This is a genomic window from Burkholderia sp. LAS2 (genome assembly GCF_018417615.1).
In the GTDB taxonomy this organism is placed as follows: Bacteria; Pseudomonadota; Gammaproteobacteria; order Burkholderiales; family Burkholderiaceae; genus Burkholderia; species Burkholderia sola.
Window position 1 is genome coordinate 1 of sequence record NZ_CP071055.1, and the last position, 47,441, is coordinate 47,441.

Below are 47,441 nucleotides of genomic sequence, written 5' to 3' on the forward strand. Positions count from 1 at the left end.
ACGCTGAACGGACTGGTACTCGAGATCCTCGAGGAAATTCCGGAAGACGACGTGTGCCTGAAAATCGGCGACGTGATGCTCGAGGTGATGCGCAGCGACGATCAGGCAGTACGCACCGTCAAGCTCTTCAAGCCGCGCGGCACGCGCACCGTGCGCGCCGCCTCGCGCTAGGGCCGGTTCACGCTAATAACGGGCTAGCGCTAGCCGAACGGCCGACTGCCGGCGCTGGCCGCGACGCGCGATGATCTGCGCATCACGGTCAACTGGCGGCCAGCGTGCCGGCTCACATGCACTTTCCTTCCTCCGCGGCGTCGCTACACGCGCGGTCGGCGCCCGCGCACGCCGACGCGCCGCCCGCCGACACGCCCCATGCACTCGATGCGGCCCAGCTCGACGATGCCCCCGCCGTACGGCTGCTGACGGACACGCTGCACGCGGCGCGCGTGCGCGACGCGTCGGACATCCACGTCGAGCCGTTCGAAGCCGGCTGGCGCATCCGTCTGCGCATCGACGGCGTGCTGCATGAACACGCGCGACCGCCGCTGCACCTGCGCGATGCGCTCGTCACGCGGATCAAGGTGCTCTCGCGCATGGACATCGCCGAGCGGCGGCTTCCGCAGGACGGCCGGCTGCGCATCGCGATCGACGGCGGCACGCGCGGCGACTATCGTGTCAGTTCGCTGCCCACGCTGTTCGGCGAAAAGCTCGTGCTGCGGCGGCTCGAAACGCTGCCGCCCGATCTCACGCTGGCCAACCTCGGCTTCGATGCGCGGCAGGCGGCCGCGATGGAGGCCGCGATCCGCGCGCCGCATGGCCTCGTGCTCGTCACGGGCCCGACCGGCAGCGGCAAGACGCTGTCGCTCTACTGCGCGCTGCAAATGCTCGATCGCGACGCGCACAACGTCTGCACGGTCGAGGATCCCGCCGAGATCCAGCTCGACGGAATCAATCAGGTCGGCGTCGCCGACAAGGCGGGGCTCACGTTCGCGACGGCGCTGCGCGCGCTGTTGCGACAGGACCCGGACGTCATCATGGTCGGCGAGATTCGCGATGCGGAGACGGCCGACGTCGCGATCAAGGCCGCGCAGACCGGCCATCTCGTGTTGTCGACGCTGCACACGAACGACGCGCCGGCAGCCGTCGCGCGGCTGCTCGACATCGGCGTCGCGCCGTACAACCTCGCCGCCGCGCTGCACCTCGTCACCGCGCAACGCCTCGTCCGGCGCCTGTGCGTTCACTGCCGCGCGCCTTCGGACGCATCGGCGCGCGCGCTGCGGGAATCCGGCTGCGACCCGGCGGCGCTGGCGGCCGGCTGGCGGCCGTTCGTCGCGCGCGGCTGTTCCGCCTGTCACGGGATCGGCTATCGCGGCCGCATCGGCCTGCATCAGACGATGCCGGTCTCGCCCGCGCTGGCCGAGCGCATCGTCGCGCGGGCGAGCGTCGGCGAACTCGCGCACTGCGTGGCGGCCGAAGGCGTGCGCACGCTACGCGACGCGGCATTCGCGCGCGTCATGGACGGCACGACGAGCCTCGCGGAAGCCGTCGCCGCCACCCCCGCCGCGTGAACGTGCGCACGCCGCCGCGCGAAACCCGCTTCGCATGGCGCGGCCGCCATCGCGACGGCTCTCCACGCCGCGGGATCGTCATCGCGTTCGACGCCTCGGCCGCGCGCGCCACGCTCGCGCGCGACGGCATCGCGGTACTGTCGCTCGACGTCCGCGGGCCGGCCCGTCCGCCTACGGCGGCCGCGCGCGACATCACGCGCTTCACGCGCCAGCTCGCGAGCCTGCTGCAGGCCGGCCTGCCGCTCGCGCCGTCGCTCGAGATGCTCGCGCGCACCCGCACGCGCGACGGCGTGCCGCGCATTGCCGCGGGTCTCGCCCGCGAGATCGTCGGCGGCCGGCGCTTCGCCGATGCGCTCGCACGCTATCCATCGCAATTCGGCACGCTGTATCGTCAGTTGATCGAGGTCGGCGAAGCGTCCGGTTCGCTCGGCGTCGTGCTGACACGGGTCGCGGAACACCGCGAGCGCGCCGATGCGCAATGGCGCAAGCTGCGCGCCGCACTCGCGTATCCGGCCGCCGTCATCCTGTTCGGGCTCGCGATCTCCGCTGCATTGATGATGTGGGTCGTGCCGACCTTCCGGCAGATCTTCGACGGTTTCGGGGCCGCGCTGCCCGCGCCGACCCGCGCGCTGCTCGCGCTGTCCTCCGCGCTGTCGGCGTGGGGCGGCGTACTCCTGGCCGGCGCGGCCGCCACGGGCCTTGCCGCGCGGCACGCGCTGCGGCGCTCGGCCGCGCTGCGTCACGCGCTCGCGCGGCGCCTGCTGCGCGCTCCGCTCGCAGGCAGCGCGCTCGAGCGATACGCTGCCGCACGCTGGTGCCGCTCGCTGGCGACCCTGCTCGGCGCCGGCGTGCCGCTCGCCGATGCGCTCGCCACGCTGGAGCGCACGGCCGGCCACCCGGTGTTCGCGCACGCCACCGCGCACATCGCCGCACGCGTGTTGCGCGGCGTACGTCTGGCCGATGCGATGCATTCGGCCGGCTGCTTTCCGGACGACGTCGTGCAGCCGATCGCCGTCGCCGAGGAAACCGGTGCGCTCGACACGATGCTTGCCGACATCGCCGCGCTGTGCGAACGCCAGCTGGACGCGCGCCTCGATGCGCTCGCGGCGCTCGGCGAACCGTTGATCGTGATCGTGCTGGGCGCACTCGTCGGCGGTCTCGTGATCGCGATGTATCTGCCGATCCTTCAACTCGGCAACGTGGTGTAGCATCGCAACCGATTCTGTCGCCTTTTAAGTCCGAACCTTGAGCCTCATGACGCCCGCGCCCCTGTCCGCCGTTTCCGATTCGCCCGAGAGCACGCTGCTCGCGCTGGCGATGCTGCCGCCCGCGCTGCAGTATGCGTTCGCGGTCGTCGTCGGCCTTTGCATCGGCAGCTTCCTGAACGTGGTCGTGCACCGGTTGCCCGTGATGATGCAGCGCGCATGGCAGGCCGAGATCGCCGAGGCGACGGGCACCGCGAGCGCCCCGCCCGACGACGGTTATCCGCCGCGCTACGATCTGTGGCGCCCGCGCAGTGCCTGCCCGCATTGCGGCCACGTATTGCGCGCGTGGGAAAACATCCCGCTCGTCAGCTACCTGATGCTGCGCGGGCGCTGCCGGCGCTGCGGCCATGCGATCGGCATCCGCTACGTGCTCGTCGAGATCGCGTGCGCAGGGCTCGCCGCCGGCTCGCTCGCGGCGTTCGGCCCGACCGTCGCCGCGCTTGCCGCGTTCGCGTTGTGCGCGGCGCTGCTCTCGATGAGCGCGATCGATATCCGGACCGGCTACCTGCCCGACTCGATGACGCTGCCGCTGCTGTGGGCAGGGCTCGTGCTGAACCTCGGCGGCACCTTCACGTCGCTGCGCTCGGCCGTGATCGGCGCGATGGCCGGCTACCTGTTCCTGTGGTCGATCTACTGGCTGTTCAAATGGCTGCGCGGCATCGAGGGCATCGGTTTCGGCGACCTGAAGCTGCTTGCCGCGCTCGGCGCATGGATGGGCTGGGCCGCGCTGCCGCAGGTCGTGCTGTTCGCGGCGGTGACCGGCGCGATCGTCGGGCTCGTCGCAACCTGGCGCGGCCGCATGCGCTTCGAGGAGCCGATTCCGTTCGGCCCGTTCCTCGCGGCCGGCGGCGTCGCCACGCTGTTTTTCGGCACCCCTTTCTATGCGGCGCTCGGAGGCTGACATGTTTTCCGTAGGACTCACGGGCGGCATCGGCAGCGGCAAGACGACCGTTGCCGACCTGTTCGGCGCCCGTGGCGCATCGCTCGTCGATACCGACCTGATTGCCCACCGCATCACCGCGCCGGGCGGCCTCGCGATGCCCGCGATCGAGCAGGCTTTCGGTCGCGACTTCGTGGCCGCCGACGGCTCGCTCGATCGCGCGAAGATGCGCACGCTGATCTTCAGCGACGACGCCGCGCGCCGGCGCCTCGAAGCGATCACGCATCCGCTGATCCGCGCGGAGACCGATCGCGACGCGCGCAAAGCGCGGGGTCCGTACGTAATGTTCGTCGTGCCGCTGCTCGTCGAGTCGGGCACCTGGAAGGCGCGCAGCGATCGCGTGCTCGTCGTCGACTGCCCGGTCGAAACGCAGATCGCGCGCGTGATGCGGCGCAACGGTTTCACGCGCGAACAGGTCGAAGCGATCATCGCGCGACAGGCGTCGCGCGAAGCCCGCCTCGCGGCGGCCGACGACGTGATCGTCAACGACGCGCTCACGCCCGACGCGCTCGCCGCGCAGGTCGATGCACTGCACCAACGCTATGTCGAATTCGCGGCCGCCGCGCACTGAGCATCGCGCGCAATCGTGATGGTGTACGAAATTGGCGCGTTGCTAGGGTAGAGAGGGGGCATTAGAATGTCCTTCATTGTTTCAATCCCTACCCAAGAGGCGAGCGCGCTTGATTCTTTACGAGTATCCGTTCAACGAGCGAATTCGCACGCTGTTGCGTCTCGAAGATCTGTTCGAGCGCTTCACGTTCTTTTTGGCTCAGGAGGACCCGCGTGAACACCACGTCGCGCTGACGACGCTGTTCGAAATCGCCGAGGTAACGGGCCGCGCGGACCTGAAATCGGATCTGATGAAGGAGCTCGAACGTCAACGCCAGACGCTCGCCCCCTTTCGCGGCAATCCGGGCATCGAGCAGAACGCGCTCGAGGCCGTGCTCGGCGAAATCGAGCAGACGCTCGCGAATCTCGCGCAGATGCAGGGCAAGACCGGCCAGCACCTCGTCGACAACGAGTGGCTCGCCAGCATCCGCAGCCGCGCGGTGATTCCGGGCGGTACCTGCAAGTTCGACCTGCCGTCGTACTACGCGTGGCAGCAATGGCCTGCGGAGCAGCGGCGCCAGGACATCGCGAAGTGGGTCCTGCCGATGCTGCCGTTGCGCGACGCCGCGGCGATCGTGCTGCGGCTCGCGCGCGAATCGGGTCAGGCGTCGAAGGTCATGGCGATGCAGGGCAGCTACCAGCAGATGCTGTCCGGCCGCACCTACCAGCTGATGCAGGTACGGGTGCCGCCGGAGCTGCGCGTCATTCCCGAGGCGAGCGCCAACAAATACATGCTGTGGGTGCGGTTCACCATGCAGGACGGCGATGTACGGCCGCGCGCGGTGGACATCGACGTGCCGTTCCATCTGACACTGTGTAATCTGTAACGGCCACGTGCCGGATCGATGCTTTCGTATGACTACCGTTGTGAAATGTCCTTCGTGCGGCGCCGAAGTGCGCTGGACGCCTGAAAACAAGTTCCGTCCCTTCTGTTCGGCCCGCTGCAAGCAGCTCGACCTCGGCGCATGGGCCGCGGAAAAGTATCGGATCGGCGGCGCCTCCGACGAGGGTCCGTCGTCGGAAGAAGACGGCACGGACAACCGCCGCGACAGCTGAGCGGCGCGCGACGCCGCCGTCCGCTGATATGGCCCGCGTTTCAGGCGGGCCGCGGGGGGGGGGGGGGGGGGGCCCGGGGGGGGGGGGGCGGGGCGCGGCCCCCCCCCCCCCCCCCCCCCCCCACCACCCCCCCCCCCCCCCCCCCCCCCCCGGGGGCGCGGCGCCCCCCCCCGGGCCGCTTACTTCGACGCGAGCCCCATCTCCTCGCGCACCTTCGACACGTTGTCGCGCGTCGCGAGCATGCCCGTCGTCAGCGTCAACGGCGGCGGCGCCTTGCCCTGCGTGATCCACGTGTACATCAGGTCCGAGGTTTCCTCGCCGTGGCGCTTCGGGCTGATGATCACGGTGCCGTAGAAGCCCGTCGGCTGCGGCTTCTTGAACTCGTTCAACGCCGAATCGGAACCGCCGATGCCGATGCCGATCATGTTGTCGGCCTTGAAGCCGCGCCCTTCGGCCGCGCGCACCGCGCCGAGCACGGCCTCGTCGTTCAGGCCGTACGCGACCCAGTGCTTGAACTGCGGGTTCTTCGTGAGCGCGATGTTCGCCGCGTTGAACGCGTTCTCGGTATCGGTCTTCGCCTGCGGCGCCGCGATCACGTTCGCCTTCGGGAAGCCCGCGGCGACCAGCGCGTCGGTCGCGCCGCTCGTGCGGTCGTGCGCGGTCGGCAGCTGCTCGTAGGTGATGTCGATCGCGCCGACGTCCTTCATGTCCCAGCCGCGCTTCTTGATCTCGGCCGCGATGCCGTCGCCGACCTGCTTGCCGATGTTGTACGCGGAAATTCCCATGTGCGGCACCGCGTCGATCGGCTTGCCCGCGCCGTCGACGAGGCGGTCGTCGACCGTCATCATCTTCAGGTTGTGCGACTTCGCCTTCGCGACGATGCCCGGCCCGAGTTTCACGTCGGGCGTGCAGATGATGAAGCCCTGCGCCTTCTGCGCGGACAGGTTGTCGATCGCGCTCATCACCTTCTCGCCGGACGGCGCGCCGATCTTCACGAGCGTGAAGCCCTTCTGCTTCGCGGCGATCTCGGCGAATTTCCACTCGTCCTGGAACCACGGCTCTTCCGGCTGCTTCACCAGGAAGCCGATCTTGACCGGGTCGGCCGCGTGCGCGACCGGGCTGCCCATCACCACCGCGGCCGCGGCGGCCAGCGTTACGAACGTTCTGCGTTTCATCTCCAGTGTCTCCTTGTTTTCATCGAACAGGATGCAGCCGCTTGTTGGTTTCGACGCAGCGTGCGCGCGGCCGTCGCACGTGCGGTCTTTCGAATCGTTGCGTCAATCGTGTCAGTCGTGATACAGCGCCGCGCGCCCGCCATCGACGGTGATGCACGCGGCATTGATGAACGGCGCCTCGTCGGACGCGAGGAACACGGCCGTCATCGCGACCTCCTCCGGTTTTCCGATGCGCTTCATCGGCTGCAGCGCGAGCGTATCGGCGCGCGCGGCGGCCGGATCGGGTTGCGCGTCCCACCAGTCGCGCGTCAGTTGCGTCTCGATGTAGCCCGGCGCGATCGCGTTCACGCGTACGTTGCGCGCCGCGTATTCGATGCCGAGCGCACGCGTCAAGCCGAGCACGCCGTGCTTCGCGACCGGGTACGGAAAGCAGCCCGGGATGATCCTGAATGCATGCGTCGACGCGATGTTCACGATGCTGCCGCGACCGCGCTCGACCATGCCCTCCAGCGCCGCGCGGCAGCCGTGCCACACGCCGTCGAGATCGACCGCGAAGCAGCGGCGCCAATCGTCGTCGGTCATCGTCAGCGGATCGGCGAACACGTTGATGCCCGCGTTGTTCACGAGCACGTCGAGCGGGCCGAACGCCGCTTCCGTCTGCGCGAGCGCGTCGCGCACCGCCTGCTGCCGCGCGACGTCCGCCTGCAGCGGCAGCACGCGCGCGCCGTCGCATTCGCGTGCGATCGCGGCGGCCGTGTGCTGCGCCTGCGGGAAGTCGAGATCGACGAGCGCGACGGCCGCGCCTTCGCGCACGAACGCACGCGCGATCGCGGCGCCGATGCCACGGCCCGCACCCGTCACCATCGCGACCTTGCCCGCGAGGCGGCCCATCATGCGGCTCCGCCGCGCGCGATGCGCAAGCCGGCCTGGAACGCGCGCGCATTCGCCGCGGTCGCATCCGCCGACTGGCCGGGACGGTACAGCGCCGAGCCGAGCCCGAAGCCGTTCGCGCCGGCGTCGAGGAACGGCTGCATGTTGTCCGGCGCGATCCCGCCGACCGGAATCAGCGGCACCGCACGGTCGATCACCGCGCGCCAGGCCTTCACGACCGTCACGCCGAGCTGCTCGGCCGGGAACATCTTCAGCACGTCGGCGCCATTCGTCAGCGCCGCGAACGCTTCGGTCGGCGTCGCGACGCCCGGCGCGCTCGCGAGCCCGCGCTCGCGCGCGCGGCGGATCACGGCCGCGTCGCTGTGCGGCATCACGATCAGCGCGCCGCCCGCGTCCTGCACGCGGTCGACGTACTCGGCGCGCAGCACGGTGCCCGCGCCGACGATCATGTCGTCGGGCAGCGCACGCCGCAGCGCAGCGATGCTGTCGAACGGCTCCGGCGAGTTGAGCGGCACCTCGACGATCCGGAAGCCGGCTTCGTACAGCGCACGGCCATGGTCGGCCGCTTCGGCAGGCGTGATGCCGCGCATGATCGCGATCAGCGGACACGCGTCGAACGCACGCATCAATGCGGCGTGGGGCATGTACGGTGCGGGCAAGGTCAGGTCGGACGGCATCGGCAATTCCTCTTCAAGCAGTTCACTGGTCGGCACAGACGGGCTCGCCGTCCGCGCGCACGAGCCCGGCGCGCGACGCGATCCGCCACAGGCCGCGCTCGGTCGCATGCGGGGCGACACGCGCATGCATATGGCCGAATACCCGGAGCGCATCGACGTAGCGCGAACACAAAGCGTCGTCGCCGATCAGCAGCAGCGGCTGGTCCGCGAGCGCGATGCCGCGCTCCGCGAGCATCGCGTCGAGCGCGTTCAGCTCATGGCCGATCAGCAAGCCGGACAGATAGTCGCCCTGCGCATCGGGGGCGAGCCGGTCGGTCAGCCCCAGCGTGCGCGTGCTGAAAATCGTCGCGAGCAGGCCCGTGCGCTGCGCGCCGCGGGCGACTGCCACGCCGCGCAAGAACGCCGCGCGATCGGGTGATTCGCCCGCGCGCATCGTGCGGCCGAGGATCGTGTGGTCGCGCAATACCGCGAACAGCTCGCCGGTCATGAAGGTCTGGAAGCGTTCGATCAGGCCGTCCTTCACCCACGCCCATTTCGCATGCGTGCCCGGCAGGCCGATCAGTACCCCTGAACGATCAGCGCCAAGCGTGGGATCGCTCGCAAGCGCGCCGACGATCTGCGTTTCTTCGCCGCGCATCACGTCGGGCAATTCGCCCGTCGCGATCACGCCCGGCACGATCGAAACCGTCGTGCCGCGCGCCGTCGTCACGGTGATGAGACCTGCGACGAGCGCGTCGGCGCCGGCCGGCACCGCGACGTACGGCGCTTCGCGCCAGCCCTGCGCGCTGCCGACCATCCCGGCGGCGAGCACCGGCAGGCCGGGCGTGCGGTCGAGCCAGTCGCCGCACGCTTCCTCGAACACCGCGTCGAACGCACGCGCGCCGCCGCCCGGCACGTGCATCACGCCGGCCGCCCGGCTGCGCGTGTCGATCGGCACGCCGTGCGCGTCGTACAGATACGCGCGCAGCGACGTGGTGCCCCAGTCGAGCGCGATCAGCGACGGGGAGGCGGAACTGGCATCCGGAACGGGCCGGGTCGAAGTCGTCATCGTTTGATCCTGCGGGTACCCTGCGGCGGGCTCCAGCCCAGCTCCGCGGAAATGGCTCGCGCTTCGCGCTGCACGAGCGGAATCAGTTCGTCCATGCGGTCGTGCGGCATGTACGGAATCGTGCTCGCGACCGACACCGCCGCGACGATCGCACCCGATGCGTCGCGGATCGGCGCGGCCACGCAGCGGATCGACGCCTCGTTTTCCTCGAGATCGAACGTATAGCCGCCGGCCGCGTAATGGGCCATGCGCTGCAGGAACGCGCTCGTCTCGGGCCGGTTGTCGGGCTTGAAGTTGACGCCGGCCAGCGCGCGCCGCGCGGCTTCGAACAGCGAGCGCCACAGATCCGGATCGAGGTCGAGCATCATCGCCTTGCCGATGCCGGTCGACGCGAGCGGCATCCGGTGGCCGACGCGCGAGCGCATCTCAAGGCCGCGCGTGCCGGGAATCTTGTCGATGTACAGCACGTCGTCGCCGTCGCGCACGCCGAGATGGATCGTGTCGAGCGTCGCTTCCGCGAGTGCTTCCAGATGCGGGCGCGCCACCGCGGTCAGCGGCATCTGCTCGAGCGCGATCGTGCCGAGCTCGATCAGCTTCGGGCCGAGCAGGTAGCCGCCCTGCACCTGGCGCAGATAGCGCGCCTGCACGAGGCTGCTGACGAGACGGTGCGTCGTGCTGCGCGTCGTGCCGAGCGCGGCGCCGATCGCGCGCATGTCGCGCGCACCGTTCGCGATCGCCTCGAGGATCGCGAGGCCGCGCAGCAGCGTCTGCGTGCCGGCCTGCTGCGCGGCGAGGTCGAGCGGCGTGCTGGTCGCGCCGATGCTGTCGGTCAGCGACGGTTCGGCCGGCATCGCACGCCGGGCGTCGAGGGCAAGAGAGTCTGGCATCTTGGTCATGGAACGGGGCGTCTTCAACGGAATCGGTGAAGCCGCTCGCGCGGCGCCGGAACTGCGTCCGGTGCGGCGGCGTGGCGGCGGTCGATGCACCGAGTAAAGCGCCCGGCGAACTTCATGGAAGGTGTCTCCGTGTGCGACGGGCGCCGCGCGATGCGTGGGTCCGAAGCTGTCGATGTGCTTCGGATTGTAGGAGCGCACGCACTCGTCTCCAATATTTGAGTGCGTTGTCCAGATAATGAGAATTCAGGCGGGATAGGCAGCGGGCTCGCTGCGCCGGCCGCGCCATGCATACGGGGGCGGGACCTGCCGTGTCGCAGGTTCCGCCCCCGTTTGTTCATGCCGTACCGCGCTTACTGCTGGCTCGTGCTGCGCGCCTGCATGTAGCGCTGGACGTCGGCGAACGACACACGGCCGCTGCCGCCCGCGTCGATCTGCCGGAAGTGGTTCGCGACATAGCCGAGGCCGGCCGCGCGCGCCTGCGACTCGGTGATCGAACCCGTGTTCTGCGTGTCGGCCGCGCTGAACTGCCGCGCGAGCTTGCGCACCACCTGCGCATGCAGCGCGGCGCCGGTGGTCTGCGTGCCGGCGGTCGCGTGGCGCGCGGCCGGCGGCACGTACGGATCGCCGAGCTGCGCCTGGCGCGCACGCGCCGGTGCGGCAGCGGCGTCGCTCGCCTGCGCGAACGCGGAAACGGATGCGGCGGCGCCGACGCATGCGAGCGCCGCGGCAACGACGATGAAACGATTCTTCATGTCAGGCTCCAGTCTGGAATGAGGTCGTCGACTGCCGGCGAGCGGCGCCGCCGAGGGCGCCCGTCGCCGGCGTGGCGCAATCAGTGCGCGGCCACGTTGTAGAAGGTCACGAGGTCGGCTTTCTCCTGCGGACGCGACGTATCGTCGAGATAGACCATGTGCCCGCCCTGATAGTCCTTGATCGTCAGGTTCGGTTGCGTGCCGAGCCGCGCGAGGTCGAGCTCGGTCTGGTAGAACGGCGTCGCGATGTCGTGATAGCCGTTCAGCGACAGCACCTTCAGCGCCGGGTTCAGCGTCAGCGCCGCGGCCAGATCGGGGATCGTGTCGGGCATCGCGAGGCCGTCGTGCGTCCAGTCCCACGTGTTGATCGCATTGCTGCTCACCGAGTAGGCCGACTGCGCGGTGTACTTCAGCTCGTTCGGCAGGTAGCTGCCGATCGTGTCGGTGAACGGCTTCGTGATGAACGAGCTGGACGGATCGCCGTCGGCCGCGAGCGGGCTCGACACGGGCACGTTCACGCGTGCGTCATAGCGGCCGATCAGCGTGCCCGGCACCAGCGACAGCTGGAAGCTGTTGTCGAAGAAGGTCGGGACCACGTTGAAGTCCGCATTCCACAACGCCTGCTTCACGCCGGTCGAATTCGCCATCGTCGTGACGAGATTCGGCGGCGGCGGCGTATGGCTCGCGAGGTACGCGTTCACGGCGGGCGCGTAGCTGCCGGCCGTCAGCAGCCGCATCTGGTCCGCATACTGCGGCAGGTTCGACGGGTTCGGGTTGTCGAGCTGGTAATACGCGCCGACCGTGCCATACGACGGCACGAAGCCCGCGCAACTCACCGGGCTCGCGCCGTTGTTCGAGTTGCCGACATAGTCGCTCGCCATGTCGCAGTTCGTGTTGTAGTTCAGGATCGACGACTGCAGCACGATGCCGTCGAGCTTCACGCCGGCCGTCTCGAGCAGGTTCGCGAGCACGTCGGTGCGCGGCGTCCCGTACGATTCGCCGAACAGGTATTTCGGCGAATCGTTGCGCTGGTTCACGCTCAGGTAGCGCGTCACGAAATCGCGGAACGCGCCGGCGTCCTGGTCGACGCCCCAGAACGTCTGGTTCGTGTTCGGCGCGACCGCTTCCGAGAAGCCGGTGCCGATCGCATCGACGAACACGAGGTCGGTCGTGTCGAGCAGGGTTTCCTGGTTGTCGACGAACGGGAACGTCGACGCGTTCGCGTTCGGGTCGCCGGTCTGGATCCGGCGCGGGCCGAACGAGCCGAGGTGCAGCCACACCGACGCCGAGCCGGGGCCGCCGTTGTACAGGAACGTGACGGGCCGCTTCGCCGCGGGCTGGTTGTCGGCCGTGTACGCGACGTAGAAGAACGAGGCCTCGGGCGCGCCCGTCTGCGGATTGCGTGCGACGAGGTGGCCGGCCGTGGCCGTGTACCGGATCGTCTTGCCGTTCAGCGTGATCTGATGGTGCGTGACGGCGGCCTTTTCGACCGCGGTGGAGGCATCGAGCGACGCGTTCGCGCTCGACGAATAACTGTTTGGATCGTTGTACGCGCGGTCGACCTGACCGGCAGGGTCGGCTGAATTGGCGGCGCTCGCTGCAGACGACGACGTCACGTCGTCATTGCAGGCCGTCAGTATCAGCGAAGAACACACCACTCCCAACAACAGCTTCGCTTTGCTCGCTGGCATCGTTGCGTCCCTTCTCGCATGTTTTTTTGTCGAGCAGCCGGATAAGCCGCCCCCCGCCTCGATTGCGGCCGATGAGCCGAGGCGCCGGCCAATATACGCGAGCCCGCCGGCTTTGAAAAATTTGGAAATATTCGGCGCGCAAGCAGTGCAGCGCACACCTTTCAGGAATGCTTCGATTCGCGAAACGTTGCATTTCACGTCGCTTTCATCGACTTTCGCGTTTACTGGTAACGACTAAAAAAGCACCCGTTTCGTGCGATGACGCTCAACAAAAACATGCACTCGCCGATATTGCTCAGCAAAGCGAAATAGACGAATTCGTCTAAAGGATGCGGCCCGAAAGGGTGATGACACGAATGCGCTGCAACGCAGCAATCCTGCGCGAACGGCAGAACGGACAACGCAGCGATGCGGGCGCGCCGCTTACTCGGATTGCGGCAGCTCGGCCGCGCCCATCCGGCGTGCGATGATCGCCGCACGCTGCGCCTGGTAGGCCGAGCCGCGATGCGCATCGAACCAGCGCGGCTTCGGCAGCATCACCGCGAGACGCGCCGACTGCCACGCGCCGAGCCGGCTCGCGGGAATCTTGTAGTAATAGCGGGCGGCCGCTTCCGCGCCGTACACGCCGCGCCCCCATTCGACCGAATTCAGGTAGATCTCGAAAATGCGCTCCTTGTCGAGCACCGTTTCGAGCATCCACGTGATGATCAGCTCCTGCCCCTTGCGGATGTAGCTTTTCTCGCGCGACAGGAACAGGTTGCGTGCGAGCTGCTGCGTGATCGTCGAGCCGCCCGCGACGATCCTGCCGCGCGCCTTGTTCTTCTCCCACGCCTGCAGGATCGCGTCGACGTCGTAGCCGTTGTTGGTCGCGAAGGTCGAATCTTCGGACGCGATCAGCGCGCGCTTCAGGTTGCGCGAGATCTGGTCGTACGGCACCCACTGGTGCCGGATCTGCGCGGGCGGCGTGTCGCGCGACAGCCACCACGCGTCGGTGCGCATGAACGCGGTCGAGCCGGGATTCACGAACGACCACAGCGCGATCTGCGCGAGATAGAACAGCTGCGTCGCGAGCCACGCGAGCGCGAACACCGATCCCGCATAGACGATCCAGCGCGCGATGCTCACCGTCCGCGTGCGCTGCGTGCCGCTCACCGCCGCCACGTGCCGCGCTCCGTTCAGCTCGCCGCGAGCGCCTGGCGCAGCGCGGCCAGCACCGGTGCGCCGTCCGGCCGCACGCCGCGCCAGATGAAGAACGATTCGGCCGCCTGCTCGACCAGCATCCCGAGCCCGTCGGCCGTGCGCGCGCCGAGCGACGCCGCGTGCTGCATGAACACGGTCGGCTGCGCGCCGTACATCATGTCGTACGCGAGCGTGCCGGCGCCGAACGCGGCCGCGTCGCATTCCGGCAGCGCGGCATCGAGGCTGCCGGCCGTCGCATTGATCACCACGTCGTACGGCTCGGCCCGCACGACGCCGGGCCCGCCGCCCGCGAGCATGCAGCCCGCATCGTGCGCGGCCTGCATGAACTGGCCGACGAGCGCCTCGGCCTTGCTCGCGGTGCGATTGACGATTCCGATCGACAGCGGCGCGCGGTCGAGCAGCGGCAGCACGACACCGCGCGCGGCGCCGCCCGCGCCGAGCAGCAGGATGCGCGCACCCGCGAGCGACACGCCGAGATTCGCTTCGATGTCGCGCACGAGGCCCACGCCGTCGGTGTTGTCGCCGTAAAGGCGGCCGTCGGCGTCGATGCGCAGCGTGTTCACCGCGCCTGCCGCCGCCGCGCGCGGCGACAGCGTGTCGGCGAGCGCATGCGCGTCGAGCTTGAACGGCACCGTCACGTTCGCGCCGCGACCGCCTTCGGCGACGAACGCGCGCACGGCGGCCTCGAATCCGTCGACCGGCGCGAGCCGGTGCGCGTACTCGATCGGCTCGCCGGTCTGGGCGGCGAACTGCGCGTGGATGAACGGCGACTTGCTGTGCGCCACCGGGTTGCCGAACACGACATAGCGGTCCGTGCCGCTCGTCGACGCAACTGCGTTCATGATGCGCGTCCCTCTTCGCCGTCGTTGCCGCTCGCGGCTTCGCCGCCCTGTGCCGCCGCGTCGCCCGATTCGGCCAGCGCTTCGGCCTCGGTTTGCGCCGACGCGTCTTCCGCGTCGACCAGCGTGTCGTCGCCGCCTTCGGCATCATCCTCTTCGTCGGCCTCGGCCGTATCGCCGCTCGTCACGGTCGGCGCGTCGAGCACGTTCAGCAGACGCACCGACGCCTCGATCGTCAGTTCGTCGAGCGACATCACGTCGAGCAGCACGCGCGTGCCGCGCGCATGCACGCCGAGTCCCGGCACGTGCAGCAGCAGCGGGATTTCCTCGAGGCGCACGAGATCGCCCTTGACGACGCTCGCGACGACCTGCTTCTTCTGCTCCTGCTTGAGCCAGCGCAGGCACCAGAAGTACTCCATCCGGCGCTGGTAGTCGGCGTAGGCCGTGTACGTATCGTCGAAGCCCTGCACGACCGCGTAGAGATCGGCGTCCTTCGGCTTGAACGGCGCGGCGAGCTTCGCGGTGACGCCGTGCTGCACGCACGCGAGCAGTTGCCACTGGTTCACGAGGTCGACGTAGCGGCGCAGCGGCGACGTGCTCCACGCGTACTGCGCGACGCCGAGGCCTTCGTGCGGCGCGGCCGTCGTCTGCATCCGCGTGCGCTTCGGGCCCGGCGCGCCGAAGCCGCGCTGGGACCGGTAGATGCCGGGCACCGTGTGATCGTGCAGGAACGCGCCCCAGGTCGAGTTCGCGAGGATCGCGAGCTCCGACACGATCAGGTCGAGCGGCGAGCCGCGGCGGCGCGGCGTGATCGTCACGTGCTCGCCTTCGACGTAGAAGTTGTAGTCGGTGTTGCGCTGCACTTCGCGCTTCAGGCCGTAGCCCGCGCGCGCGACCTGGCGCTTCTCGAACAGCGCCTGCGCGAGCGGCCACAGCACGGCGATGTCGTCCTTGTGCGGGTAGTCGCCGGTGCCGGCCGCGAGCGTCTCTTCGTTGACGAGCTCGTCGAGCGTGTTGTGGCGCAGGTTGTTCTTCACGAACACGAGCTCGGCGCGGGTCTCGTTCGCGACGATGTCCTGCGTGTCGCGGTTCACGATGATGTACAGCGACAGCGCCGGCCGGTAATCGCCCTCTTTCAGCGTGAACACGTCGACGACGTCGTCCGGCAGCATCGTGATCTTGTCGCCCGGCATGTAGACGGTCGACAGCCGCGCGCGCGCGATCGCGTCGACCGGATCGCCGCGCACGATGCCGAGCGCCGGCGCCGCGATGTGCACGCCGATCCGCACCCGGCCGTCGGCCAGGTGCTCGACCGAGAAAGCGTCGTCGATTTCGGTCGTCGTGATGTCGTCGATCGAGAACGCCTCGACGTTCGCGCGCGGCAGGTCGTCCGGCAGCGGGCCGACCGTGACGGGCGGAAAGCCGGTGCCGTGCGGGAAAAATTCCGCGAGGAAGCGCGCTTCGTGCAGCGCACGCGGCGACTCGATGCCGCCGCAGTCGAGCATCAGCCGCGCCGGCGACACGCCGCGCGCGCCGGCCGCCGCTTCCATCGCCTTGTATTCGATCGAATTCTTGTCCGGCCGCGTCAGCAGCCCGAGCACCTTGCCCGCGAACGCTTCCGGCAGCTTGCCCGCCTTCAGCTCTTCTTCATACTGCGCCTGCACGAGCGCCTGCTGGCGCTTGCGCTCGAGCGACGCGAGCGCCATCTTGAGCTGCTCTTCCGGCGCGCGCTGGTACTGGCCGCGCCCCTTGCGGCGGAAATAGACGGGCGAGCCGTGCAGCCGCAGCACCAGCGCCGCGCGCTCGACCGGGCCGTACGTCGCGCCGAAGTATTCGGCGGCGAGCGCCGTATACGCGAACTCGTCGGCCGGCGCGCATTCCCACAGGAAGTCCAGATCGATCTGCTGCGCGGCCGTGTCGGCCTCCTGCATCAGTTCGCCTGCAGCCGGCTTGTCGAATTCGATCAGCACGTCTTTCGCGCGCACCTTCGCGCGCCGCCCGCCGGGCAACTCGACCTGAAATGCGTCGCCCTGGCGCGACAGCACGCTGCCCGCCTTGAAACTGCCCGATTCCTCGAAGAAAACGTTCACTCAGTACTCTCGTTCAGACTGCCGGGCGCCGCGTCGGCGGCGCCGCATGATGATGGGAATTCGATTGGCACGTGGCCGGTTTATGACGTCTTTCCGTCGCAAAACGCGAGAACGTCGTCGACATAGTCGGCAAATTCGCTGATTCCGTGGTCGCTGCCGTCGATCACGCGGGTTTTCGCGCCCGGGTAATGGGCGAGCATCTCGCGGTAATCGAGCACTTCGTCGCCGGTCGCCGCGAACAGATAGTAGCGGTCGGCGCGCGTGATCGCCGGCACGCGCAGCGCGTCGAGTTCGTGCAGGTGGCGGCGCTCGACGACGATCGTGCCGCCGCCGTGCCACAGCGGCTGCTCGCCCAGATGTTGTTCCAGATCCCGCTGCGGCACGATCGCCGGATTCAGCAGCACGGCTTTCCAGCCATGCTTTTCGGCGAGCCACGTCGCGTAATACCCGCCGAGCGAGCTGCCGATCACGGTCACGTCGCGTGCGCCCGCGACCTCGGCTTCCGCCACCGCGATCGCCTCCAGCGGCGACACCGACAGCGACGGGCACCGCCACTCGTCGGCGCGGCCGAGTTCGGCCATCCGCGCGGCGAGCAGCCGCGACTTCTGCGATTCCGGCGACGACCGGAAGCCGTGCAGATACAGGATCACGGGCGGCTCCCGAGCGCGTCGAGCAGCTTCTGGTGCACGCCGCCGAAGCCGCCGTTGCTCATCACGAGCACGTGGTCGCCCGGACGCGCGGCCTCGACCACCGCCTTCACCAGCAGATGCAGATCGTCGAATGCGCGCGCGCGCTCGCCGAGCGGCGCGAGCGCCTCGGCGAGATTCCAGCCGAGCGCATCGCGCCCGGTCGGCGCGCCGTAGCCGAACACGAGATCGGCATCGGCCAGGCTCGCCGGCAGTTGCGACTTCATCACGCCGAGCTTCATCGTGTTCGAGCGCGGCTCGAGCACGGCGAGGATGCGGGCATTCTGGCGGCCGATGCGCGCACGAAGACCGGCGATCGTGGTATCGATCGCGGTCGGATGGTGCGCGAAATCGTCGTAGACGGTCACGCCGTCCACGCTGCCGCGCACTTCCATGCGGCGCTTCACGTTGCGGAACGACGCGAGGGAAACCGCAGCCTGCGCCGGCGGCACGCCGACGTGGCGCGCGGCGGCGATCGCCGCGAGCGCGTTCATCCGGTTGTGGTCGCCCTGCACCTGCCACGCGACTTCGCCGACGCGCTCGGCTTGGCGATACACCGCGAAGCGTTCGTCGACCGGCACGCCGTCCTCGGCCGGCAGCGCCTGCCAGCCGCCGTCGACGCCGAAACGCTCGACCTCGCTCCAGCAGCCGCGCGCGAGCACGCGCTCGAGCGCATCCGAGCGGCCGTTCGTGACGATCCGCCCGACGCCCGGCACGGTGCGCACGAGATGGTGGAATTGCGTCTCGATCGCGGCGAGATCGGGGAAGATGTCGGCGTGATCGAATTCGAGGTTGTTCAGTACCGCGGTGCGCGGCCGGTAGTGCACGAACTTCGAGCGCTTGTCGAAGAATGCCGTGTCGTACTCGTCGGCTTCGATCACGAAGAAGCTCGAATCGGTGAGCCGCGCGGACACGCCGAAGTTCAGCGGCACACCGCCGATCAGGAAGCCCGGGTTCAGGCCGGCATCTTCCAGCAGCCATGCGAGCATCGACGACGTGGTCGTCTTGCCGTGCGTGCCCGCGACCGCGAGCACCCACTTGCCGGCGAGCACGTGCTCGCCGAGCCACTGCGGACCCGACACGTAAGGCAGGCCGCGATCGAGGATTGCCTCCATCAGCGGATTGCCGCGCGTGACGACGTTGCCGATCACGAACAGGTCCGGTTTCAGGTCGATCTGCTCGGCGCCGTAGCCCTCGATCAGCGTGATGCCCTGCGCCTCGAGCTGCGTGCTCATCGGCGGATAGACGCCCGCGTCGCAACCCGTCACCGTGTGGCCCGCCTCGCGTGCGAGTACGGCGAGACCGCCCATGAAGGTGCCGCAGATGCCAAGAATGTGGATGTGCATAGAGGAATGCTTTCGCGCCGCCGGGCGCCGTCGATTCGGAAAGGATGCGTGTGCGGCGCGCCGGCGAGGCCGTCCGGCCGGCGCCCGGCCAACGACCTGGCCGCGACACAAAGAGCAGTATTGTAACTGACGGCCTGCGATGCCCGGCGGCCCGAACGATGCGCGCGAGCAGCGCCGACGCCCTCGGACGGCGGGCCGCCGCACCCGCGCTCGGGCGCCGTGGCGATCGAGTATGATTGCCGGATCATGTCTCGCAAACCTCTTGTCGACCCGCGGCGCGTCCGCGAGGAAATCGCCCAGTCCGCCGCCCGCCTGATCGCGGAGGACGGCCAGGACTATGCCGGCGCGAAGCGCAAGGCCGCGCGCCAGTTACTGGGCGATTCGCGCGTTGCCGGCGAATGGCTGCCGGATAACGACCAGATCGAGGAAGAACTGCGCGAGTACCTCGCGCTGTTCCAGAGCGACACGCAGCCGGACGAACTGCGCCGCCTGCGTGAAATCGCGCTCGACTGGATGGGCCGGCTCGCCGAGTTCCATCCTTATGTGACGGGCGCCGTGCTGAACGGCACTGCGAACGCGCATTCGGATATCCATTTGCAGGCCTTCACCGACAACCCGAAGGACGTCGCGATCTACCTGCTGAACCAGAACGTCCAGTACGACGTGTCCGAGACGCGGCATTTCGCGGGCCGCGGCGACGTCGAGACGCTCAGTTTCCTGTGGCGCCCGCGGCGCGACGTGGATGCGATCGGCATCCATCTTGCGCTGTATGCGAGCGACGACCTGCGCGGCGCGGTGAAGGCCGACGCGCGCGGCCGCGTCGCCCGCGCGGACGCCGCGGCGCTGCGCGCGCTCGTCGATGCAGGCCAGGCTCCTTCCGAACCGGAATGATTCAACGATGATGATGAAACGCATGTTGGCGCTCGCGGTGGTCGCGGCCGCCGCCATCGCCGGCGGGCTCGCCGCCGGCCACTGGTTCCGCGGCGGCAGCGCCGACGACGGTGTCGCCGTCGCCGCGCCGGCCGCCCACGGCAATCCGGTCGACCAGCTGTGGGCGTCGTCGCTGACCGGCGTCGACGGCAAGCCGGCGTCGCTCGCTTCCTTCAAGGGCCAGAAGGTTGTGGTCAATTTCTGGGCGTCGTGGTGCGGCCCGTGCGTCGAGGAAATGCCCGAGCTCGTCGCGCTGTCACATCAGTACAAGCAGAAAGGCATCCGTTTCGTCGGAATCGGCGTCGATTCCGGGCAGAACGTGAAGAACTTCCTGCAGAAGGTGAAGGTCGACTATCCAGTCTTCGTCAGCGGCTACGCAGGCGCCGATCTGGCCCGAAATTTCGGAAATACCGCCGGCGCGCTGCCGTTTACCGTCGTCATCGACGAAACCGGCAAGATTCGCGAGACAAAATTGGGACAAATCCAACCGGCCGAGCTGAAAAAGACGCTCGACGCACTGTAATCGGTCCGAACGGCAGCCCGCACGTTGGCGGCGATTTGCAGGTCGATCGCGGCAATTTCGCGTGAATTCGCGGATACTTTGCGCCCGCGCCGGTAATTCTTGCAGGTCCGGCGCGCCTGGCCGTTCGGCAAAACTAGACAAATTTCTCTAAATAGCGCTAAAGTTCGCGCAATTCCGCAGAAATAGAAGCGACCATGACACGATTGCTGGTGTTGCACGGCCCCAACCTGAACCTTCTCGGCACCCGGGAACCGGAGGTGTACGGCCGCGTCACGCTCGCGCAGATCGATCAGGCGCTTGCCGCGCGCGCCCGGGAAGCCGGCGCCGAACTGTCGTCGTTCCAGAGCAACCATGAAGGCGCGCTGGTCGACCGCATCCAGGCCGCGCGGGAGGAACAGACCGATTTCATCCTGATCAATCCGGCCGCGTATACGCACACGAGCGTTGCGATCCGGGACGCGATCGCCGGTGTCGGCATCCCGTTCGTCGAGGTTCACTTGTCGAACGTGCATCGCCGCGAAGCGTTCAGGCACCACTCCTACTTTTCCGACCAGGCCGAAGGCGTGATCTGCGGGCTCGGCTGGAAAGGTTATCTGTACGCGCTCGAGTACGCGCTGGACAAGCTGCAAGGCGCGTCGCGCGGCTGATTTCGCGATCTAGATTCAGCGCCGGCCCCTCACCGGCGCTTTCACGTATTGAAAGGGGAATTCCCGATGGATCTTCGTAAGCTGAAAACTCTGATCGACCTCGTTTCCGAATCCGGCATCTCCGAGCTGGAAGTGACGGAAGGCGAAGGCAAGGTGCGCATCGTCAAGAACGCGCCGCCGGTCTACGTGCAGCCGACGGCTGGGTATGCCCCGCAAGCCCGCGCGCCGGCCCCGGCGGCCGCGCTGCCGACCGACGGCGCGGCGCCGGCCGCCGGCGCAGCCGCCGCACCGGCCGTCCCGCAGGGACACGTCGTGACGTCGCCGATGGTCGGCACGTTCTATCGCGCGCCGTCGCCGGGCGCCGACCCGTTCGTGCAGGCCGGCGACACGGTCAAGGAAGGCCAGACGATCTGCATCATCGAAGCGATGAAGCTGCTCAACGAGATCGAGTCGGACAAGGCCGGCGTGATCAAGGAAATCCTCGTCGAGAACGGCCAGGCCGTCGAATACGGCCAGCCGCTTTTCGTGATCGGCTAAGCCCGCCGCGCGGCCCTGCCGGCCGCGCGCCGCCGAGATGCTCGCCAGGCGCCGTTCGCGCGCCCCTCGAAGAGACGAATACTCGCTATGTTTGAAAAAATCCTCATTGCCAACCGCGGTGAAATCGCGCTGCGCATCCAGCGCGCGTGCCGCGAACTCGGCGTCAAGACGGTGGTCGTGTACTCGGAAGCCGACAAGGAAGCCAAGTACGTGCGCCTCGCCGACGAAGCCGTCTGTATCGGCCCGGCCCCGTCGAACCTGAGCTACCTGAACATGCCGGCGCTGATCAGCGCCGCGGAAGTCACCGACGCCGAGGCGATCCACCCCGGCTACGGCTTCCTGTCCGAGAACGCCGATTTCGCGGAGCGCGTCGAGCAGTCGGGCTTCACGTTCATCGGCCCGCGCCCGGAAACGATCCGCATGATGGGCGACAAGGTCACCGCGAAGCAGACGATGATCAAGACCGGCGTGCCGTGCGTGCCGGGCTCGGAAGGCGCGTTGCCGGACGATCCGAAGGAGATCGTCAAGATTGCGCGCGCGATCGGCTATCCGGTCATCATCAAGGCGGCGGGTGGCGGCGGCGGGCGCGGGATGCGGGTCGTGCACACCGAAGCCGCGCTCGTCAACGCGGTCAACATGACCCGCGAGGAAGCCGGCCGTGCGTTCGGCAACCCGCAGGTGTACATGGAGAAGTTTCTCGAGAACCCGCGCCATATCGAGATCCAGGTGCTGTCGGACGCGCACAAGAACGCGATCTGGCTCGGCGAGCGCGACTGCTCGATGCAGCGCCGCCACCAGAAGGTGATCGAGGAAGCGCCGGCGCCCGGCATTCCGCGCCGCCTGATCGACCGCATCGGCGATCGCTGCGCGGACGCATGCAAGAAGATGGGCTACCTCGGCGCGGGCACGTTCGAATTCCTGTACGAAAACGGCGAGTTCTACTTCATCGAGATGAACACGCGCGTGCAGGTCGAGCACCCGGTATCGGAACTGATCACCGGCGTCGACATCGTGCAGGAACAGATCCGCATCGCGGCCGGCGAGAAGCTCACGCTGCGCCAGCGCGACATCCAGTTCCGCGGACATGCGATCGAATGCCGGATCAACGCCGAAGATCCGTTCAAGTTCACGCCTTCGCCGGGCCGGATCACGTCGTGGCATACGCCGGGCGGCCCCGGCGTGCGCGTCGATTCGCACGCCTACAATGGCTATTTCGTGCCGCCGAACTATGATTCGATGATCGGCAAGCTGATCACCTACGGCGCGACACGCGAGCAGGCGATCCGCCGGATGCGCATCGCGCTGTCGGAAATGGTCGTCGAAGGCATCCAGACCAACATCCCGCTGCACCGCGAGCTGATGATCGACGCGAAGTTCGTCGAAGGCGGCACCAGCATCCATTACCTCGAAAACCGGCTCGCGCAGAAGCAGCAGGTCGCACCGGAAGAAGCGTAAGCATGAGTTATCGCGAACTCGTCGTCGAACTGGCCCGCGAGCATGCGGAGGCCCTGTCCGACGCACTGCTCGATCTCGGCGCGCTGTCGGTGTCCGTCGAGGACGCCGACGCCGACACGCCCGACGAACAGCCGCTCTTCGGCGAGCCGGGCCTCGTGCCCGATCGCACCGCGTGGCAGCACTCGCGCGTGGTCGCGCTGCTGTCGGCCGATCACGAGCCGGCCGTGCTGCTCGCGGCGGCCGCGAACGAGATCGGCCTCGCCGAGACGCCCCGGTTCGTCGTGCGCGAAGTCGAGGAGCAGGACTGGGTGCGGCTCACGCAGTCGCAGTTCGAGCCGATTCCGATCGGCGAGCGGATCTGGGTCGTGCCGTCGTGGCACGACGCGCCCGATCCCGATGCGCTCGTCCTCGAGCTCGACCCCGGCCTCGCATTCGGCACCGGCAGCCATCCGACGACCCGTCTGTGCATGGAGTGGCTCGAGCAGTCGGTGAAGCCCGGTCAGTCGGTGCTCGACTACGGCTGCGGCTCGGGCATTCTCGCGATCCTCGCGAAGAAATGCGGGGCGAACCCCGTGATCGGCATCGACATCGATCCGCAGGCAGTCGAATCGGCGCGCCAGAACAGCGAACGCAACCGGGCGGAAGTTACGTACGGGCTGCCCGATGCGTGCCCGGACGGCGAATTCGACATCGTCGTCGCGAACATCCTGTCGAATCCGCTGAAGCTGATGGCGTCGATGCTCGCATCGAAGGTCAAGCCGGGCGGGCGCATCGCGCTGTCGGGCGTGCTCGCGCGCCAGGCGGACGAAGTCGCGGCCGTTTATGCGCGCTACGTCGACATTTCGGTCTGGCGCGAACACGAAGGCTGGGTATGCCTTGCCGGAACGCGCCGCGAAAGCCATTAGAATAGCGCTGTCCTTCACTCTGGCCAGCAGGCCGCCCGGCTCGACATGCTTCTTGCGACGCGCTGCCCTCATTGCGAAACCGTCTTCCGGCTGCAGCAGGAACAGCTCTCGCTGCATCAGGGGCTCGTGCGCTGCGGCCATTGCCACGAAGTCTTCAACGCCGCCGAATCGCTCGTTCCCGAGTACGCGCCGCAGCCCGAGCCGGCATTAACCGAGCCGGCTGCCGCGCCGCACGGCGGCGACGCGCATCCGCAGCAGGCCGCCCCGGCCCGGCTGTTCACCGCCGACGCGCCGCCCGAATTGCCGACCGGCGCCGATTACAAGCCGGAAGGCTGGGACATGTGGGCGCCGTGGCTCGACGCCGGCGTCGATCCGTCGCTGCAGCACAGCGTCGAGACCGTGCGAACCGAGCCGTTGATACCGCTCGCGCTGCCGTCCACGGAAGCGGGCGTCGTCCACCTGTCGGGTACGCCCGAGCCGTTCGCGTCGTCGCCGGCCGAGCTCGATGCTTCGGCTGCCGTCGAGCAACCGGCCGAACCGCATTCGCCGCAGACGCGGCACGAACCGCACGAAACCGAAGAAGCCGCGCCGTCGCCCGTACCCATCGCGCCCGTCGAGCGCGATCCGCGCGAGCCCCGCTTCGTCGCTCACGTTCCGTCCGACACGGAAACCGCCGCCGGACCGGTCGAACCCGCGCCGATCGAACCCGTCGTCCCCGCGCACTTCGTGGCGCCGGACGACGAACGCGCGCCGCGCGAACCCCGTTTCGCGTTCACGCCCGCACCGGCCTTCACCGAAGCCGAGACCGCATCGGAACCCGGCACCTTCACCCGGCACGACAACGCGTCGACCGCGGCGGCAACCGATGAACCAGTCGCCCGGACGGTCACCCAACCGCCGGCCCAGCCCGACGTCCAACCGGTCGCCCAGCCGGTCGCCCAGCCGGTCGCCCCCTTCCCCGCCGCCCTGACCGACGACGATCGCCCGCACTTCGCCGTCACGCGCGAGACGCGCGCGCCGCAGCGACGCGGGATGCTCGGCGGCTTTTTCGGCGGCCTCGTCGCGGCCGCGCTGGTCGGGCTGCTCGTCGCGCAACTGGCGTGGTGGCAGCGCGAGACGCTGATGATCTACTGGCCCGTCACACAGGGCTGGTTCCGGCAGGCGTGCGCGCCGCTCGGCTGCACGGTCACGCCGCCGCGCGCGATCGACGGGCTGCGGCTCGACCCGACCGACCTGCGCCAGCTCGACGGCCCGCGCGAGCTCGAACTGAAGGTGCCGCTGACGAACCGCTACCGCGTCGCGCTCGCATACCCGTCGCTCGAACTCACGCTGCTCGACGACACCAATCACGTCACCGTGCGCCGCGTGCTCGCGCCGCGCGACTACGTGCGCCCGGGCACGCCGATCGACGCCGGGCTGCCGCCCGGCACGACGCAGACGATGGTCGTCCGCCTCGAAACGAACGGCACGCCCGCCTCGAATTTCCGCGTCCAGATCTTCTATCCGTGACGCGCCGCGGCGCGCTTGCGCGCCCGTCTCAACCCGCGCGCCCGAGCGGCGCGCTATTTCGGAGCACGAACATGAGCAAAGTTACGCTGGGTGGCAACCCGATCGATCTCGCCGGCACGTTCCCGGCCGTCGGCGCGCAAGCCGCCGATTTCAAGCTGGTCGGCAAGGATCTCGCCGATCTGACGCTTGCCAGCTTCGCCGGCAAGCGCAAGGTGCTGAACATCGTGCCGAGCCTCGACACGCCGACCTGCGCGACGTCGACCCGCAAGTTCAACGAAGCCGCGTCGTCGCTCGACAACACGGTCGTGATCGTCGTGTCCGCCGACCTGCCGTTCGCCGCCACGCGCTTCTGCACGACCGAAGGCCTCGCGAACGTCGTGACGGCATCGACGTTCCGCACCGGCCGCGCGTTCGCGAACGCCTACGGCGTCGACGTGACGAGCGGCCCGCTGAACGGCCTGACCGCACGCGCGGTGGTCGTGCTCGACGCGCAGGACAAGGTGATCCATGCGGAACTCGTCGGCGAAATCAAGGACGAGCCGAACTACGATGCAGCGCTCGCCGCACTGAAGTAAGCTTTCTTCCGCTTTCCCCTGCCGCGCCGCGCCCTTCGCGCGGCGTTGTCGCGCAGGGCCCCTCATTTCTACAGGAACGCACACCTTGGCTACGCTGATTTGCGGCTCGATCGCCTACGACTCCATCATGACCTTCGAAGGGCGGTTCCGCGAGCACATCCTGCCCGACCAGGTGCACCTCATCAACCTGAGCTTCCTCGTGCCGACGATGCGCCGCGAATTCGGCGGCTGCGCGGGCAACATCGCCTACGCGCTGCACCTGCTCGGCGGCGATGCGCGCATCATGGCCACGATGGGCGCGTTCGACGCGCAGCCGTATCTCGATCGGTTCGACCAGCTCGGCCTGCGCCGCGATCACGTTCGCGTGCTACCCGATACGTACACCGCGCAAGCGATGATCACGACCGATCTCGACAACAACCAGATCACCGCGTTCCACCCGGGCGCGATGATGCAGTCGCACCTGAACCACGCGGGCGACGCGCCGGACATCAAGCTGGCGATCGTCGGTCCGGACGGCTTCGACGGGATGGTGCAGCACGTGGAAGAGCTCGCCAAGGCCGGTGTGCCGTTCGTGTTCGATCCGGGCCAGGGCCTGCCGCTGTTCGACGGTGCGACGCTGCGCCGCAGCATTGAACTTGCGACCTATGTCGCGGTCAACGACTACGAGGCCAAGCTGGTGAGCGACAAGACGGGATGGTCCGAAGATGAAATCGCCAGCCGGGTCGACGCGCTCGTCATCACGCGTGGCGAGCACGGCGCGACCATCCGCCACAAGCAGGGTGCGGAGCAGATTCCGGTCGTGCCGGCCGAGCGCATCGCCGATCCGACCGGCTGCGGCGACGCCTTCCGGGGCGGCCTGCTGTACGGCATCGAGCACGGCCTCGACTGGGCAACCACCGGCCGCCTCGCGAGCCTGATGGGCTCCGTCAAGATCGCCCATCAAGGGCCCCAGACTTACGACCTGACGCGCGCCGAAATCGACGCACGCTTCGAGACTGCGTTCGGTTACAGTCTCAAATGAATATTGTGGGAGAGCAAAGATGTTGACGAAAAAAACCCTCACGCTCGCGGCCATGCTGGCGGCCACGCTGACTCTCGCCGGCTGCTTCACGGCACCCGGTTCGGCGGATGTCTATAGCGTCGGCCAGGCGCAGCGCGAACAGACGGTCCGCATGGGCACGGTCGAAAGCGTCCGTGCGGTGCGCATCCAGTCCGACGGCGGCGGCAGCGCGATCGGCACGCTCGGCGGCGGCGCGCTCGGCGCGGTCGCGGGCAGCGCGATCGGCGGCGGCAAAGGCTCGATCCTGACGGCGATCGCCGGCGGCCTCGTCGGCGCGGTCGCGGGTAACGCGGTCGGCGAAAACCTCAGCACGGCGAACGGTGTCGAAATTACCGTGCGCCTCGACAACGGCGATCTGCGCTCGATCACGCAGGCAGCCAGCGGCGAAGCGTTCCGCGCCGGCGAGCGCGTACGCCTGCTGTCGAGCGGCGGCGTCACGCGCGTCACGCACTAACCGGTATCCTCAGCGCGCGGCGCAAGCCGCGGTCGAACGCATGTGCGAAGCCGCACATGCGTTTTTTTTCGTCCATGCGCTTTCGTCCACGTTCGCGTCGGCCGGCCGATCGACGACCCATGCGGACGAAAAAAATCCCGCCATCTGAGCCAGATGGCGGGATTGATTGAGTAGCGCTACTCAACCCACGGACACCACGTGCGTGTCCGGGTGATGCTGCTCAGCCGCGATTACGGACGGCTGCCGGTCGGGAACGGCCATGCGGCTGCCGGGTTGAGCGCGGTCTTCACGCCCGATGCCGGCGCAACCGATGCGGTCGACGCGGTCGTTGCCGGCGCAGCCTTCTTCACGACGGCCTTCTTCGGCGCAGCAGCCTTCTTCGCCGGTGCGGCAGCCGTCTTCGCAGGGGCAGCCTTCTTGGCGGGCGCAGCCTTCTTCGCGGCAGCCTTCTTCGCAGGCGCGGCCTTCTTGGCAGCAGCCTTCTTCGCCGGCGCAGCCTTCTTCGCAGCAGCCTTCTTCGCCGGTGCGGCCTTCTTGGCGGCAGCCTTCTTCGCCGGTGCCGCCTTCTTCGCGGCAACCTTCTTCACTGCGACTTTCTTGGCTGCAACCTTCTTCGCAGCGGCCTTCTTGGCCGGTGCCGCCTTCTTCGCTGCGACCTTCTTGGCTGCAACCTTCTTCGTTGCGACCTTCTTTGCAGCGACCTTCTTTGCAGCGGCCTTCTTCGCCGGTGCTGCCTTCTTCGCGGCAACCTTCTTCACCGCGACCTTCTTCGCAGCAACCTTCTTCACTGCGGCCTTCTTCGCCGGCGCAGCAGCCTTCTTCGCAACGGTCTTCTTGGCAGCAACCTTCTTAGCAGCCGGTTTCTTCTTGGCAGTAGCCATGTTGTTCTCCTTCAGGTTCAGATGAGAGTCAGTTCAAACTACACCCTTCGTCAAAACCCGCTTCCCGCGGACGCTGTTCAGGACGTGCGCTTCGAAGCGGGCTATTCATCGGCGTACGCAGATACCGCGCGCTTACGCTAATGAATACGGTATGGCGCGCGTGACCCCATGGCCTCGCACGCCAAATCAAGTCGGTAGCCGGCGCACCTCGCGCCGCTACCCCTAATCGCTTGATCAAGCGGACCGCCACACGGCCGTCCGCTTTTTCCGGAGGGAAGTTTGCCCATCCCACTGAAGGGTTCGCAAAGTGCCTGTCGTATCGTTGGGCCGTTAAGGCACCGGGCATGCTTTGCATCAGGCGTTCTTGCTCCTAAACCTTGGGCCAGGGCCGAGAGGCCACCGGCTGCTCCATCATGTAACGGGTTCGCTGCTGCGGGTTATTCCCAGGACAGCGCGCCCCCCGTCTGATACTCGATCACACGCGTCTCGAAGAAGTTGCGTTCCTTCTTCAGGTCGATCATCTCGCTCATCCACGGGAACGGGTTTTCCTCGTTCGGATACAGCGGGTCGAGGCCGATCTGCTGGCAACGGCGGTTGCTGATGAAGCGCAGATAGCTCTTGAACATCGACGCGTTCAAACCCAGCACGCCGCGTGGCATCGTGTCCTCGGCGTAGCGGTATTCGAGTTCGACAGCCTGCTTGAACAGCTCGCGGATCTCGGCGCGGAATTCCGCGGTCCACAGATGCGGGTTCTCGAGCTTGATCTGGTTGATCAGGTCGATGCCGAAGTTGCAGTGCATCGACTCGTCACGCAGGATGTACTGGTATTGCTCTGCAGCACCCGTCATCTTGTTCTGGCGGCCGAGTGCGAGGATCTGCGTAAACCCGACATAGAAGAACAGGCCTTCCATGATGCAGGCGAACACGATCAGCGACTTCAGCAGCTTCTGATCCGCTTCGAGCGTGCCGGTCTTGAAGGCCGGGTCCGTCAGCGTATGAATGAACGGGATCAGGAATTCGTCCTTCGCGCGGATCGACGTGACCTCGTGATACGCGTTGAAGATCTCGCCTTCGTCGAGGCCGAGCGATTCGACGATGTATTGGTACGCGTGCGTGTGGATCGCTTCCTCGAACGCCTGGCGCAGCAGGAACTGCCGGCACTCCGGCGCCGTGATGTGGCGGTACGTGCCGAGCACGATGTTGTTCGCCGCGAGCGAATCGGCCGTCACGAAGAAGCCGAGGTTGCGCTTCACGATGCGGCGCTCGTCCTCGGTCAGACCGTTCGGGTCCTTCCACAGTGCGATGTCGCGGGACATGTTGATTTCCTGCGGCATCCAGTGGTTCGCGCAACCGGCCAGATACTTTTCCCACGCCCACTTGTACTTGAACGGCACCAGCTGATTGACGTCAGTCTGGCCGTTGATGATGCGCTTGTCGGCGACATTGACCCGCGCTTCCGACCCGCCGGCGGGAACAGCCGATGCTTGCGGCGGCACCGCAAGATCGCCTTCGAAAATGTCGCGGACCTGATGGGCGGCAGGCGTTGCAGCCTGCATTCCGACAGCCATCCCGGCGGAGGTGCGCATCGCGTTTTGCTGCGCTCCGCTCGCGGGGGTTACGGCAGTCTTCTCGTCATCCCAGTTGAGCATAAATTCTCACCATCAATTTAGAACGGTTTGTACCATCTTTTCCTGAGCGATAAAAGGGTTCGCTCACGAAAAATCCTTTTTTCGATTCGCGTTGCGACCTCGATACAACACTTTGAGCAACGCATCGTCGTTCATGCAGCGCGCGATGTGAGTCGCGCGTGTATCGCGAGGTGCGCTCGACGCATCGAACGCCGATCGAAACGCGACGCCGTCGGAGATGTTTCGATCGCTTGTCATTGCCTGCAACGCAGGTGTCGCGTTACAGATTCCTTATCATTTTTTTAGTTGAGCGCGGCGCACACTTCAACCTCGATCGGTCGTCGTGTGCGCCGCGCAGGCCTGCTTCTCAGGTCAGGCGCACTGCGTTACTGGCACGCTTCGCACTCGTCGAAGCCGGGGTCGCCCGGACGCATCGTGCACACCGGACCATCCGCTTCGACCGGCGCGAGTGCCGGCGCCGCGTTGACCGCGCCCGACGACGCACCGCCGCCCGCCGCACCGAAGCCGCCCGCCGCGCCTTGCGCGCCGCCGCTGCTCGAGCCGCCACCCGCACCGCCCGTCGGCACTGCGTTCAGCGCGCCGTGTGCGACCGTCGACTTCTCGACGTGCGTCGCCGCCATCGTGCGGAGGTAGTAGGTCGTCTTCAGGCCGCGCAGCCATGCGAGCTTGTAGGTCTCGTCGAGCTTCTTGCCCGACGCGCCGCCCATGTAGATGTTCAGCGACTGCGCCTGGTCGATCCACTTCTGGCGACGCGATGCCGCTTCGACCAGCCACGTCGGGTCGACCTCGAACGCGGTCGCGTAGATCGCGCGCAGGTCGGCCGGGATGCGGTCGATGCGCGACAGCATGCCGTCGAAATACTTCAGGTCGGCGACCATCACTTCGTCCCACAGGCCGCGTTCCTTCAGATCGCGGACGAGGTACTCGTTCACCACCGTGAATTCGCCCGACAGGTTCGACTTCACGTACAGGTTCTGGAAGGTCGGCTCGATACAGGCCGACACGCCGATGATGTTCGAGATCGTCGCCGTCGGCGCGATCGCGACGCAGTTCGAGTTGCGCATGCCGTGCGCGGCGATCCGCGAACGCAGCGTCGTCCAGTCGAGCGATTCCGACGTGTCGACCTCGACGTAGCCGCCGCGCGCCTCCGTCAGCAGCTTCAGCGTGTCCTGCGGGAGGATGCCGCGATCCCACAGCGAGCCGCGGTAGCTCGAGTAGCGGCCGCGCTCTTCGGCCAGCTCGGTCGACGCGTAGTACGCGTAGTAGCAGACGGCTTCCATCGAACGGTCGGCGAACTCGACCGCCTCTTGCGACGCGTACGGCGTGCGCAGCAGGTGCAGGCAGTCCTGGAAGCCCATGATGCCCATGCCGACCGGGCGGTGCTTCAGGTTCGAGTTACGCGCCTTCGGCACCGCGTAGTAGTTGATGTCGATCACGTTGTCGAGCATGCGCATCGCGACGCTGATCGTGCGCTTGAGCTTGTCGTGGTCGAGCGCGTAGCTGCCGTCGGCCTGCTTCACCAGGTGGGCGACGAGGTTCACCGAGCCCAGGTTGCACACCGCGATTTCGGTGTCGCTCGTATTCAGCGTGATTTCCGTGCACAGGTTCGACGAATGGACGACGCCGACGTGCTGCTGCGGCGAGCGCACGTTGCACGGATCCTTGAACGTGATCCACGGGTGGCCCGTCTCGAACAGCATGCCGAGCATCTTGCGCCACAGCTGCTGCGCCGGGATCTTCTTGAACAGCTTGATCTCGCCGCGCGCGACCTTGTCTTCGTAAGCCGTGTAAGCCTTCTCGAATTCGGCGCCGAACTTGTCGTGCAGGTCCGGGCAGGTCGACGGCGAGAACAGCGTCCAGTCGGCGCCTTCCATCACGCGCTTCATGAACAGGTCGGGAATCCAGTTCGCCGTGTTCATGTCGTGCGTACGGCGACGGTCGTCACCGGTGTTCTTGCGCAACTCCAGGAACTCCTCGATGTCGAGGTGCCACGATTCGAGGTACGCGCAGACCGCGCCCTTGCGCTTGCCGCCCTGGTTCACCGCGACGGCCGTGTCGTTCACGACCTTCAGGAACGGCACCACGCCTTGCGACTTGCCGTTCGTGCCCTTGATATGCGAGCCGAGGGCGCGCACGCGCGTCCAGTCGTTGCCGAGGCCGCCGGCGAACTTCGACAGCAGCGCGTTTTCCTTCAGCGCTTCGTAGATGCCGTCGAGATCGTCCGCGACCGTCGTCAGGTAGCACGACGACAGCTGCGAGCGGTGCGTGCCCGAGTTGAACAGCGTCGGCGTCGAGCTCATGAAGTCGAAGCTCGACAGCACGTTGTAGAACTCGATCGCGCGCGTTTCGCGGTCGATCTCGTTCAGCGACAGGCCCATCGCGACGCGCATGAAGAATGCCTGCGGCATTTCGATGCGGGTGCCTTCGACGTGCAGGAAGTAGCGGTCGTACAGCGTCTGCAGGCCGAGGTAGCCGAACTGCAGGTCGCGGTTCGCGTCGAGCGCTTCGCCGAGGCGCTTCAGGTCGAACTGCAGCAGCTTGTCGTCGAGCAGGCCGGCGTCGACGCCGCGCTTCAGGAACTGCGGGAAGTATTCGGCGTAGCGGGTCGACATCTCGGCCTGCACGACTTCCTCGCCGAGAATCTCGCGACGGATCGTGTGCAGCAGGATGCGGGCCGTGACCTGGCTGTACGCCGGGTCCTTTTCGATCATCGTGCGCGCCGCGAGGATCGCCGAGTCGTAGACCTGGCTCATCGGCACGCCGTCGTACAGGTTCTTCACCGTCTCCGCGACGATCGGGTCAGGGTTAACCGCAGCGCCGAGGCCGTCGCACGCCGACACGATCAGCGCGCGCAGCGCGTTCAGGTCGAGCGGGCGCGTGACGCCGTTGTCGACGACGTTGATGCCGGTGGTCGACTCGCCGCCCGCTGCCGCCGCTTCCTCGCCCGCATGCTGGCGCTCGAGGTGACGCTTCTCGCGATACAGCACGTACGCACGCGCGACGTTGTGCTCGCCGCCGCGCATCAGCGCGAGTTCGACCTGGTCCTGGATGTCTTCGATATGGAACGTACCGCCGTTCGGGCGGCTGCGCACGAGCGCGCGAACGACGTTGTGCGTCAGTTGTTCGACCTGCTCGCGCACGCGCGCCGATGCCGCGCCCTGCCCGCCATTGACGGCCAGGAAAGCCTTGGTCACCGCGATCGCGATCTTCGAAGGTTCGAACGACACCACGCTGCCGTTGCGGCGGATCACCTTGTAGTCGGCGAACGTGGCCTGCGGCGCGAGCGCCTTCGCGCCCTGTTCGGTCCCGCCGAGCGGACGGCTCGAGGCGCTCTCGTACTGGGACGTCGCGTTGTCGGTGGTTTGCATGTGCAAAGCTCCTGGTGTTGGATGGTGCGGAGAGAACCGCGGATTAAAACGAACGCTGCGCAATGCGGTGCGCGAGCGGTAAGAGGCGAGCGATGCGCCGGGGAAGCCGGTTCGGTCGATGCGCGACAACCCAGCCGGTCGTGTGCTTCGTCATGTGTACCCTGCCCCGTCGATGTTCGCTGCGCTGGTCGCGACGCCCGGACCGCCCGGCCTGACGCGCCGCCGTGAGAACCCTGTCCGCCGACGTTGCCCGCCGGCCGGTGCCGCTCGGGTTTTCCCCTGCGACACACACTATATCTAGTACAGAACTACTCAACTGGCACCAAGTATAGTGGACATTCGGAGGACGTCCAAACGGATAATTTGCGGCGAAGGTCTTGACATCGCTCGCGCGCAGACACGGCAAGGCATTGGTCGGAGAAAAAACTTTCTCCGCTCAAAAAACCCCGCGATCAGTGCTGACGGAAAGGAAAGTATTCGGCGGAAAAACCGGCATCGCTCGCGAAGCGTTGCCAATCGAAGTGCGGGCCCGGGTCGGTCTTGCGGCCCGGCGCGACGTCCGAGTGACCCGCGAACGCGTCGACCGGATAGTGCGCGGCGAGCGCGCGGGAGAGCGCGGCGAGCACCGCGTATTGCGCATCGTCGAACGGGACGTCGTCCGCGCCCTCGAGCTCGATGCCGATCGAGAAATCGTTGCAGCGGGTGCGGCCGAAGAACTCGGACGAGCCCGCGTGCCACGCGCGCTCGTCGCACGACACGAACTGCACGAGTTCGCCGCCGCGGCGGATCAGGAAATGGGCGGACACGCGCACGCCGCGCAGGTGGCGCTGGTAATAGGGGTGCGCATCGCAGTCGAGGCGATTCAGGAACAGCGCCTCGATCGCGTCGCCGCCGAATTCGCCGGGCGGCAGGCTGATGTTGTGGACGACCACGAGCGTCGGCGCCGCACCCGCGGGCCGCGCCTCGAAGTTCGGCGACGGCGCATGGCGCGCTTCGCGCACCCAGCCGTTCGCGTCGACCGACAACACCGGCGCGTCGCTCATCGCGCGTCGCGGCCGTTCACGCGCGTGGCGTGGCGCTGCGCATGCTCGGCGCTGCAGAAGTATTCGCCGCTCGCGGCGACGGCGTCGCCCTTCGGCGCGTGCACGCCGCATTCGGCGCAACGCACCATCGGCTCGGGCAGCGACCGCGCGTCGCCGTTCGGGCGCGCGGCGCCACCACCGACACCGGCACCAGGCGCGCCGTCGTAACCGGCGCCGCGGCCGGTGCGCGCCTGCGCCTGTTCCTGCGCGTGGCGCAGCTTGCGCGCGAGCCAAGAACCGGCGAAGAAGAGAAGGATCAGGAGAAGAATCTGTCGCATCGGAAACCTGCGGTCAAACCACGGAGCGGTGCAGCAGCACCTCGAACACGAATCGGCTGCCGACATACGCGAGCAGCAGCGCGGCGAACGACACGAGCACCCAGCGCGCGGCGCCGCGGCCGCGCCAGCCCGACGTCTTGCGGGCGACCAGCAGGCCGCCGAACATCAGCCACGACAGGATCGCGAACACCGTCTTGTGGTCGAGCCGCAACGCGCGCGCGTCGACCTGTTCGCTGAACAGGATGCCCGACGCGAGCGTCAGCGTCAGCAGCACGAAGCCGGCGCCGATCAGGCGGAACAGCAGCTTCTCGAGCGTGAGCAGCGGCGGCAGCGTTTCGAGCCAGCTCGCGATCCAGCCGGTCGAGCCGTCGCGCCCGCCGTGCCGCAGCGACTGCAGGCGCCGCTCGACCATCAGCATCAGGATCGCGTGCAGCGCGGCGATCGCGAAAAGGCCGTACGCGATGTTCGCGATCAGGAAATGCAGCTTGAACAGCGGCGCTGCGGCATAAGGCAGCACCCGCACGCCGCCGAACACGAGCGGCAGCAGCGACGCGCCGCACGCGAGCGGCAGCACCAGCAGGCGCAGGCTGTCGAGCGGGAAGAAGAAGCTCTCGATCCAGTAGATGCCGGCGCCGAGCCAGAACATCGCGGACAGCGCGAACGCGAAGCCGAACACCATCGCGTCGTTCGGAAAGATCGTCATGTGGAGCAGCACGCCGTGCGCGAGCAGCGCGGCGAACAGCAGCGCGCGACCGGCCCCGCTCATCCCGGACGCGGCCGATGCAGGGACCGGCACGGCCGGCACGCTCGCGACGAGCGGCGTCGCGCCCTGGCGATGCGTGCGCCAGCCTGCGACGGCGAGGCCGCCGTACAGGAATGCGGTGAGGGCATACAGTACAATATCCATGTTCGAAGTTTACACTAGGCCCCCTTCCCGCGACGGCTCCCTTTGTTCGGTTCCGCCGCGCCTTCGGGCCCCACTGTCCATCGCTCCCCATGCTCGACAATCTCACTCAACGGATGGCGCGCGTCGTCAAGACGCTGCGCGGCGAGGCCCGGCTCACCGAGGCGAACACGCAGGAGATGCTCCGCGAGGTGCGTCTCGCGCTGCTGGAAGCCGACGTGTCGCTGCCGGTCGTCCGCGAATTCATCGCCAAGGTCAAGGAAAAGGCGCTCGGCGAAGAAGTGATCAGCAGCCTGTCGCCGGGCCAGGCGCTCGTCGGCGTGGTCCAGAAGGAACTGACCGCCGTGATCGGCGGCGACTACGAAGGCAAGGCCGCCGAGCTGAACCTCGCGGTCACACCGCCCGCCGTGGTCCTGATGGCCGGCCTGCAGGGCGCGGGCAAGACTACGACCGTCGGCAAGCTCGCGAAGCTGCTGCGCGAGAAGTACAAGAAGAAGGTGCTCACGGTGTCGTGCGACGTGTATCGGCCGGCCGCGATCATGCAGCTGAAAACGGTGACCGAGCAGGTCGGCGCCGACTTCTTCCCGTCCACGCCGGACCAGAAGCCCGTCGACATCGCGCTCGCGGCCGTCGACTGGGCGAAGCGCCACTACCATGACGTGCTGCTCGTCGACACGGCCGGCCGCCTCGGCATCGACGAAGCGATGATGCAGGAAATCGCCGCGCTGCACGGCGCGCTGAAGCCGGCCGAAACGCTGTTCGTCGTCGACGCGATGCTCGGCCAGGATGCCGTCAACACCGCGAAGGCGTTCAACGACACGCTGCCGCTCACCGGCGTCGTGCTGACCAAGCTCGACGGCGATTCGCGCGGCGGCGCCGCGCTGTCGGTGCGTCACGTCACGGGCAAGCCGATCAAGTTCGTCGGCGTCGCCGAGAAGCTCGACGGCCTCGAGGTGTTCCACCCCGACCGGATGGCGAACCGGATCCTCGGCATGGGCGACATCCTCGCGCTCGTCGAGGAAGCGCAGCGCGGCGTCGATGTCCAGGCCGCGCAGAAGCTCGCCGACAAGGTCAAGAAAGGCGGCGATTTCGACTTGAACGATTTCCGCGCGCAGATCTCGCAGATGAAGAACATGGGCGGTTTGTCGTCGCTGATGGACAAACTCCCCGCGCAATTCCAGCAGGCGGCTGCCGGCGCCGACATGGGCCAGGCCGAGAAGTCGATCCGCCGGATGGAAGGCATCATCAGCTCGATGACGCCCGCCGAGCGCGCGAAACCCGAAATCATCAAGGCGACGCGCAAGCGCCGCATTGCGGCCGGCGCGGGCGTGCCGGTGCAGGAAGTCAACCGGATGCTGAACCAGTACGACCAGATGCGTACGATGATGAAGAAGCTGAAGGGCGGCAACATGCAGAAGATGATGCGCGGCCTGAAAGGCATGATGCCCGGCATGCGCTGATTACGTCCGTCGGCCGGCGCGCGGGTTTTTGCCGTAGCGCGCGCCTGCCGTTCTGCTTCATCCTTATTTGTATACCGACTGCCCGCCAGAACACATGAACCGCGAAGAAGCCCTCCACATTTTCGACCACTCCGAAGAGATCGTCTCGGCCGACGCCGTCAATGCGTCGATCTCGAAGATGGCCGACGCGATCCGCGCCGAGATCGGCGACGCGTTCCCGCTCGTTCTCTCGGTGATGGGCGGCGCTGCGGTGTTTACCGGGATGCTGCTGCCGCATCTCGATTTCCCGCTCGAATTCGACTACATCCACCTGACCCGCTACCGCAACACGACGCAGGGCAGCCCGGAGATGCACTGGCGCGTCGCGCCGCGCGAATCGGTGAAGGACCGCATCGTGCTCGTACTCGACGACATCCTCGACGAAGGCGAGACGATGGCCGCGATCCGCGACCGCATCCTCGACATGGGCGCGAAGCGCTTCATGTCGGCCGTGCTGTGCGAGAAGACGCTCGCGAAGGCGAAACCGCTGCACCCCGACTTCTGCGGCTTCTCGGTGCCGGACCGCTACGTGTTCGGCTGCGGGATGGACGCGAAGGGCTACTGGCGCAACCTGCCGACGATCCGCGCGCTGACCGCGAACGTCTGATCGCCGCGCTGTCCGCTATATAAATAGAAAGCGGCGCTCCGGTTGCCCGGAGCGCCGCTTTTTTTTCGTCGGCCCGCCGCGCCGCCCGCGCTACGGCTGCAACTGGTGCACGAACGCGCGAATGCCCGCGAGCAGCATCTCGACCGAGATCGCGACAAGCACGAGGCCCATCAGCCGCTCGAACGCGGCGACGGTCCGCTCGCCGAGCCACGCCTGAATCCGTTCGGCCAGCACCAGCGTGATCGCGCAGACGATCATCGTGACCGTCAGCGCGCCGACCCACTCGAGCATTTTGCCGGGCGCCTGCGACGTCAGCAGCATCACCGTCGCGAGCGCGGACGGCCCGGCCAGCGCCGGAATCGCGAGCGGCACGATGAACGGCTCGCCGCCCGCGCGCGGATCGCTGCCGAGCGCGCCGTCCGGATGCGGGAAGATCATCCGCAGCGCGATCAGGAACAGCACGATCCCGCCGCCGAGCCGCAGCGACAGGTCGGTGAGGCTCATCATCCGCAGGAAGCGGTCGCCGACCAGCATGAAGAACAGCAGGATCACGAACGCGATCCCCACTTCGCGCAGGATCAGCTTCACGCGCCGCTCGCGCGGCACATCCCGCATCGCCGTGATGAACAGCGGGATGTTGCCGAGCGGATCCGTGATCAGCACGAGGAGCACGGTGGCCGACAGGAACGTGTATTCCATCGTGTCCCCCGGTCGCCGCGCTTAGTGCGCGAGCGCGGCGCGGATCTTTTCGGCGACCGTCGCCGCGGCCGTGTCGGCCGGCAGCAGCGTCGCTTCGGCGTCGCGGCGGCCCTGGTACTCGATCTTGCCTTCCTTCAGGCCGCGCTCGCCGATCACGAGACGATGCGGCACGCCGATCAGCTCCCAGTCGGCAAACATCACGCCCGGGCGCTCGCCGCGATCGTCGAGGATCACGTCGATGCCGGCCGCGACGAGTTCCGCGTACAGCTTGTCGGCCGTCTCGCGCACCATGTCGCTGCGGTCATAGCCCATCGGGCACAGCACGACCTCGAACGGCGCGATCGACTCGGGCCAGATGATCCCGCGGTCGTCGAAGTTCTGTTCGATCGCCGCGCCGAGAATGCGCGTGATGCCCACGCCGTAGCAGCCCATCAGCATCGGCTGCGGCTTGCCCGACTCGTCGAGGAACGTCGCGCCCATCGCTTCCGAGTACTTGGTGCCGAGCTGGAACACGTGGCCGACTTCGATGCCGCGGCAGATGTCGATCGCGCCCTTGCCGTCCGGCGACGGATCGCCCTTCTTCACGTTGCGCACGTCGGCGACGTCCGGCTCCGGCAGGTCGCGGCCCCAGTTCACGCCCGCGATGTGATAGTCGACCTCGTTCGCACCGACGACGAAATCGCTCATGTTCGCGACCGTACGGTCGGCGATCACCTTCACCGGCTTCTTCGTGCCGACCGGGCCGAGATAGCCCGGCGGCGTGCCGAACCACTCGACGATTTCCTGCTCGGTCGCGAAGCGGTGGTTCTTCAGGCCCGGCAGCTTCGACACCTTGATCTCGTTCAGGTCGTGATCGCCGCGCAGCATCACGAGCCAGATGGTCGGCTCGGCGCCTTCGTTGTCGGTCGCGAGCACGATCGACTTGATCGTGCGCTCGAGCGGGATCGCCAGCAGTTCGGCGACGGCCTCGCACTTCGCCTTGCCGGGCGTCGCGACCTTTTCCATCGCTTCGGCCGGCGCCGCGCGCTCAGGCGTCAGCGGCAGCGCTTCGGCCGCCTCGACGTTCGCCGCGAATTCGGACGTCGGGCAGTACGCGATCGCGTCCTCGCCGGTATCGGCGATCACGTGGAACTCGTGCGAGAAGTTGCCGCCGATCGAGCCGCTGTCGGCCGCGACCGCGCGGAACTCGAGGCCCAGGCGCGTGAAGATGCGCACGTACGCGTCGTACATCTTGCGGTACGACTCGTTCAGGCCGGCCGCATCCTTGTCGAACGAATACGCGTCCTTCATGATGAATTCGCGGCCGCGCATCACGCCGAAGCGCGGGCGGATCTCGTCGCGGAACTTCGTCTGGATCTGGTAGAAGTTCACCGGCATCTGCCGGTAGCTCTTGATCTGGTTGCGCGCGATGTCGGTGACGACTTCCTCGTGCGTCGGCCCGATCACGAAATCGTTGTCCTTGCGGTCCTTGAAGCGCAGCAGCTCGGGGCCGTACTGCTCCCAGCGGCCCGACTCCTGCCACAGCTCGGCCGGCTGCACGGCCGGCATCAGCAGCTCGATGGCGCCCGCCCGGTTCATTTCCTCGCGCACGATCGCCTCGACCTTGCGAATCGAACGCAGGCCGACCGGCAGGTAGTTGTAGATGCCGCCGGCGACGCGACGGATCATGCCGGCGCGGACCATCAGCTTGTGGCTGACGATCTCTGCGTCGGCGGGTGCCTCTTTCAGGGTGCCGATAAAGAAACGGGAAGCTTTCATGCGGACGGTTCCAAAAACGGCGCCCCCAGGCGGGGCGCCCGAAAAAGTTTCAAGGTGAAAAAGCGGCGCGCCGCGAACGACGATGGCGCAGATGACGTAGCAGACTAATCAGGGACAATTCAGCCGGTGTGCCCCGCGCGGATTCGCTCCGTCACGGTGCGCAGCGCCCGTTATCTGTTTATAATCAAAGCAATTTTAAAGGATTCGAAGGTGGTTGTATGCTGGATCGTGAAGGCTTTCGCCCGAACGTCGGCATCATCCTCTTGAACGCGCGCAACGAGGTGTTTTGGGGCAAGCGGCTCCGCGAGCATTCCTGGCAGTTTCCTCAAGGTGGGATCAAGTACGGCGAGACCCCCATGCAGGCGATGTACCGGGAACTGCACGAGGAAACGGGCCTGCATCCGGAACACGTCAAGATAATCGGCCGCACCCGCGACTGGTTGCGTTACGAGGTGCCTGACAAGTTCATCAAACGCGAAGTACGCGGTCATTACCGCGGCCAGAAGCAGATCTGGTTCCTGCTGCGGATGGTTGGACGCGATTGCGACATTTGCTTGCGCGCGACCGACCACCCGGAGTTCGATGCGTGGCGCTGGAACGAGTATTGGGTACCGCTCGATGCGGTGATCGAGTTCAAGCGGGATGTCTATCAGTTGGCGCTGACGGAACTGTCGCGCTTCCTGCGCCGCCCGGCGCAGCGAGCCGAGAAGCCGCGCGGGCCGCGTGTGTCGCGCTATCCGCGCGTCATTGGCGCACAGGCTCAAACGCTGACGATTGTCGACGCATCGGTGGTTTGTTCGGAGATCGAAGTGGAAGCGAGCACGCTCGACGAGATGCCGCCCCACGTGATCGTCGGCAAGTGACGAGTCGGACTGCATGACCGGGCGCGACCTTGGTGTCGCGCCCTTTTTTTACGAGGAATGCATATTGAAAGCGATTGCTCTCGCGCTCGCATCGATCGCCGCGATGGCCGCCCTGGCCGGCTGCGCGAACTCGAAAGCGCCGTCCAACAAGGATGACAGCGAGTTCGTGTACCTGCTCGACCGTCAGGGAACCTGGAAGGAAAACGCCGTCGACACGCTGCCGCCGCTGCCGCAAACGGGCGATCTGCTGCCGTTCAACGTGTCGCAGAACACACCGCTGAAGTTCTTCGTCGATGCGAAGTCCCTCGAGGTCGGCAGCGACGGCGTCGTGCGCTACGCAGTCGTCGTCACGAGCCCGGCCGGTGCGCGCAACGTGAACTACGAAGGCATCCGCTGCGACACCTACGAATGGCGCCAGTACGCCGGCCTGAACTCGGACCACAACGGCTGGGATCGCACCGTCGAGAACGACTGGCGGCGCATCGAGAACGGCGAGCTGAACGCCTACCACTCCGCGCTCTACCAGGACTACTTCTGCGCGAACAAGATGCCGCAGGGCTCGACCCGGCAGATCCTCGAAAACATCCGGTTCCACCGCACCGCGATGACGCAGTTGCGCTGACGGCACGCGATGCGGGTCGTCCGCATCGCCCTCCCGCCGGACAAAAAAGCCCGCATCGCGCGGGCTTTTTCATTTGAACGGCGGCATTTGGCCGGCGCTCACACCAGCACGAGGTTGTCGCGATGAATCAGTTCGGGCTCCAGCATGTAGCCGAGCACGGTCTCGATCTCGCCGCTCGGCTTGCGGTGAATCAGCTTCGTTTCCGCGCTGCTGTAGTTCGTGAGCCCGCGCGCCACCTCGCGCCCGTCCGGGCCGACGCACGCGATCACCTCGCCGCGCGCGAACGCGCCCTGCACGTCGATCACGCCGATCGGCAGCAGGCTCTTGCCGCCGGCCGTCAGCTTCTCGACCGCGCCCGCGTCGATCACGACATGGCCGCGCACCTGCAGATGGTCGGCCATCCATTGCTTGCGTGCCGCCATCCGCGCGGTACGGGCGATCAGTTGCGTGCCGATCGCCTCGCCGGCCGCCAGGCGCACGAGCACGTCGGACTCCCGGCCGCTCGCGATCACGGTATTCGCGCCGCTGTGGGCCGCACGCTTCGCCGCGAGGATCTTCGTCAGCATCCCGCCGCGACCGAGGCTCGAACCGGCCCCGCCCGCCATCGCCTCGAGCTCCGGTGCGCCCGCATTGGCCTCGCCGACGAGCGTCGCATTCGGGTCCTTGCGCGGATCGGCCGTGAACAGCCCCGACTGGTCGGTGAGGATGATCAGCGCATCGCCTTCGATCAGGTTCGCGACGAGCGCGCCGAGCGTGTCGTTGTCGCCGAACTTGATTTCGTCGGTCACGACCGTGTCGTTTTCGTTGATGATCGGCACGACGCCGAGCCGCAGCAGCGTGAGCAGCGTCGAGCGCGCATTCAGGTAGCGCTCGCGGTCCGCCAGATCGGCGTGCGTGAGCAGGATCTGCGCAGTGCGGATGCCGTGCTCGGTGAAGCGGCTCTCGTAGACTTGCGCGAGCCCCATCTGGCCGACCGCGGCAGCGGCCTGCAGCTCGTCGATTTCCCGCGGCCGCTTGCTCCAGCCGAGCCGCTGCATGCCTTCGGCAATCGCGCCCGAACTGACGAGCACGACTTCCTTGCCCTGCGCACGCAACGCGGCGATCTGGGCTGCCCAGCGGCCGATTGCAGCATGATCGAGCCCCTTGCCGTCGTTGGTCACGAGGCTGGAACCCACTTTCACCACCAATCGCTTCGAATCCGCGATGATCGAACGCATCCTGCACTGTCTCCTGTATCTGATGCCGGCCCGCCGGGCGCGATGGAACGCCGACGCCGGGCGGCACGCCCGGCGCGTGATCTGACCGCCTGACCGTTCAGGCGTCGTCGCCCGGGGCCGCGCCGCCCTTCGCCGGCGGCGCATCGCGGAAACGCACGTCCGCCGCGAGATCCTCCGCCTCCGCCGCGCGATGCGCGTCCGAATGTTCGGAGAGGTAGTCGTAGATCGCGTAGCACAGTGCTTCGCAGCCCTGGCCCGTCAGCGCCGAGATCTCGAACACCGGGCCGTCCCAGCCGAAACGGTCGAGGAAATCCGCGACGCGCGCCTCGCGCTCGTCTTCCGGCACCATGTCCAGCTTGTTGAGCACGAGCCAGCGCGGCTTCTCGTAGAGCGCCTCGTCATACTTGCGCAGTTCGCCGACGATCGCCGTCGCTTCCGCGACCGGATCGACGCTTTCGTCGAACGGCGCGAGATCGACCAGATGCAGCAGCACGCCGGTACGCTGCAGGTGACGCAGGAATTGATGCCCGAGGCCCGCGCCTTCGGCCGCCCCTTCGATCAGCCCCGGGATATCGGCGATCACGAAGCTCTTGCTCGGGCCGACCCGCACCACGCCGAGATTCGGCGCAAGCGTCGTGAACGGGTAGTCGGCGATCTTCGGCTTCGCATTCGACACCGACGAGATGAAGGTCGACTTCCCCGCGTTCGGCATGCCGAGCAGGCCGACGTCGGCGAGCACCTTCAGCTCGAGCTTCAGCATGCGCCGCTCGCCCGGCTTGCCGTCCGTCTTCTGGCGCGGCGCGCGGTTCGTGCTCGACTTGAAATGCAGGTTGCCGAGACCGCCGGCGCCGCCCTGCGCGAGCATCACCTGCTGGTCGTGCTCGGTCAGGTCGGCGATCAGCTCGCCCGTTTCCATGTCGCTGATGATCGTGCCGACCGGCATGCGCAGCGTGACGTCGTCGCCGCCCTTGCCGTAGCAATCCGAGCCGCGACCGTTTTCGCCGTTGCGCGCGAGGTGCTTCTTCGCGTAACGGTAGTCGATCAGCGTGTTGATGTTGCGGTCGGCGATCGCGTAAACGCTGCCGCCCCGGCCGCCGTCGCCGCCGTCCGGCCCGCCGAACGGGACGAATTTCTCGCGGCGCATCGACGCGCTGCCATCGCCTCCGTCGCCGGCGATGACTTCGATTCGTGCTTCGTCAATGAACTTCATTCGTCACTCCGCCCAGTATTTCCGCTATTGTGCCGCGCGCCGGCACGCTTGAACAATCTGCCGTTCGGCCGATCGACCGCCGGTTGCGCGAGGGTCGCCGGTCCGCACTGGCGGGCGGCGACCCAATAAAAAAGGCCCCGCGAAGACTGCGGGGCCTTTCGGCTACGAAGCCCGTGGGTGCCTGACTTAGGCAGCCGCCGGGACGACGATGACCAGATGCTTCTTGTCCGCGCCCTTCGTCGCGAACTTGACGTGACCGTCGACCAGCGCGAACAGGGTGTGATCCTTGCCCATGCCGACGTTCTCGCCAGCGTGCATGCGCGTGCCGCGCTGACGCACGATGATGCCGCCAGCGTTGATTGCCTGGCCGCCGTACACTTTCACGCCGAGACGTTTCGACTCGGAGTCGCGGCCGTTCCGGGAAGAGCCGCCTGCCTTTTTGTGTGCCATCTGATTGCTCCTTTACCGAGGCGCTTACGCGTTGATCGCGTCGATGCGCAGCTCAGTGTAGTTCTGGCGGTGGCCGCCGTGCTTTTGGTAGTGCTTCCGGCGACGCATCTTGAAGATGGTGACCTTGGCATGACGACCGTGCGACACAACGGTGGCCTTGACGGAAGCCCCACTGACCAGCGGCGTACCGAACTGAATCGATTCGCCTTCGCCCACTGCGAGAACCTGGTCGAGCGTGATTTCAGCGTCAATGTCAGCCGGTATCTGTTCTACTTTGAGTTTTTCGCCAACGGCAACCTTGTACTGCTTGCCGCCGGTTTTTATGACCGCGTACATTGAGAACCTCACTCTGGATCCAATTTTTCCGCACACCACGCGCGGAAAACACGTGATTATACATGGGCTTAGCATCCAAGTCAAAGCCGATCGACGATTGCCGCGCGCGGGCTTCGGCCGGACGGCCAAAATCGCGCCGCTGGTACGTCTGACAGACCGGCATATCGCGGATTCGACTTATAATCCGCCGCATCACCCAATTCCATCATCATGTCGTCGTCCACCGCCTCCCCCACCCTCAGCGCCGCCCACCTGCTCGCCCCGATCACCAGCGACATGGAGCAGGTGAATCGCGTTATCCGGCAAAGCCTCGCGTCCGACGTGCTGCTGATCAACCAGATCGCCGAATACATCATCGGCGCGGGCGGCAAGCGGCTGCGTCCGGCGTTGCTGCTGCTCGTCGCCGGCGCGCTCGGCGAAACGTCGCACCAGCGGCACGTGCTGGCCGCCGTCGTCGAGTTCATCCACACGGCCACGCTGCTGCATGACGACGTCGTCGACGAATCCGAGCTGCGCCGCGGCCGCCAGACGGCCAATGCGCTGTTCGGCAACGCGGCGAGCGTGCTGGTAGGCGACTACCTCTACTCGCGCTCGTTCGAGATGATGGTCGGCGTCGGCAAGATGCGCGTGATGGAGATCCTGTCCGAAGCGACGACGATCATTTCGGAAGGCGAGGTGCTGCAGCTCCTCAACATGCACGACGCGGACGTCGACGAAACGCGCTACATGCAGGTGATCCGCTACAAGACGGCGAAGCTGTTCGAGGCGTCGGCGCGCCTGGGCGCGGTGCTCGCGGGCGCCGATGCGCCGACCGAGGCCGCCGCCGCCGAATACGGCCGCCGGATCGGCACCGCGTTCCAGATCATGGACGACTGGCTCGACTATGCGGGCACCGCCGAGGCAATGGGCAAGAATGCCGGCGACGACCTGCGCGAAGGCAAGCCGACGCTGCCGCTCATCTATCTGATCGAGCGCGGCACGCCCGAACAGTCGGCGCTCGCACGCGAGGCGATCGAACACGGCGGCACCGATCGCTTCGACACGATTTTCGAAGCGATCACGCGCTCGGGCGCGCTCGATCACACGCTTGAATGCGCACGCCAGGAAGCGCAGGCGGCCGCCGCGGCGATTGCCGCGTTCCCCGATTCGATCTACAAGGAAAGCCTGCTCGGGTTGTGCTCATACTCGACGTCGCGGCAATCGTAAACACGCCGCGAACGCGAAGCGATGCGTTGTCTCGAAAATTTTCTTCATCAAAGTATTCCCTTTTAGAAAAAACATCGTTATAGTTACGTTCTTGCTTGTGACGACGCAGCGATTCTTAACGAAGACGGCGAAGTCAGAAGAGCAAAAATCGGGGTGTAGCTTAGCCTGGTAGAGCGCTACGTTCGGGACGTAGAGGCCGGAGGTTCGAATCCTCTCACCCCGACCAGATTTAAAAAAACCGTGCACCGCGTGCACGGTTTTTTTTCGTCCGGCCGCCGCGGGCCCTCGTGTCGCGCGCGACACATCGCGGTCGCCGGCCTCTGCTATATTTCCCCCATCCCTGTCCTTCACTGCCCTTTCCAACGCGTGGACCAAATTCCCTTATGGGCGCAAATCGGCGCCGTCTTCCTGCTTCTTCTCTGTTCCAGCTTCTTTTCCATTTCCGAGACCGCGATGATGGCGCTCAACCGCCATCGGCTGAAGCATCTCGCAGGTCAAGGCGCACTCGGCGCGAAAACCACGCAGGGGCTTCTCACGCGCACTGACTTGCTGCTCAGCGTGATCCTGATCGGCAACAACCTGTTCAACACGATCATCCCGGTCCTCACGACGTCGCTCGCGCTCCATACGTTCGGCCGCAACAACCTCGCGCTGTCGATCGCCACCGGCGTCGTCGCGTTCCTGATCATCGTGTTCGCGGAAATCGCGCCGAAGATCGTCGGCGCGACGTTCCCCGAACGCATCGCGCTGCCCGCGAGCCTCGTGATCGCCCCGCTGATGCGCGTGTTCAAGCCGGTCGTGTGGTTCGTCAACGCGCTCGCGAACGGCGTGCTGTGGGTACTGCGCATCAACACGAAGACGGGCCGCGACCAGCGGATGTCGGCCGACGAGCTGCGCGCCATCGTGCTCGAATCGAGCAGTTTCATGCCGACCAAGCACCGCAGCATCCTGCTCAACCTGTTCGACCTCGAGAACATCACGGTCGACGACGTGATGGTCCCGCGCCGCCAGATCGAGTCGCTCAACTTCTACGCGCCGCTCGACGACATCCTGCATCAGCTCGAAACCTGCTATCACAACCGGCTGGTCGTCTACGAAGGCGACATCGACAAGGTGCTCGGCGTGCTGCACGTGCGCAAGACGCTCACCGGGCTGCACAACCAGGATTTCGACCGCGAGACGCTCCGCGCGCTGCTCGCCGAACCGTACTACGTGCCGTCCGGCACGCCGGTGGTCCAGCAGCTCCAGTTCTTCCAGGAAACCCGGCAGCGCACCGCGCTCGTCGTCAACGAGTACGGCGAACTCGAAGGGCTCGTCACGCCCGAGGACATCATCGAGGAACTGATCGGCGAATTCACGACGTCGATGCCGCGCAGCGAACGCGCGGGCGGCTGGGACGAGAACGGCGAATGCATCGTGTCGGCCAGCATGCCGCTGCGCGAGCTGAACCGCTGGCTGCACCTGAAACTGCCGACCGACGGGCCGAAG

Annotated in this window: 48 protein-coding genes and 1 tRNA gene; 24 read left to right on the plus strand and 25 right to left on the minus strand. The window is 67.0% G+C overall.

The features are described from left to right. The 7 genes from JYG37_RS34455 to JYG37_RS34485 all read left to right on the plus strand — a co-directional run. The coding region (locus JYG37_RS34455) for a transporter associated domain-containing protein (protein WP_283813280.1) at positions 1-171 on the plus strand (171 nt) is incomplete at its 5' end. A gap of 116 nt (positions 172-287) precedes the next feature. Then, positions 288-1,565 (plus strand): GspE/PulE family protein, encoded by a 1,278-nt coding sequence (locus JYG37_RS34460; protein ID WP_124630571.1) that lies wholly within the window; start codon positions 288-290, stop codon positions 1,563-1,565. Then, on the plus strand, positions 1,562-2,773 hold the full coding sequence (locus JYG37_RS34465; protein ID WP_213347122.1) for a type II secretion system F family protein: 1,212 nt from the start codon (positions 1,562-1,564) through the stop codon (positions 2,771-2,773). The genes JYG37_RS34460 and JYG37_RS34465 overlap by 4 nt, the downstream gene beginning before the upstream one ends. A 46-nt stretch (positions 2,774-2,819) precedes the next feature. Further along, complete coding sequence (locus JYG37_RS34470) at positions 2,820-3,731, plus strand: prepilin peptidase (protein WP_050013891.1); 912 nt, start codon at positions 2,820-2,822, stop codon at positions 3,729-3,731. Position 3,732: 1 nt separating this feature from the next. Next, positions 3,733-4,341 (plus strand): dephospho-CoA kinase, encoded by a 609-nt coding sequence (gene coaE / locus JYG37_RS34475; RefSeq protein ID WP_050013892.1) that lies wholly within the window; start codon positions 3,733-3,735, stop codon positions 4,339-4,341. 109 nt (positions 4,342-4,450) lie between these two features. Beyond that, a complete protein-coding gene (gene zapD, locus JYG37_RS34480) occupies positions 4,451-5,206 on the plus strand; it encodes a cell division protein ZapD (protein WP_050013893.1) in 756 nt (251 codons plus the stop codon). Positions 5,207-5,234: 28 nt separating this feature from the next. After that, a complete protein-coding gene (locus tag JYG37_RS34485; protein ID WP_011544509.1) occupies positions 5,235-5,435 on the plus strand; it encodes a DNA gyrase inhibitor YacG in 201 nt (66 codons plus the stop codon). A gap of 179 nt (positions 5,436-5,614) precedes the next feature. On the opposite strand, the gene JYG37_RS34490 is transcribed toward JYG37_RS34485, so the two are convergent. The 12 genes from JYG37_RS34490 to mpl form a co-directional block, all read right to left on the minus strand. Continuing rightward, complete coding sequence (locus JYG37_RS34490) at positions 5,615-6,610, minus strand: arabinose ABC transporter substrate-binding protein (protein ID WP_050013854.1); 996 nt, start codon at positions 6,608-6,610, stop codon at positions 5,615-5,617. 111 nt (positions 6,611-6,721) lie between these two features. Then, complete coding sequence (locus JYG37_RS34495) at positions 6,722-7,501, minus strand: SDR family oxidoreductase (RefSeq protein WP_213346082.1); 780 nt, start codon at positions 7,499-7,501, stop codon at positions 6,722-6,724. Continuing rightward, the gene (locus tag JYG37_RS34500; protein WP_050013856.1) at positions 7,501-8,178 is read right to left on the minus strand and encodes a 2-dehydro-3-deoxy-6-phosphogalactonate aldolase; all 678 of its coding nucleotides are present in this window, start codon (positions 8,176-8,178) and stop codon (positions 7,501-7,503) included. Before JYG37_RS34500 ends, JYG37_RS34495 begins: the two co-directional genes overlap by 1 nt. A gap of 22 nt (positions 8,179-8,200) precedes the next feature. Next, the gene (locus tag JYG37_RS34505; RefSeq protein ID WP_050013857.1) at positions 8,201-9,226 is read right to left on the minus strand and encodes a 2-dehydro-3-deoxygalactonokinase; all 1,026 of its coding nucleotides are present in this window, start codon (positions 9,224-9,226) and stop codon (positions 8,201-8,203) included. Beyond that, positions 9,223-10,122 carry an IclR family transcriptional regulator gene (locus tag JYG37_RS34510; protein ID WP_050013858.1) on the minus strand — a complete coding sequence of 300 codons (900 nt, stop codon included), beginning with the start codon at positions 10,120-10,122 and terminating at the stop codon, positions 9,223-9,225. Before JYG37_RS34510 ends, JYG37_RS34505 begins: the two co-directional genes overlap by 4 nt. A 350-nt stretch (positions 10,123-10,472) precedes the next feature. Continuing rightward, positions 10,473-10,874 (minus strand): EF-hand domain-containing protein, encoded by a 402-nt coding sequence (locus JYG37_RS34515; RefSeq protein ID WP_050013859.1) that lies wholly within the window; start codon positions 10,872-10,874, stop codon positions 10,473-10,475. Positions 10,875-10,954: 80 nt separating this feature from the next. Beyond that, a complete protein-coding gene (locus JYG37_RS34520) occupies positions 10,955-12,565 on the minus strand; it encodes a S10 family peptidase (RefSeq protein ID WP_176015577.1) in 1,611 nt (536 codons plus the stop codon). Positions 12,566-12,988: 423 nt separating this feature from the next. Next, entirely contained in the window at positions 12,989-13,726 is a 738-nt protein-coding gene (gene mtgA / locus JYG37_RS34525) for a monofunctional biosynthetic peptidoglycan transglycosylase (protein ID WP_089488161.1), read from the minus strand. Positions 13,727-13,740: 14 nt separating this feature from the next. After that, complete coding sequence (aroE, locus tag JYG37_RS34530) at positions 13,741-14,607, minus strand: shikimate dehydrogenase (protein WP_050013862.1); 867 nt, start codon at positions 14,605-14,607, stop codon at positions 13,741-13,743. Further along, on the minus strand, positions 14,604-16,694 hold the full coding sequence (locus tag JYG37_RS34535) for an RNB domain-containing ribonuclease (protein WP_050013863.1): 2,091 nt from the start codon (positions 16,692-16,694) through the stop codon (positions 14,604-14,606). Before JYG37_RS34535 ends, aroE begins: the two co-directional genes overlap by 4 nt. 80 nt (positions 16,695-16,774) lie before the next feature. After that, on the minus strand, positions 16,775-17,344 hold the full coding sequence (locus JYG37_RS34540; protein ID WP_050013864.1) for a YqiA/YcfP family alpha/beta fold hydrolase: 570 nt from the start codon (positions 17,342-17,344) through the stop codon (positions 16,775-16,777). Beyond that, the gene (mpl, locus tag JYG37_RS34545) at positions 17,341-18,726 is read right to left on the minus strand and encodes a UDP-N-acetylmuramate:L-alanyl-gamma-D-glutamyl-meso-diaminopimelate ligase (RefSeq protein ID WP_050013865.1); all 1,386 of its coding nucleotides are present in this window, start codon (positions 18,724-18,726) and stop codon (positions 17,341-17,343) included. Before mpl ends, JYG37_RS34540 begins: the two co-directional genes overlap by 4 nt. A 246-nt stretch (positions 18,727-18,972) precedes the next feature. Between mpl and JYG37_RS34550 the strand changes: the two genes are divergently transcribed. From JYG37_RS34550 to JYG37_RS34595, 10 genes are all read left to right on the plus strand, one after another. Continuing rightward, the gene (locus JYG37_RS34550) at positions 18,973-19,617 is read left to right on the plus strand and encodes a UDP-N-acetylmuramate--alanine ligase (protein WP_124556634.1); all 645 of its coding nucleotides are present in this window, start codon (positions 18,973-18,975) and stop codon (positions 19,615-19,617) included. Between the two features lie 7 nt (positions 19,618-19,624). Next, on the plus strand, positions 19,625-20,179 hold the full coding sequence (locus JYG37_RS34555; RefSeq protein WP_089488160.1) for a TlpA family protein disulfide reductase: 555 nt from the start codon (positions 19,625-19,627) through the stop codon (positions 20,177-20,179). Between the two features lie 194 nt (positions 20,180-20,373). After that, a complete protein-coding gene (gene aroQ, locus JYG37_RS34560; protein WP_027783493.1) occupies positions 20,374-20,826 on the plus strand; it encodes a type II 3-dehydroquinate dehydratase in 453 nt (150 codons plus the stop codon). A 66-nt stretch (positions 20,827-20,892) separates the two neighbouring features. Then, complete coding sequence (accB, locus tag JYG37_RS34565) at positions 20,893-21,363, plus strand: acetyl-CoA carboxylase biotin carboxyl carrier protein (protein ID WP_213347124.1); 471 nt, start codon at positions 20,893-20,895, stop codon at positions 21,361-21,363. A gap of 87 nt (positions 21,364-21,450) precedes the next feature. Next, the gene (gene accC / locus JYG37_RS34570) at positions 21,451-22,818 is read left to right on the plus strand and encodes an acetyl-CoA carboxylase biotin carboxylase subunit (RefSeq protein ID WP_050013869.1); all 1,368 of its coding nucleotides are present in this window, start codon (positions 21,451-21,453) and stop codon (positions 22,816-22,818) included. 2 nt (positions 22,819-22,820) lie between these two features. Continuing rightward, positions 22,821-23,723 carry a 50S ribosomal protein L11 methyltransferase gene (prmA, locus tag JYG37_RS34575; RefSeq protein WP_050013870.1) on the plus strand — a complete coding sequence of 301 codons (903 nt, stop codon included), beginning with the start codon at positions 22,821-22,823 and terminating at the stop codon, positions 23,721-23,723. Between the two features lie 45 nt (positions 23,724-23,768). Further along, positions 23,769-25,232 carry a zinc-ribbon and DUF3426 domain-containing protein gene (locus JYG37_RS34580; RefSeq protein ID WP_213347126.1) on the plus strand — a complete coding sequence of 488 codons (1,464 nt, stop codon included), beginning with the start codon at positions 23,769-23,771 and terminating at the stop codon, positions 25,230-25,232. A gap of 71 nt (positions 25,233-25,303) precedes the next feature. After that, positions 25,304-25,807, plus strand: coding sequence for a thiol peroxidase (tpx, locus tag JYG37_RS34585; protein ID WP_050013872.1), 504 nt, complete (start codon positions 25,304-25,306; stop codon positions 25,805-25,807). An 85-nt stretch (positions 25,808-25,892) separates the two neighbouring features. After that, on the plus strand, positions 25,893-26,831 hold the full coding sequence (locus tag JYG37_RS34590; RefSeq protein WP_176015581.1) for a carbohydrate kinase family protein: 939 nt from the start codon (positions 25,893-25,895) through the stop codon (positions 26,829-26,831). 19 nt (positions 26,832-26,850) lie between these two features. Next, positions 26,851-27,324: an outer membrane lipoprotein gene (locus JYG37_RS34595; protein WP_176015582.1), complete on the plus strand. Its 474-nt coding sequence runs from the start codon at positions 26,851-26,853 to the stop codon at positions 27,322-27,324. 230 nt (positions 27,325-27,554) lie between these two features. Here JYG37_RS34595 and JYG37_RS34600 read toward each other — a convergent pair whose 3' ends face one another. The 7 genes from JYG37_RS34600 to JYG37_RS34630 form a co-directional block, all read right to left on the minus strand. After that, positions 27,555-28,205: a histone H1-like DNA-binding protein gene (locus JYG37_RS34600; protein ID WP_089488157.1), complete on the minus strand. Its 651-nt coding sequence runs from the start codon at positions 28,203-28,205 to the stop codon at positions 27,555-27,557. A 28-nt stretch (positions 28,206-28,233) separates the two neighbouring features. Then, positions 28,234-28,560 carry a hypothetical protein gene (locus JYG37_RS34605; RefSeq protein WP_080334256.1) on the minus strand — a complete coding sequence of 109 codons (327 nt, stop codon included), beginning with the start codon at positions 28,558-28,560 and terminating at the stop codon, positions 28,234-28,236. Positions 28,561-28,642: 82 nt separating this feature from the next. Beyond that, the gene (locus tag JYG37_RS34610; protein ID WP_014898151.1) at positions 28,643-29,854 is read right to left on the minus strand and encodes a ribonucleotide-diphosphate reductase subunit beta; all 1,212 of its coding nucleotides are present in this window, start codon (positions 29,852-29,854) and stop codon (positions 28,643-28,645) included. A 365-nt stretch (positions 29,855-30,219) separates the two neighbouring features. Further along, positions 30,220-33,222 (minus strand): ribonucleoside-diphosphate reductase subunit alpha, encoded by a 3,003-nt coding sequence (locus JYG37_RS34615; RefSeq protein WP_050013876.1) that lies wholly within the window; start codon positions 33,220-33,222, stop codon positions 30,220-30,222. 452 nt (positions 33,223-33,674) lie between these two features. Further along, positions 33,675-34,265, minus strand: a complete 591-nt coding sequence (ampD, locus tag JYG37_RS34620; RefSeq protein ID WP_050013877.1) for a 1,6-anhydro-N-acetylmuramyl-L-alanine amidase AmpD — start codon at positions 34,263-34,265, stop codon at positions 33,675-33,677. Next, on the minus strand, positions 34,262-34,582 hold the full coding sequence (locus JYG37_RS34625) for a PP0621 family protein (protein WP_124630573.1): 321 nt from the start codon (positions 34,580-34,582) through the stop codon (positions 34,262-34,264). The genes ampD and JYG37_RS34625 overlap by 4 nt, the downstream gene beginning before the upstream one ends. A gap of 13 nt (positions 34,583-34,595) precedes the next feature. After that, positions 34,596-35,489 carry a cytochrome C assembly family protein gene (locus tag JYG37_RS34630; RefSeq protein WP_050013879.1) on the minus strand — a complete coding sequence of 298 codons (894 nt, stop codon included), beginning with the start codon at positions 35,487-35,489 and terminating at the stop codon, positions 34,596-34,598. An 89-nt stretch (positions 35,490-35,578) separates the two neighbouring features. On the opposite strand from JYG37_RS34630, the gene ffh reads away from it, so the two are divergent. Beyond that, a complete protein-coding gene (gene ffh / locus JYG37_RS34635) occupies positions 35,579-36,946 on the plus strand; it encodes a signal recognition particle protein (RefSeq protein ID WP_089488154.1) in 1,368 nt (455 codons plus the stop codon). 94 nt (positions 36,947-37,040) lie between these two features. Then, entirely contained in the window at positions 37,041-37,592 is a 552-nt protein-coding gene (locus tag JYG37_RS34640; protein WP_023477519.1) for a hypoxanthine-guanine phosphoribosyltransferase, read from the plus strand. Positions 37,593-37,682: 90 nt separating this feature from the next. Here JYG37_RS34640 and JYG37_RS34645 read toward each other — a convergent pair whose 3' ends face one another. Beyond that, positions 37,683-38,291, minus strand: coding sequence for a MarC family protein (locus JYG37_RS34645; protein WP_050013881.1), 609 nt, complete (start codon positions 38,289-38,291; stop codon positions 37,683-37,685). Between the two features lie 21 nt (positions 38,292-38,312). Next, on the minus strand, positions 38,313-40,049 hold the full coding sequence (locus tag JYG37_RS34650; RefSeq protein WP_050013882.1) for a proline--tRNA ligase: 1,737 nt from the start codon (positions 40,047-40,049) through the stop codon (positions 38,313-38,315). 218 nt (positions 40,050-40,267) lie between these two features. Between JYG37_RS34650 and JYG37_RS34655 the strand changes: the two genes are divergently transcribed. Together JYG37_RS34655 and JYG37_RS34660 are read left to right on the plus strand one after the other, a co-directional pair. Beyond that, positions 40,268-40,912: an RNA pyrophosphohydrolase gene (locus JYG37_RS34655; protein ID WP_050013883.1), complete on the plus strand. Its 645-nt coding sequence runs from the start codon at positions 40,268-40,270 to the stop codon at positions 40,910-40,912. 13 nt (positions 40,913-40,925) lie between these two features. Then, a complete protein-coding gene (locus JYG37_RS34660; RefSeq protein ID WP_050013884.1) occupies positions 40,926-41,534 on the plus strand; it encodes a CNP1-like family protein in 609 nt (202 codons plus the stop codon). A gap of 98 nt (positions 41,535-41,632) precedes the next feature. Here JYG37_RS34660 and proB read toward each other — a convergent pair whose 3' ends face one another. The 4 genes from proB to rplU all read right to left on the minus strand — a co-directional run bounded on the left by proB (position 41,633) and on the right by rplU (position 44,747). After that, positions 41,633-42,751 carry a glutamate 5-kinase gene (gene proB / locus JYG37_RS34665; RefSeq protein WP_050013885.1) on the minus strand — a complete coding sequence of 373 codons (1,119 nt, stop codon included), beginning with the start codon at positions 42,749-42,751 and terminating at the stop codon, positions 41,633-41,635. A gap of 97 nt (positions 42,752-42,848) precedes the next feature. Continuing rightward, positions 42,849-43,961 (minus strand): GTPase ObgE, encoded by a 1,113-nt coding sequence (gene obgE, locus JYG37_RS34670; RefSeq protein WP_050013886.1) that lies wholly within the window; start codon positions 43,959-43,961, stop codon positions 42,849-42,851. A 186-nt stretch (positions 43,962-44,147) separates the two neighbouring features. Further along, positions 44,148-44,411 (minus strand): 50S ribosomal protein L27, encoded by a 264-nt coding sequence (gene rpmA, locus JYG37_RS34675; RefSeq protein ID WP_006476999.1) that lies wholly within the window; start codon positions 44,409-44,411, stop codon positions 44,148-44,150. Positions 44,412-44,435: 24 nt separating this feature from the next. Then, positions 44,436-44,747 carry a 50S ribosomal protein L21 gene (gene rplU, locus JYG37_RS34680; RefSeq protein WP_004194344.1) on the minus strand — a complete coding sequence of 104 codons (312 nt, stop codon included), beginning with the start codon at positions 44,745-44,747 and terminating at the stop codon, positions 44,436-44,438. Between the two features lie 210 nt (positions 44,748-44,957). Here rplU and JYG37_RS34685 point away from each other — a divergent pair, with 210 nt between their 5' ends. The 3 genes from JYG37_RS34685 to JYG37_RS34695 form a co-directional block, all read left to right on the plus strand. Continuing rightward, positions 44,958-45,953, plus strand: coding sequence for a polyprenyl synthetase family protein (locus JYG37_RS34685; RefSeq protein WP_050013887.1), 996 nt, complete (start codon positions 44,958-44,960; stop codon positions 45,951-45,953). Between the two features lie 149 nt (positions 45,954-46,102). After that, a tRNA-Pro gene (locus tag JYG37_RS34690) sits at positions 46,103-46,179 on the plus strand. Positions 46,180-46,319: 140 nt separating this feature from the next. After that, positions 46,320-47,441, plus strand: a 1,122-nt coding sequence (locus JYG37_RS34695) for an HlyC/CorC family transporter (RefSeq protein ID WP_213347128.1), incomplete at its 3' end; no start/stop codon positions are given.

What these genes read in the sequence shown, in the direction of transcription:
- JYG37_RS34505 (WP_050013857.1), bottom strand. Translation starts at nt 9,226, where the DNA reads ATGACGACTTCGACCCGGCCCGTTCCGGATGCCAGTTCCGCCTCCCCG.
- JYG37_RS34605 (WP_080334256.1), bottom strand. Translation starts at nt 28,560, where the DNA reads ATGCAAAGCATGCCCGGTGCCTTAACGGCCCAACGATACGACAGGCAC.
- JYG37_RS34600 (WP_089488157.1), bottom strand. Translation starts at nt 28,205, where the DNA reads ATGGCTACTGCCAAGAAGAAACCGGCTGCTAAGAAGGTTGCTGCCAAG.
- JYG37_RS34500 (WP_050013856.1), bottom strand. Translation starts at nt 8,178, where the DNA reads ATGCCGTCCGACCTGACCTTGCCCGCACCGTACATGCCCCACGCCGCA.
- JYG37_RS34490 (WP_050013854.1), bottom strand. Translation starts at nt 6,610, where the DNA reads ATGAAACGCAGAACGTTCGTAACGCTGGCCGCCGCGGCCGCGGTGGTG.
- JYG37_RS34685 (WP_050013887.1), top strand. Translation starts at nt 44,958, where the DNA reads ATGTCGTCGTCCACCGCCTCCCCCACCCTCAGCGCCGCCCACCTGCTC.
- JYG37_RS34495 (WP_213346082.1), bottom strand. Translation starts at nt 7,501, where the DNA reads ATGGGCCGCCTCGCGGGCAAGGTCGCGATGGTGACGGGTGCGGGCCGT.
- accC (WP_050013869.1), top strand. Translation starts at nt 21,451, where the DNA reads ATGTTTGAAAAAATCCTCATTGCCAACCGCGGTGAAATCGCGCTGCGC.
- JYG37_RS34485 (WP_011544509.1), top strand. Translation starts at nt 5,235, where the DNA reads ATGACTACCGTTGTGAAATGTCCTTCGTGCGGCGCCGAAGTGCGCTGG.
- JYG37_RS34555 (WP_089488160.1), top strand. Translation starts at nt 19,625, where the DNA reads ATGATGATGAAACGCATGTTGGCGCTCGCGGTGGTCGCGGCCGCCGCC.
- JYG37_RS34615 (WP_050013876.1), bottom strand. Translation starts at nt 33,222, where the DNA reads ATGCAAACCACCGACAACGCGACGTCCCAGTACGAGAGCGCCTCGAGC.
- JYG37_RS34610 (WP_014898151.1), bottom strand. Translation starts at nt 29,854, where the DNA reads ATGCTCAACTGGGATGACGAGAAGACTGCCGTAACCCCCGCGAGCGGA.
- JYG37_RS34625 (WP_124630573.1), bottom strand. Translation starts at nt 34,582, where the DNA reads ATGCGACAGATTCTTCTCCTGATCCTTCTCTTCTTCGCCGGTTCTTGG.
- JYG37_RS34550 (WP_124556634.1), top strand. Translation starts at nt 18,973, where the DNA reads ATGTCTCGCAAACCTCTTGTCGACCCGCGGCGCGTCCGCGAGGAAATC.
- ampD (WP_050013877.1), bottom strand. Translation starts at nt 34,265, where the DNA reads ATGAGCGACGCGCCGGTGTTGTCGGTCGACGCGAACGGCTGGGTGCGC.
- JYG37_RS34640 (WP_023477519.1), top strand. Translation starts at nt 37,041, where the DNA reads ATGAACCGCGAAGAAGCCCTCCACATTTTCGACCACTCCGAAGAGATC.
- JYG37_RS34655 (WP_050013883.1), top strand. Translation starts at nt 40,268, where the DNA reads ATGCTGGATCGTGAAGGCTTTCGCCCGAACGTCGGCATCATCCTCTTG.
- proB (WP_050013885.1), bottom strand. Translation starts at nt 42,751, where the DNA reads ATGCGTTCGATCATCGCGGATTCGAAGCGATTGGTGGTGAAAGTGGGT.
- JYG37_RS34580 (WP_213347126.1), top strand. Translation starts at nt 23,769, where the DNA reads ATGCTTCTTGCGACGCGCTGCCCTCATTGCGAAACCGTCTTCCGGCTG.
- JYG37_RS34595 (WP_176015582.1), top strand. Translation starts at nt 26,851, where the DNA reads ATGTTGACGAAAAAAACCCTCACGCTCGCGGCCATGCTGGCGGCCACG.
- JYG37_RS34650 (WP_050013882.1), bottom strand. Translation starts at nt 40,049, where the DNA reads ATGAAAGCTTCCCGTTTCTTTATCGGCACCCTGAAAGAGGCACCCGCC.
- aroE (WP_050013862.1), bottom strand. Translation starts at nt 14,607, where the DNA reads ATGAACGCAGTTGCGTCGACGAGCGGCACGGACCGCTATGTCGTGTTC.
- JYG37_RS34630 (WP_050013879.1), bottom strand. Translation starts at nt 35,489, where the DNA reads ATGGATATTGTACTGTATGCCCTCACCGCATTCCTGTACGGCGGCCTC.
- prmA (WP_050013870.1), top strand. Translation starts at nt 22,821, where the DNA reads ATGAGTTATCGCGAACTCGTCGTCGAACTGGCCCGCGAGCATGCGGAG.
- JYG37_RS34520 (WP_176015577.1), bottom strand. Translation starts at nt 12,565, where the DNA reads ATGCCAGCGAGCAAAGCGAAGCTGTTGTTGGGAGTGGTGTGTTCTTCG.
- JYG37_RS34510 (WP_050013858.1), bottom strand. Translation starts at nt 10,122, where the DNA reads ATGACCAAGATGCCAGACTCTCTTGCCCTCGACGCCCGGCGTGCGATG.
- JYG37_RS34470 (WP_050013891.1), top strand. Translation starts at nt 2,820, where the DNA reads ATGACGCCCGCGCCCCTGTCCGCCGTTTCCGATTCGCCCGAGAGCACG.
- JYG37_RS34460 (WP_124630571.1), top strand. Translation starts at nt 288, where the DNA reads ATGCACTTTCCTTCCTCCGCGGCGTCGCTACACGCGCGGTCGGCGCCC.
- JYG37_RS34515 (WP_050013859.1), bottom strand. Translation starts at nt 10,874, where the DNA reads ATGAAGAATCGTTTCATCGTCGTTGCCGCGGCGCTCGCATGCGTCGGC.
- ffh (WP_089488154.1), top strand. Translation starts at nt 35,579, where the DNA reads ATGCTCGACAATCTCACTCAACGGATGGCGCGCGTCGTCAAGACGCTG.
- rplU (WP_004194344.1), bottom strand. Translation starts at nt 44,747, where the DNA reads ATGTACGCGGTCATAAAAACCGGCGGCAAGCAGTACAAGGTTGCCGTT.
- accB (WP_213347124.1), top strand. Translation starts at nt 20,893, where the DNA reads ATGGATCTTCGTAAGCTGAAAACTCTGATCGACCTCGTTTCCGAATCC.
- aroQ (WP_027783493.1), top strand. Translation starts at nt 20,374, where the DNA reads ATGACACGATTGCTGGTGTTGCACGGCCCCAACCTGAACCTTCTCGGC.
- mpl (WP_050013865.1), bottom strand. Translation starts at nt 18,726, where the DNA reads ATGCACATCCACATTCTTGGCATCTGCGGCACCTTCATGGGCGGTCTC.
- JYG37_RS34660 (WP_050013884.1), top strand. Translation starts at nt 40,926, where the DNA reads ATGACCGGGCGCGACCTTGGTGTCGCGCCCTTTTTTTACGAGGAATGC.
- tpx (WP_050013872.1), top strand. Translation starts at nt 25,304, where the DNA reads ATGAGCAAAGTTACGCTGGGTGGCAACCCGATCGATCTCGCCGGCACG.
- rpmA (WP_006476999.1), bottom strand. Translation starts at nt 44,411, where the DNA reads ATGGCACACAAAAAGGCAGGCGGCTCTTCCCGGAACGGCCGCGACTCC.
- coaE (WP_050013892.1), top strand. Translation starts at nt 3,733, where the DNA reads ATGTTTTCCGTAGGACTCACGGGCGGCATCGGCAGCGGCAAGACGACC.
- obgE (WP_050013886.1), bottom strand. Translation starts at nt 43,961, where the DNA reads ATGAAGTTCATTGACGAAGCACGAATCGAAGTCATCGCCGGCGACGGA.
- JYG37_RS34645 (WP_050013881.1), bottom strand. Translation starts at nt 38,291, where the DNA reads ATGGAATACACGTTCCTGTCGGCCACCGTGCTCCTCGTGCTGATCACG.